The organism is Nocardia ninae NBRC 108245 (assembly GCF_007990755.1).
Lineage (GTDB): Bacteria > Actinomycetota > Actinomycetes > Mycobacteriales > Mycobacteriaceae > Nocardia > Nocardia ninae.
This window is the reverse complement of sequence record NZ_BJXA01000018.1, coordinates 1-57,671: the sequence shown is the minus strand read 5'-3', so window position 1 is coordinate 57,671 and position 57,671 is coordinate 1. Positions and strand designations below refer to the sequence as shown.

Below are 57,671 nucleotides of genomic sequence, written 5' to 3'. Positions count from 1 at the left end.
AAGGTCACCCGCACGTCCCTCGAGTGGTCGGTCTTCGCCCTCGCCACCGCCGAGGATCGCCTGTACCTGGCGGAAGGCGATGTCGAGTCCGACGATGTGCGCGTGCATTCCGGCACGCTCGCCGATCCCGACGCCCACTGGACCCGCGCGTTCACCATGGGTACCGCATGGGAATCCCTGCCCGCCGACGCGCTGGACGTAGCGCATGGGCAGGGCCTGTTCGCCCTCGGTGCCGATCTCGCCGGGTTCGACCTGGGCACCGGCGCGCCGACCTGGACTGCGGAGCTGACCGGGTGTTCCCGTACAACTCAAACGAACCCGGCGATGGTCGTGCGAATCCACACCGACTGCACCGGCTACCGGATCACCGGCTCCGACATTCTCGACCACACCGGGCGGGTGCTGGCCAGCACGGATCATGAAGCCGCCCATAGCCTCTCGATCGACCTGCCGACCGACGACACCGTCCCCGTGCTGCTCGCCGACGGCGCCCGCGATCGCCGCACCGGCCAGCTGATGTGGACCAGCCCCGATCTCGTGACCCAGCCGCGTACGACCCAGAGCGAGTACGGGAACGCCACTTCCGGCTCCGCGATCGCACTGCTCGGCGACGTCGCACTGCTCCGAGATGACGCCGCAGGCACCACGACCGGGCTGGATATGCGCACCGGGCGCCGACTGTGGCAGCACGCGACCGAGCGTTCCGGCACACCGGACGCATGGGACGGCGACGTCGTCGTTTTCGCCGACTCCACCGGTCTGTGGGCGATCGACCCGAAAGCCGGCAGCACGGTGTGGGACATCCCGTTCCGTGCGGTGACCGAGGTCCCCGACGCTCTCAGCGACGGCGGTCAACTGACTGCCCGCGGCAAGAACCGCTACGTATACGCGTCAGCTCGCACGTTGATCGGCCTACGCCCGCTCGAGCGGTAGACCGACATCTTTACCTGAGACAGTTCGTCACAGGGAGGTAGTGTGGGCATGTCAGAGCTCGTTCCCGCGCAGCGTGGTTAAGGACCCCCATGCCATCGAATTTCGCTCTCAAGACAATGAACACGGCTCATCGCGCCCTCTTGAAGGTCAGTTGCGGCAAGCTGGGCAACGACTTCAGCGGGATGCCGTCGATCGAACTCGTGACCATCGGCCGCAAATCCGGTCGCCCGCACGCGGTGATGCTGACCGCGCCGATCGTCGACGGCGACGCCTACGTCGTCGTCGCCTCCCGCGGCGGCGACCCGCAACATCCCGCCTGGCTGCACAATGTGCGCGACAACCCGGATGTCCAGGTCTCGGTGCGCAGCGGACCCCGGCAACCGATGACCGCCCGGATCGCCAACGCCGAAGAGCGGGCCGAATTGTGGCCGCGCGTGATCGCCGCGCAGAAGGTCTACGCCGGCTATCAGAAGAAGACGACGCGCGAGATCCCGCTGGTCCTGCTGACGCCGAAGCCCGCCTCGGCCAACTGACCGTCGAGCGACTCGTTCGGTCGATTCGCTTCCGCGGCAGAGGGAATGGCATGAGCGAAGCGGGTTCGTACATCATTCGCGGCGGTATCCAGGGCCGAGAACGGTTGCGCGTCTTGGCCGGCGTGCTGGCGCCGCGCACTCGGGCGATGCTCGAGCAGTTACCTGTCCGCCCGGGCGACCGGAGCTGGGACGTCGGCTCCGGCGGCGGCGATGTGACCCTGATGATCGCGGACATGGTCGGCACGGAGGGGCGAGTACTCGGCACCGACCTCGACCCTGCCAAGGTGGCGCTCGCCGCAGCCGAAGCCACCACCTATCCGCAGGTGGAATACCGAGTCGCCGACATCACGGGGGAGCCGCCCGCGGAAACCTTCGACGTCGCGCACGCCCGCTTCCTGCTCTCGCACCTGACCGACCCCGCCGCGGCCGTCGCTGCCATTGCCAGGACACTGCGGCCGGGCGGCACCCTGGCCGTCGCGGACGTCGACTTCAGCGCACCCCTGTGCTGTCCCGACTCACCCGCATTCCGTGCCTACCACGACCTGTACATTCGCACCGGTCGTCACCGGGGCGCCGATCCGCTGATCGGCACCCGGCTGCCCGCGCTGCTGCACACCGCGGGTCTCACCGACATCCACATCCAGGTGAATCAACCCGCCGAACCGGATCCCGCCACCAAACTCGTCCACGTCCTCACCCTCGAGAACATCGCGGATGCCGCGCTCGCCGCCGGACTGACCAGCACCGCCGAACTCGACGCCATCCTCGCCGACCTCCGTGCGGCAGTAGATGATTCATCGATAGTGCTGGCCGCTCCCCGAATGGTCCAGACCTGGGGCCGCGCGCCGCGATGATCGCACGGTCAAGCGGCATCGAGGGCGGCGCGGAGCATGGCGAAGGCGCGCCGGGCGGCGGCGACGGCTTCGGGGTGCACCTCGTCGAGTGTGCGGCCACCGGCTAGCTTGCGCAGATTCTCCTCGGCGAGCACCCGCAGCGTAATGATCACCTGGTGCGCGGCCACCCGCGCGGTGACACCGTCGGCGACGGCTCCGGCGTCGATCAGGGCTGCGGCGAGCTCCTCGGCGCCCTTGGCCACGAAACCGAGCACCCGCGCCGACAGGCTGGGCGTGGTCTCGAACATCTGGTGCAGCGCAAGCACTTCCGGGTCATCGTTCAACCCGGTGATCGGATCATGCGCGTCGAGCGCGGCCAGGAAGTGCCGACGCAGCGCGTTCAACGGAGCCTCGCTGGACCGCCGTTCGCGGACCACCCGAGCGGCCTCCTGCTCATGGTCGATGATCCGGTGCAGCACCAAATCTTCTTTGGTGGGGAAGTATTTGAACAGCGTCGGCTTGGAAACCTCTGCGCGCGTAGCGATCTCGGCGCAAGACACCTGATCGAAGCCGGACTCCAGAAACATTTCGATCGCCGTATCAGCGATGGCCGTCCGAGTCTGCTGCTTCTTCCGCTCCCGCAGGCCGCCTTCTGCTCCCATGGCAAGAGCGTACCAAAGATGCAACTGGGACAATATAGACAGTGTATGTATATATTGACTTAGTTAACTAATCGGCTCGTCACAACGCAGCTCGGGAGACTTCATGCGTATCGGTATTGCCTTGCCCACCAACCACACTCGACTATCCGCAACAGCCGACCCGGTGCAGACCTTGATCGGCGAGGTCGCGGAACTGGCCGGGGCCGGGCTGGACGCCGCCTGGTTCATTCAGCGTTTCGACCACGACGCCCTCACCGTCGCCGCGCTCGCCGCGCGCGAAGTACCGGACATCGCGGTCGGCACCGCGGTGGTCCCGATCTACCCTCGGCACCCGATCACGCTCGCGATGCAGGCCCGGACCGTGCAGGCCACCAGCCACGGCCGCCTCACCCTCGGGCTCGGGATGTCGATCGCCTCGCTCGTCGAACAGACCTACGGCATAGCGCCGCACCCCCGGATCCGGCATCTACGCGACTATCTGAAAGCGTTGCGCGCCTTGCTGGATGACGGAGCAGTGGAGCTGGAAGGTGACACCCTGATCGCCCGAACGCCCCGGTCGGAACCGTTGCACGGCGTGCGGCCCCGCGTGCCGGTCCTGGTCGCGGCGGCAGGCGAGCTGACACTGCGCGCCGGAGCGGAACTCGCCGACGGCGTGATCCCGATCCTCTCCGGTCCACGCACCCTGGCCGACTACACGGTGCCCACGCTCACCCGCTATGCCGAGGCCGCCGGACGGCCGACACCGCGGACCGCCGTGATCGTGTCCGGAGTGGTGACCGCCGATGTGGCCGGAGCCCGCGCGCGGGCCGAACAGAATATGCAGCCCTACGCGACCATCCCGGCGTACCGTGCCGCCCTGGATCGAGAAGGCGTGCACCATCCAGCCGACCTGGTCGCGATCGGTGACGAGCAGCTACTGGCCGATCAGGTCGCCGCGTATCGCGAGGCGGGAGCAACGGAACTCATCTACACGCAGACGGCGATCGGTTCACCGGAGGACGAACAGCGCACTTGGAAACTGCTAGGCGAACTGGCCGCGAGTCTCCGTACCGGGTAGCGGATTCTGTTCAGGCCTTCATCTGCAGATGTCGTGTGGATTGTGTGGACGACTGGTGGAGGCGCGGGCGACTCGAGTAAGACTCACGGGGTGAACGGGACGTGGGCGTTGTGGGGTGGGGTGGTGCTGGCCGCGATCGCCGCGCTACCGGTGGCGGGTGTGGTGGCGTGGTGGCTGGCGCGGCGGCGCGGGTGGCGGGTGGCGCTGTGCGAGGTAGGGATGGTGGTGGGTACCGCGCCGTGGTTGTGGATGATCCTCACGCCCAAGGGATCTGGGCGTTCGCTGAATGTGGTGCCGCTGCGTGATCTGGCCGATCAGCTGACCGACGGACGGGTGGTCGAGCAGTTCGGCGGGAATCTGCTGGTCTTCGCCGCGCTGGGATTCCTGCTGCCGTTGCGGTTCGCCTGGTTCACTCGCTCGTACCGCGTCCTGCTGGTGGGCGCCTGCGCCTCGATCGTGGTGGAGACAGTGCAGTTCGCGCTGGCCATCGGCCGTCACTCCTCCATCGATGACGTGCTGTTGAACGCGACTGGTGCCTACCTTGCGGCCCAGCTCTCCCGGCATTGGTGGGCGTCACGCGCGTAGCCGGTCAGGGCCCTTCGGATCGACCATCGCGGCCATCGCAGTTGCGCGACTCGACGGCGACAGATCGCATCGGATCAACCCCGCGGCTCTGCGGAACTCGGCCGAATGTGCTTCGGCCGCTTGCGTTGCCGTGGCGGCGAGAAACGTCGAGTCGATGCCGGCGACATGATCGGCGATGCGCCGGGTCTCCGGCAGGCCCAGCCCGGCGGCGATCGTCAGGGCGGTCTTCCAGTGCTTGCGCGCGACCGAGAAGTGCGCAGAGCAATAACTGACCGTGGCGATGGCGTCGTAGGCGAGCATTTCCTCGTACGGCGAGCCCGACGCATAGGCGATGTGCAGCGCGCGTTCGTAGTGGGCGAGCGCTTCCCGGTAGTGGCCCTGCCTGCGATGGATATCCCCGATACCCAGATACGCGCAACACTTGAGGATCAGATCATTGCTGCGCTCGGCCCGCGCCAGCGCCACCCGGAAATTTTCCACCGCTGTTTCGTACTGCTTCAGCTGACAATAGGTATTGCCGATGCGGATCGAGAAATAGTTGTGGAAAAGGGTATTCGGCGACATCGGCGTCAACGTTTTACGCGCGTCCTCCAGGTGTGCGAGCGCGTCGTTGTATCTGTCGACCCGCATGTCGGCATCGCTGATGCGCATGAGGGCACTGGCGCGCAGGTATGGGTCGCCGGTTTCGTCGGCGATATCGACGGCTTGCCGGAGATAGTCGACGGCGTCCTCGCAATGCCCCATCCGCTCGTGGACCTGCCCGAGCCCTTGCAGCGCATAACCTTCCATGTATCTGTTGCCGCTGGACCGGGACAACGACAGCGCTTGGTGATACCCCATCAACGCATCCCGATACCGCGCCAGCCGGAAGTAGACCAGCCCGCTGTGATGCATGGCCCGCGCCGCGTTGGCGTGGTCGCGCATACCGTGCGCCAGCCCGACGGCGTCGTTCAGCACCACCAGTGCCTGCTGGCAATGCCGCATCCGCCAGAGCGTGTAGCCCAGATTGACCAGCAACCGGCACTCTTCGGCATGCTGGCCGCTGCTGCGCGCCACTTCGACCGCGTCGAAGTGCAAGGTGATCGCGTCGTCGGAGCAGCGCAGGCCCGTCACGTAAGGCCACCAGAGGATTTCGGAGAACAGCCTGGTGTAGCCGGACCAGCGGGCCTTGGTCGCCTCGCGAGCGATCGCCAGCAAGTTGAGCCGTTCGCTGTGCAACCAGGTCACGCACTCGTGGTGAGTGACGAGCGCGGGTACCGGTGTCGTCGGCCTGGGCAGATCGGCGACGCGGAAGGTGCGGTCGGGCAGTATTCTGGTGCCGACCGCCCACGCGGCATACCGGTAGTAGTCGAACAGCCGGGTCAACGCGGCGTCGCCGTCGAGATCGGACGGCTCGCTCAGTGTCGCTGCGTAATCGCGTACCAAACTGTGGAATCGATAGCGCTCGGAGACAACCTGTTCCAGCAGATGAACATCGACGAGCGCCTCCAGGATCTGCTCGGCGGCGTCGATCCCGATATCGGCGAGGGCTGCGGTGGCATACGTGTCGAAGTCGCGGCCCGGGTGCAGGCCGAGCAGCCGGAACACGCGCTGCTGATCGATCGACAGGTCTTGGAAACTGGCGGTGAGGGCGGCCGCTACGCTGCGAGATCCCGCGGACAGGTGTTCCAGCCGGCTGGGATGTCGGAGCCGCTCGGCCAACCGGTCGATCGGCCAGACCGGCCGCGCACGCAGCCGTCCGGCCGCGATGCGAATCGCCAGCGGCAGATAACCGCACAACCGGACGGTTTCCTGCACCGCCTCGGGCTCCGCCGCGACGCGCTCGTCGTGCACGATGGTGGTGAACAGCGCGGTGGCGTCTTCGCGTGAAAACACGTCCAGAGACAGGGTTCTGGAGACTTCCAGGTCGACGAGCCTGCGCCTGCTCGTGATCAGCACCAGGCAGCTCGCCGTGCCCGGCAGCAGCGGCCGCACCTGATCGACGTCGGCGACGTTGTCCAGCACCAGCAGCGCTGAACGGGCGGCGATTCTGGTGCGCCACATGGCGGCTCGCGCATCCAGATCCGGCGGTATCGACTCGCTCGGCACGCCTACCGCGCGCAACAGCCGGTCCAGCGCGACCATCGGTTCGACGGGCGCGCTCTCGGCGGCGTGCCCGTGCAGGTCGATATAGAGCTGGGCGTCGGGAAAGCGGCCGCTGAGCTGGTGCGCCGCGTGAATCGCCAGCGTCGTCTTACCCACCCCGGCCATGCCGTCGATGGCCTCGATCAACACGGTCGGGCGGGCCGCTTCCGGCGGTATGTCGGCCAGGAGACGGTCCATCTCGCCGGTGCGGCCGGTGAAGTCCGCGATGTCGCCGGGCAGCTGATTTCGGCTGGGCAGTACCTCGGGCTGGAACTCTGTCTTGTCCCCGCCACCGCTCTCGCCCAGAGTGGACGCGCCCTCGGCGGCGGGCCGTGCCGCCTCCTGCTCGAGCCCCGCGAAATCGGTTGTGCTGTAGAGCGATTCATGCCGACCGGTCGGTGTCGAGACGCCGCCCAGCGGCGGCTCGATCTCGTCGCGCAGAATCCTGCGGTGCAGCTCGCGCAGTTCGCGTCCCGGCTCGATCCCGATCTCGTCGGCGAGATGGCGCTGCGCGTCCTGGAAGACCAGCAGCGCCTCGGCTTGCCGCCCGCAGTGGTAGAGCCCGAGCATGAGCAGCGTTCGAAACCGTTCCTGCAGCGGATAAGAGGTGACCAGCGGGGCGAGCTCGGCGACCGCCTCGGCGTGCTGGCCGCGGGCGAGTTTGATCGCGGCGCGGTGCTCGAGCGCGGTCAGGTAGCGCTCCTGCAACCTGCGGCGTTCGGCCTCTATGATGGGGCCCGCCAGGCCGCTGAACGGTTCGCCACGCCACAGTGCCAACGCGGCATCGGTGTGCGTGGCGGCCGCCGCCAAATCGCTGTCGCGCCGGCATCGCTCGGCGGTAGCGAGGAGTCGGTCGAACGCGACGTGGTCCGACAGCGTGGGGTCGCCGTGTAGCACGTAGCCGGTCTCCGCCCACACCAGCGCGGGTTCGGTGGCCTTGCGGCACGGCGCCAAGGCGCGACGCAGCCTACTGACGTAGGTCTGCACACCGTTGCGCGCGTCACCTGGGGGGTGTTCGCCCCACACCCCGTCGATGATCGCGTTCACCGTTACCGGCCGGTTCATCTCCAGCATCAGTGCCGCAAGCACCGCTTGCTGTTTCGCTGGGCCCAACTCGATTTCACAGTCGTCGCGCCTTGCCGTGAACGAACCGAGCACCCCGTATCTGATCTGCGTGTGCGCCATGGACAAGCCCTCCTGAACCATGTGCTACCAGCGCTGAGCATAGGTGGCGCCGGACTCCTCCGAGGGAGGAACACTGGATAGTTACCACTTTGACCAGTCATTTATGCGCTAGTACAGCGGCAGTTACGCAGCTCGAGACATCCTGATCGAGTGTGCGGCAGCGGGATTCGGGGGAGGCGAGTTCATCGGCAGCCGACGAGCTGTCCGGTCAGCAACAGCTCATCTAGTTGTGAGCAAGCGTCCGCTTCCGGGCTTTGTCACGCGCCGCACCAGTTGAATCGCCGTTTCGCCCTGCTGTCGCAGGCTGCGGACAGGGTTGTCGCGCACGGTGATTCAGGGTGGGTGCCGCATCGGTGGTCAAGCAAGTGGCCCGGTGCGGATTCGTCGACGGGGGCGGCGGCAGTCGACCGGGGACAACGAGTGTCCCCACCTTTGCCAGCGCAGCGAGCTGGGCGCGCGGCGGTGCAGTACGGGGCTGCATCCGCGGCGCGCCCGCATCGCCGAAAACGATTCCGTTCGGCCAGCAGCGGATCGGTACGGCCCGGCAAAGGTGATAAGCGAGGGAGTTTGTCATGCAATCCGGTAACAAGTCACTGCTGCGCAGTCTGACATCGATTCAAAAAGAACTTTGGCTGGCCCACGAGCTTTCCGATATTCCCAATAATTGCCTGATATATATCGACATCGAGGCCGAGCTGGAACTCGGCCATTTCGTCACCGCGCTGCGGCACGTGTTCGCGGAATCGGAGGCGCTCACGGTCAATTTCGTCGGTGGCGCCGACGGGCCGATGCAGATCGACCGGAACACCCGCGATTGGATGCCCGCCTACCTCGATCTCACCGAGCAGCCCGAGCCGATCTCGGCCGCCTTCGACTACATGTCTCGCGAGCTCGAGCTTGCCTTCGATCTGGAGCAGGACGCGCTGTTGCGCGTCGCGCTGCTCAAAGTCGATGCCGGACAATACTTTCTGTCGATGTGCTTCCACCACATCATCATGGATGGGGTCGGTGTCGCCACCTGGGCGCAGCGGGTGCTGGATGTATACGGCGCCTTGGTCGCCGGAATGCCCATCGAACCTGCCGATTTCGTGCCCGTCGACGAGATCATCGAGAGCGATCGGGCCTACCGTTGCCACCAACAGGCGATCGATCGGGAGTACTGGCGCGGGCAGATCCCGCCCGGGATCGAACCGCTGCGTCTGCCGGGCAATGCCGCACCGGACGCCAAACCCGGGCGGATCGGTTGCACGCACGGCTTTTCCGGCGCGGAGCTCGGCAGGCTGATCGACTCGGCGCAGACGATCGGGGTGAAGCTGCCCTATCTGTTGATGTCGGTCGCGGCGGCCGCGGTCCAGCGCTACGCGCTGCGCGACGAATTCTGCGTACAGATGCCGGTCTCCAACCAGAATGCCATCGCGCGGCGCACGCCGTGCCAGCTGTCGGATACCGTTCCCTTGCTGGTGGATTCGGGCCGGGACCTCTCGCTGGGGCAACTGTCCCGACGGCTCCAGGACAGCATCGCGGGTGCGCGCGACCATCTCCGGTACGGGATGTCGGAGATCCGGCGCGACTTGAAAATGCCGCCTGCACACGGGAACCCGTTCGGCCCGGTCATCAATGTCATGTCGTTCTTCGGTGCCTTGCGGATGACCGGTGGGACAGCCGATCTCCAGGTCTACTCGGCAGGGAACAGCGGAGATCTGTCGATCGTCCTGCATTACGAGAAGCAGTCGGCCCGTGGCGGATACCTGCGGATAGAAGGCGACGCGCAGCTCTACACCGAAGACGATCTGCGCGGCTACCTCGACTCGATCGCGCGCTATCTGATGCAGGCGATCACCGACCCTGCGGCGCCGATCGGGGCGGTGGATATCCTCGGCGACGATCGGTCGCTGGTAGTCGAGGCGTGGAACGACACCGCGGTGCCGGTCGATCCGGCGGCGACTCTGCTGGGGTTGTTCGACGATCAGGTGCGCCGGGCCCCGGACGCGGTGGCCGTGGTGTCCGGTGGTGCGCGGCTGTCGTATCGCGAACTCGATACGCGGGCGGATCGCGTCGCGCGGACCCTGCTCGCCGCGGATGTGCGTCCGGACAGCGTGGTGGCGGTGGCCTTGCCGAGGTCGGCGGAGCTGATCGTCGCCATCCTGGCGGTGTCGAAGGCCGGTGGTGCGTATCTGCCGATCGATCCCGGTTATCCGGCCGAACGGTTGGCGTTCGTGCTCGCCGACGCCGCACCGATCGCGGTACTCACCGACCGCGCCACCTCGAAACTGCTGCCGCAGCAAGGGGTTCCGCGGATCTTGCTCGAGGAGGCCGAGGCGGCACACCATGAGGTGGTGCGGCCCGCCGCGCCGCTGCCCGGCAATCTGGCCTATCTCATCTACACCTCCGGCTCCACCGGCACGCCGAAGGGCGTGGCCGTCACCCATCGCAATGTGGCCTCGCTGTTCGTGAGTGCCGCACCGTGGTGTGAATTCCGGGCCGATGATGTGTGGGCTTGGTGTCATTCGCAGGCCTTCGACTTTTCGGTGTGGGAGATCTGGGGCGCGCTTTTGCACGGTGGCCGGGTCGTCGTCGTGCCGTGGGACGTGGTGCGCACGCCCGTGCAACTGTGGGATCTGGTCGTCGCCGAGGGCGTGACCATTCTCAACCAGACCCCCTCGGCTTTCCACGCGCTGGCCGAAGCCCGGTCGGTGAGCGGCAGCGTCGATTCGGCGCTGCGCCTGGTGATCTTCGGTGGGGAAGCGTTGCACCACAGCCATGTACAACCGTGGTACGCGGTCGGCGGTGCTGGCCCCGCCCTGGTGAACATGTACGGGATCACCGAGACAACGGTGCACGTCACGAAGCTGGAGCTGCTGGCCGAGCATGGCGCTCGGGGCGAGAGCCCGATCGGGACACCGCTGGGGAACATGCGGGCGTTCGTGCTCGACCCATGGCTGGCGCCGGTTCCGGTGGGGGTGGCCGGTGAACTGTATGTGGCCGGCGCGCAATTGGCGCGGGGCTATCGCGGTCGGCCGGGGTTGACCGCAACGCGGTTCGTCGCCGATCCGTTCGATCGCACCGGTGGCCGGTTGTATCGCACCGGCGATGTGGTGCGCTGGACTCCGGCAGGGGTGCTGGAGTTCGTGGGCCGCGCCGACGATCAGGTCAAGATCCGCGGCTTCCGGGTGGAGCCGGGCGAGGTCGAATCGGTGCTGGTGCGACATCCTTCGGTGTCGCAGGCCGTGGTGCTGGCCCGCGACACCGGGTCCGGTGCCGACAAGCAGCTGATCGGTTATGTGGTCGCCGATCGGAGCAACGGCAACGACGGCACGAACGGAAACGCGCTCGATGGGGCACAGGTGCGCCGGTTCGCCGCGGCGCGCCTGCCGGAGTTCCTGGTACCGACCGTGGTGATGGTGATCGACCGCGTGCCGCTGACCCCCAACGGCAAGCTCGATCGGGCCGCGCTGCCCGCCCCGGAGTTCGCCTCCTCGCGGGCCTATCGAGCGCCGGGCAGCGAGCGCGAACGGGTGCTGGCGAGGTTGTTCGGCGAGGTGCTGGGGATCGACCGGGTCGGCGCGGACGACAGCTTCTTCGAGCTGGGCGGTCATTCGCTATCCGCCACTCGGCTGATCAGCCGGATCCGGGTGGTGCTCGGGGTCGAGGTGCCGATCCGGACGGTGTTCGACGCGCCGACGCCGGCGCAGCTGGTGACCCGGCTCGACGCCGGCGTCACCATGCGCCCGATGCTGCTCGCCCGGCCGCGACCGGAGGTGATTCCGCTGTCGTTCGCGCAGCGGCGACTCTGGTTCATCCACCGGTTGGAGGGGCCGTCGGCCACCTACAACATGCCGCTGGCCGCCCGGGTGACGGGCGCCTTCGATGCGGCGGCGTTCACGGCGGCGGTGTGCGATGTGGTGGCCCGGCACGAGAGTCTGCGCACGGTCTTCGTCGAAACCGACGGCGTCCCAGCCCAACACGTCCTCGCGGCGCACGACGTCGAGGTGCCGGTGACCATCGCCGACGTTGCTCCCGATGCGGTGGACGCGGCGGTCGCCGAGGCGGCGCGGTATCCGTTCGAGCTGTCCACGCAGATCCCGATCCGTGCGAGCGCGTTCCGGTACGGGGACGACGAGTGGACGGTGCTTGTGCTGATCCATCACATCGCTAGCGACGGCTGGTCGGCGGCGTCGCTGCTGGACGATCTGTCGACGGCGTACGCGGTGCGCCGGGAAGGGCGGGCACCGGAGTGGGCGCCGCTGCCGGTGCAGTACGTCGACTACACGCTGTGGCAGCAGGAACTGCTGGGCTCGCCGGACGATCCCGACAGTGTGCTGTCGCGCCAGTTCGGTTACTGGCGCGCCGAACTCGACGGTCTGCCGGAGCAACTGCGGTTGCCGACCGACCGGCCTCGGCCACGGGTGGCCAGCTACCGCGGCGACGTGGTGTTGTTCGACATCGAACCCGAGGTGCGTACCGCGGTGGAGCGTTTGGCGGCCCGCGAGGGCGCGACGGTGTCCATGGTGTGGCAGTCGGCGCTGGCAGTGCTGCTGGCGAAACTCGGTGCGGGCGAGGACATCCCGATCGGCTCGCCGATCGCCGGCCGTACCGATGACGCGCTGGCCGATCTGGTCGGCTTCTTCGTCAACACCTGGGTGTTGCGTGCAACGGTCTCTCCCGCAGCGTCATTCACCGAGATTCTCGAGGGTGTCCGCACGAAAGCGCTGGCGGCCTACGACAATCAGGACGCGCCGTTCGAGTTGCTGGTCGAGCTGCTGAATCCGACCCGCTCGTCGGCGTACCATCCGCTGTTCCAAGTCCTGCTGACGTTGCAGAACAACACGCTGCCCACCCTCCGGCTGCCGGGAGCGCGGGTGACACCGCACATGCCGGCCACCAACACCTCGCGCTTCGATCTGACCTTCGATATCGGCGACGCCCCGGCCGATGCGCGCGACAACGGCGCAGGGTGGGACGGATACATCGAATACGCCACCGATCTGTTCGATCGGTCCACGGTCGAAGCCATGGCCGGTCGGCTGGTGCGGATCCTGCGCCAGGTGGTGTCGGATCCGGACACCGCGGTGGGGGCGGTCGATGTCCTGGACAGCGACGAACGTGACCTGGTCTTGTACCGGTGGAACGACACCGCTGCCCCGGTCGACCGGGACGCCACCGTGGTCGCGTCGTTCGAGGAGCGGGTCGCGCGCACGCCGGACGCGGTGGCCGTGGTCTGCGGTGACGACGAGATCTCGTATCGGGAACTCGACACGCGGGCAACCGAATTGGCGTGCGTCCTGATTTCGCGCGGGGTTGGCCCCGACACCATCGCCGCCGTGGCGTTGCCTCGGTCGGTGGAGTTGATCGTTGCGTTGCTCGCGGTGTTGAAGGCCGGTGGCGGGTACCTGCCGATCGATCCGACCTATCCGTCGGATCGGCTGGCGTTCATCCTGACCGACGCGGCCCCCGTGGTCGTCGTGACCGATTCCGCCACCGTCGATCTCCTGCCCGAGACGGCGGCTCCGCACCTCTACCTGGACACGACCGATGTGGTGGAGGGCGCCACGCTGGATCGAGCCGTCGCGGCGGCGTCGCAGAATCTGGCCTACGTGATCTACACCTCGGGCTCCACCGGAGTTCCGAAAGGTGTTGCCGTCACCCACCGCAACGTGGTCGCCTTCGCGACCAAGCACAGTTGGCACGACGGTGCGCACGCGAGCGTGCTGGTGCATTCGTCGGTCGCGTTCGATGCCTCCACCTACGAGATCTGGGTGCCGCTGCTCGGCGGCGGCCGGATAGTCGTCGCGCCGCCGGGCCGCACCGATATCGCGGTGCTGGGACGGCAGTTGGTGGCGCACAAGGTGACCGCGGTATTCCTCACCACTCGGTTGTTCGAGTTGTTCGTCGACCATGGCGCGGACGCGCTCGCCGGGCTTCGCGAGGTGTGGGTCGGCGGCGAGGAGATGCCGCCGGAGGTCTTCGCGCGTGCACTGCGCCTGTGCCCGCAGACCCGCATCGTGCATGTCTACGGGCCCACCGAGACAACGACCTTCGCGATTCGCCGGCCGTTCCGGCCCGGGGAGCACTTCGATGAGGCCTTGGTGCCGATTGGAGCCCCGTTGGCGAATGTTCAGGCGTTCGTGCTGGATTCATGGTTGGCGCCCGTCCCGCCCGGGGTGGCGGGTGAGTTGTATGTCGCCGGTGCGCAGTTGGGCCGGGGATACCACGGCCGGGCCGATCTGACCGCGGCACGGTTCGTCGCCGATCCCTTCGACCCGAACGGTGGCCGGCTGTACCGCACCGGTGATCTGGTGCGCCGCAACCACGGCGGGCAGGTGGAGTTCCTGGGTCGCATCGATGACCAGGTCAAGATCCGCGGCTTCCGGGTCGAGCCCGGCGAGGTCGAATCGGTACTGGCGCAACATCCTTCGGTGGCGCAGGCGCTCGTGGTGGTACGTGACGGCGACACCGGTGACAAGCAGCTGATCGGCTATGTGGTCGCCGACCGTACCGACCTCGTCGGCGCGCAGGTGCGCGACTTCGCCGCCGAACGGCTGCCGGAGTTCATGGTGCCGACGGTGGTGATGGTGATCGACGCGGTGCCGTTGACCGCGAACGGAAAACTGGACCGCGCGGCGCTGCCCGCGCCGGAGTCGGTGTCCTCGGTGCGGTACCGGGCGCCGGGCAGTGCGCGCGAACGGGTGCTGGCCGAGTTGTTCGGGGCGGTCCTCGGACGCGACCGGGTGGGCGTGGACGACAGCTTCTTCGAGCTCGGTGGCCACTCGCTGCTGGCGACCCGCCTGGCCAGCCGGATCCGGGTTGAGCTCGGCATCGAGGTACCGATCCGGACGGTGTTCGACGCGCCGACGGTGGCGCAGTTGGCGACCCGGCTCGACGCGGGCGTGCAGGTGCGCCCGGCCCTGCTGGCCCAGCCACGGCCGGACGTGGTTCCGCTGTCGTTCGCCCAGCGGCGACTGTGGTTCATCCACCGGTTGGAGGGGCCGTCGGCCACCTACAACATGGCGCTGGCGGTGCGGTTGCACGGCGTGGACGTGGCGGCGTTGACCGCCGCGATCGGCGATGTGGTGATGCGGCACGAGAGCTTGCGGACGATCTTCGTCGACGCCGATGGTGTGCCCTCCCAACAGGTCCTGGACGTGGACAGCGTCGAGGTACCGGTCACGGTGACGGACATGCGGGCCGCCGATCCCGCCGAGACCGACGCGGCGGTGACCTCGGCGGTGCGCTACGGCTTCGATCTGTCGTCGGAGATCCCGTTGCGCGCCACTGTGTTCCGCCGGACGGACGATGCAGCTGTGCTGGTGTTGCTGATCCATCACATCGCCGGTGACGGCTGGTCGTTGACGCCGTTGCTGCGCGATCTGTCCGAGGCGTACGCCGCACGAAAGGACCATCGGGCACCGCGGTGGCGGCCGTTGCCGGTGCAGTACGCGGATTACACGTTGTGGCAGCGGGAACTGCTCGGCTCGGCGACCGATCCGGACAGCGTGTTGTCGCAGCAGTTCGAGTATTGGCGCCGCGAACTCGAGGGGCTGCCCGAGCAGTTGCGGTTGCCGACCGATCGGCCGCGGCCGCGGGTGGCCAGTTATCGCGGCGACATGGTGCACTTCCAGATCGAGTCGGAGATCCGTGCCGCGGTAGAGCGGTTGGCGGCCCGTGAAGGTGCGACTGTGTCGATGGTGTTGCAGTCGGCGCTGGCCGTCCTGCTGTTCAAACTCGGTGCCGGAGAAGATATTCCGATCGGTGCGCCGATCGCGGGCCGGACCGACGAGGCACTGGCCGAGCTGGTCGGGTTCTTCGTCAATACCTGGGTGCTGCGGGCGGCTGTCGTCCCGGACGCGTCGTTCACCGAGATATTGGGTGTGGTGCGGGAAAAGGCGTTGGCAGGCTACGAGAATCAGGATGTTCCGTTCGAACTGCTGGTGGAGTTGCTGAACCCGGCTCGCTCGGCGGCGCATCATCCGTTGTTCCAGGTGACGCTGGCCTTCCAGAACAACACGCTGCCCGCACTCGAGCTGTCGGGCGTGCGGATCGAGCCCTACCCCGCGGCCACCGCGACCGCGCGGTTCGATCTGTTCTTCAACATCGCCGAAGCCCCGGCCGGTGACCCGTGGAGCGGGTTCGTCGAGTATGCGACCGAACTGTTCGACCGGTCCACCGTCGAGGCGATGGCGGCCCGGCTGGTCCGCCTGCTGCGGCAGGTCGGGTCGGATCCCGAAGTCCCGGTGGGCGCCATCGATCTCCTCGACACCGACGAGCGCGAACTGGTGCTGCGCCGGTGGAACGACACCACGGTCGAGGTACCGGCCGCCGCCACCCTCACCGAGCTGTTCGCCGCGCAGGTCGCCGCGACCCCGGATGCGATCGCGGTCGTCTGCGCGGACGCGAAGCTGACGTACCAGGATCTGGACCGGCGCTCCGATCGGCTGGCGCGGGCGTTGATCTCGCGCGGCGTCGGCCCGGACGGTGTGGTCGCGGTGGCGTTGCCGCGGTCCACGAACCTGATCGTCACCCTGCTGGGTGTGCTGAAAGCCGGTGGCGGATATCTGCCGATCGATCCCGCGTACCCCTCGGATCGGCTGGCGTTCGTCCTCGCCGACGCCGCGCCGGTGGTCGTCGTGACCGACTCGGCCACCGCGCACGCGCTGCCACCGACCGCGACGCCACACCTCTATCTGGACTCCATGGAGGCGCTCGACGGTGATCGAGCCGGTCTGGACCGGGTGGTCGCGGTGGGCGCGCACAATCTGGCGTGCGTGATCTACACCTCGGGCTCCACCGGTGTTCCGAAAGGTGTTGGCATCACGCACCATAACGTCGTCAACCTGGTCAACCAGGCGTGGCAGGCGGGTGTCGAGGACCGGGTGCTGGTGCATTCGTCGATCGCCTTCGACGCGTCGACCTATGAGATCTGGCCGGCCCTGTGCGGTGGTGCGACATTGGTCGTCGCCGGCGAGCAGCGCTCGGACCCGGGGGAGATCACGCGGCTGGTGGAGACCTGGTCGGTGACGAAGATGTTCGCCACACCACCGTTGCTGTCGGCGTTGGTCGATCATGTGGAAGCGTTGCCGGACAGCCCTTTCCGGAGTCTGCGCCAGGTCAATACCGGTGCCGACACCTTGACCTCCGGGTTGGTGCGGGCGCTGCGTGGCACCTGCCCCGACCTTCGGGTCGACAATCTGTACGGTCCGACCGAGGCGACCGTCGACGTGACCGCCTATCGCGTGCCCGAGGACGAACCGGGTGCGGTGGTGCCGATCGGTGTGCCAGTGGCGAATTCGCGAGTGTTCGTGCTGGATTCGTGGCTGGTGCCGGTGCCGGTGGGGGTTTCGGGCGAGTTGTATGTGGCGGGTGCCCAGCTGGCGCGCGGCTATCACGGGCGGGCCGGACTGACCGCGGCCCGGTTCGTGGCCGACCCGTTCGACCGGACCGGTGGCGGCAGGCTGTATCGCACCGGCGACGTGGTGCGCTGGACTGCGGCGGGAGTGCTGGAGTTCGCGGGCCGGGTCGATGATCAGGTCAAGATCCGTGGCTTCCGGGTCGAACCCGGCGAGGTGGAGAGCGTCCTGGCCCAACATCCTTCGGTGGCGCAGGCGGTGGTCGTGGCACACGACTCGGAGGCCGGAAAGCAGTTGGTCGGGTACGTGGTCGCCGACCACTCGGGGGCCACCGTCGGCGAAGGCGAACTGGTGGGGCAGTGGCGGCGGGTCTACGACGACCTGTACGCCGGCGCCGAGCAGGCACCGGACATCGGTGCTGTCGATGGTGACGAGGTCGGGTTCGTTACCGGTTTCGGCGGCTGGAACAGCAGCTACACCGGGGGCGCGATCCCGGTGGAACAGATGCGCGAATGGCGCGCGACCACCGTCGAGCGTATTCGGGGGCTGAGTCCGCGGCGCGTGCTGGAGATCGGGGTGGGGTCGGGCTTGCTGATGTCGCAGCTGGCACCGGACTGCGTCGAATACTGGGCGACGGACTTCTCGTCCGCGACCATCAGCACGCTGCAACGACAGCTGGGCGAACTGAACGAGGAGTGGGTCGACCGTGTCTCGCTGAGCGTGCGCGGTGCCGACGAGACCGAAGGATTGCCGGAACACTATTTCGACACGGTCGTGTTGAACTCGGTGATCCAGTACTTCCCCAGCCAGAGCTATCTGCGCCGGGTGCTCGAGCGGGTGCTGCGCGTGCTGGCTCCGGGTGGCGCGGTGTTCATCGGTGACGTCCGGAATCTGGCGCTGCTGGAGGAGTTCACCACCGCCGCGCAGATCGCTCGCAACGGCGGCGACGATCCGGTGGCGGTCGCCGACCGGGTCCGCCGCGACATCTCCGCCGAACAGGAGCTGCTGCTGGCGCCGGAGTACTTCCTCGCGCTCGGCGACGTCCTCGATATCGGTGCCGTCGACATCGAACTCAAACGCGGCTACTCGATGAACGAGTTGACGCGCTACCGGTACGACGTGGTGCTGCATCCGGCTGCGGTGAACCCGCTTTCGGTCGCCGAGGTACCGAAAGCCGCTTTCCGCGACCATGATTCGTTGCAGACCCTGCTGCGTGACCAGCATCCGGACGGTATTCGGATTACCGGTGTCCCGCATGCCGGCCTGGTCGGTGAGGTCGAGGCGACGCATCGGATCGAGGCGGGCCACGCCGGCATCGCGACCGACGCACTCGGTGTCGGCTTCGAAGGGATACTCGAGACGATCAGCGATCGCGCGGGCGTCGTACCGGAAGACCTGCATCTGCTCGGCCGTCGACTCGGCTACGCAACCGCGGTCACCTGGTCCGCCCGGCCGGACCGGATGGATGCGGTCTTCGTCGACGCCGCGACCCTCGGCGACAGGCCACTGGCCGACGTGTACACAGCCACCGACCCGGTGGGCGATCCGGCGGCGTACGCCAACAACCCGCAGGCGGGTCTGCTGGCCGCCGACGTACGCCGGTGGGCGAGTGACCGATTGCCGGAGTTCATGGTGCCCGCGACGGTGATGGTGATCGGCTCGGTGCCGTTGACCTCCAGCGGGAAACTGGATCGCCGGGCGCTGCCGGATCCGGAGTTCGCCTCGTCGGCGGAGTACCGCGCGCCGGACAGCGAGCGCGAACAGGTACTGGCCGAATTGTTCGCCGAGATCCTCGGCCTCGACCGGGTCGGTGTGGACGACAACTTCTTCACGCTGGGTGGTCACTCGCTGCTGGCTACTCGCCTGGCCAGCCGGATCCGTGCGGTGACGGGGGTGGAGGTCCCGATCCGGACGATCTTCGACGCACCGACGGTGGCGCAGTTGGTGACTCGGCTCGATGCCGAGGTGCAGGTGCGTCCGCCGCTGCTGCCCCGGCCACGGCCGGATGTGGTTCCGCTGTCGTTCGCGCAGCGCAGGCTGTGGTTCATCCATCGGCTCGAAGGGCCATCGGCTACGTACAACATGCCGTTGCCGGTCCGGCTGAGCGGCGTGTTCGACGCATCGGCTTTCGCGGCCGCGCTCGGTGATGTGGTGGCCCGCCACGAGAGTTTGCGGACGGTTTTCGTCGAGGCCGAGGGGGTGCCGACCCAGCGGGTACTCGCGGCGGACAGCGTCGAGGTGCCGGTCACGGTCGAAGTGGAGACCGTGGATCCGGCGGAGCTGGACGCGGCCGTGAACGCCGCCGTGCGCTACGCGTTCGATCTGTCGTCGGAGATTCCCATCCGCGCCACCGTGTTCCGAGCCGGCGGCGATGAGTGTGTGCTGGTGCTGCTGGTCCATCACATCGCGGGCGACGGCTGGTCGGCGGCACCGCTGCTGCGGGATCTGGCCACCGCCTACGCCGCGCGGCTCGAACATCGGGCGCCGCGCTGGGCGCCGCTGCCGGTGCAGTACGTGGACTACACGCTGTGGCAGCGAGAATTCCTCGGGTCGCCGGACGATCCGGACAGCGTGCTGTCCCAGCAGTACGAGTACTGGCGTCGTGAGCTCGACGGGTTGCCGGAGCAGCTGCGGTTGCCGACCGACCGGCCGCGACCCCGGGTGGCCAGCTACCGCGGTGACATGGTGGTCTTCGGTGTCGAGCCGGAGATCCGTACCGCGGTGGAGCGGTTGGCGGCCCGCGAAGGCGCGACGGTGTCGATGGTGCTGCAGTCGGCGTTGGCGGTGCTGTTGTTCAAACTCGGTGCCGGAGAGGATATTCCGCTCGGCTCACCGATCGCCGGCCGGACCGACGAGGCGTTGGCCGACCTGGTCGGGTTCTTCGTCAACACCTGGGTGCTGCGGGCAACTGTCGCTCCGGCAACGTCTTTCGCCGAGGTGGTGGCACAGGTTCGGTCGAAGGCGTTGGCGGCGTACGAGAATCAGGATGTTCCGTTCGAATTGCTGGTGGAGTTGTTGAATCCGGCCCGCTCGGCGGCGCATCACCCGCTGTTCCAGGTGTCGTTGGCCTTCCAGAACAACGCGCTGCCGACCCTGCGGCTGCCGGGGGTCGGGTTCGAGCCCTATCCCGCGTCCATCGCCGCCTCGCGGTTCGACTTGTTCTTCAACGTCGCCGACGCGCCCGCCGGTGATCCGTGGAGCGGGTTCGTCGAGTACTCGACCGACCTGTTCGACCGGTTCACCGTCGAGTCGATGGTGAACCGGTTCGTGCGAATACTGGACCGGATCGTGACGGACCCTGGTGGCCCGGTGGGGGCGATCGACGTCCTCGATACCGAGGAACAGGAATCGGTGCTGCGGCGGTGGAACAACACCGCCGTCGAGGTCGCGGACACCACCATGGTCGAATTGTTCGAGGCCCAGGTTGCCCGGACACCAACGGCCACTGCGGTAATCGGAGGCAGCACGGAGATCTCGTATCGGGAACTCGATACCCGAGCCGACGGCTTGGCGCGCACGCTGGTCGCGCGCGGCGTACGCCCGGACTCGCTGGTCGCGGTGGCCCTGCCACGGTCGGTGGAGTTGATCGTGGCGCTGCTGGGTGTGCTGAAGGCCGGCGGCGCATATCTGCCGATCGATCCCGGGTATCCGTCGGATCGGTTGTCGTTCATCCTTTCCGACGCAGCGCCGGTCGTTGTCGTGACCGACTCTGCTACCGCCCACTTTTTGCCCGACTCAGAAGTCCCGCATCACTATCTGGACGCACCGGGCGCCAACGGTGGCGAACCCGGGGATTTGGCTGGGATCGGTCTGCGGCCACAGCATTTGGCCTACGTGACCTACACCTCCGGCTCCACGGGCGTTCCGAAAGGTGTGGAGATCACCCACCGTAACCTGGTGAACCTGGTTGCCCGAGCCTGGTCGGTCGATCCCGAGGACCGGGTATTGACGCATTCCTCGATCGCATTCGACGCCACGACCTATGAGATCTGGCCCGCGTTGGCCGGTGGTGCGGCGCTGGTGGTGACGGAATCTTCGCGTTCGGATCTGGTCGAGCTCACCGATCTGATCGAACGCCGTTCGGTAACAAAGATGTTCGCGACGCCACCGCTGTTGTCGGCGCTGGCCGATCATGTGGAGCCGTTGCCCGGCACACCGCTGCGCAGTCTGCGGCGGGTGATCGCCGGCGGTGCCGAACTGACAGCTGCCGTGTTGCGCAAGCTGAACGCGAAGCACGCAGGCGTGCAGGTGATGAACGGCTACGGGCCTACCGAAACAACGGCGTGCGTGACCGACTACGACGTGCTCGGCGACATCGAAGGTGCGGTGCCGATCGGGCGCCCATCGGTGAATGTGCGCGTCTTCGTGTTGGATTCGTGGTTGGCGCCGGTGCCGGTGGGTGTCGCGGGGGAGCTGTACGTGGCGGGCACCCAGTTGGCGCGGGGTTACCACGGACGCGCAGGGCTCACCGCCGCCAGGTTCGTCGCCGACCCCTTCGATCCGATCGGTGGCGGTCGCCTGTATCGCACCGGTGATGTGGTGCGCTGGAACAACTCCGGACAGTTGGAGTTCGTCGGCCGAGCCGATGATCAGGTCAAGGTCCGCGGCTTCCGGGTGGAGCCCGGTGAGGTGGAAACCGCTCTGGAGCAACACCCTTCGGTGTCCCGCGCGGTGGTCGTCGTGCGCGACAGCAGCACCGGCGGACAGCAGCTGGTGGGCTATGTGGTCGCGGACCGATCCGGGCCGGTCGTCGGTGAAGCGGAATTGGTCGGGCAGTGGCGCAAGGTGTACGACGACCTGTACGGCGCCGCGGGCCAGAAAGCCGACAGGTCCGGAAACGGCAACGGGGACAAGGCGCCGACGGGCTTCGGGATGGACTTCGGCGGCTGGAACAGCAGCTATACCGGGACGTCCATTCCGATCGAGCAGATGCGTGAATGGCGCGAAGCCACGGTGCAGCGCATCCGCGGCCTGGCACCGCGGCGAGTACTCGAGATCGGTGTCGGCTCCGGCTTGTTGTTGTCCCAATTGGCACCGGACTGCGACGAATACTGGGCCGCGGACTTCTCCGCCGCGACCATCGCCACCCTGCAACACCAGTTGGACGAACTCGACGCGCCGTGGGCCGAGCGAGTTTCGCTGAGTGTCCGATCCGCCGAGGACATCGCGGGATTGCCGGAAGAGTATTTCGACACGGTGGTCGTGAACTCGGTGGTGCAGTACTTCCCCGGCGAACGGTATCTGCGTCGAGTCCTCGAACAGGCGCTCGGCCTGCTGGCTCCCGGCGGCGCGATATTCGTCGGTGACGTCCGAAATCTGGGTCTGCTGGAGGAGTTCACCACGGCGGTGCAGATCGCCCGCAACGACGGCGACGACCCGGCGGCCATTCGGGAACGGGTGCGCCGCACGGTATTCGCCGAACAGGAATTGCTGGTCGCGCCGGAGTACTTCCACGCGCTGTGCCGGGCCACCGACTTCGAGACCGTCGATATCGAACTCAAACGCGGCTACTCGGTCAACGAGTTGACCCGCTACCGATACGACGTGGTCCTGCACAAGACGCCCACGAAAGCGCTGTCCGTCGCCGAGGTGCCGAAAGTCGTGTTCCGCGACCACGACTGGTTGCGCACCCTGCTGCAAACCCGACACCCGGACGGCATCCGGGTCACCGGGATCCCACACGCCGGGCTGACCGGCCAGATCGAGGCGGTGCACCGAATCCGAACCGGTGAGTCCGTTCCGTCCGCTCCGCGCACCGATCCGCGAGCAGCGGGATTCGAGGGCATCCTCGCCGACCCCGCCGCGCGACGGGATGCCGGATTGCTGCCCGAAGACCTGCACGTGCTGGGCGACCGACTGGGCTACACCACGGCGGTCACCTGGTCGGCGCAGCCGGATCGGATGGACGCGGTGTTCGTCGACACCGCGACGGCACAAAGCCGACCGCTGACCGACGTTTATGTGCCGTCGGCAGAAGTGGACGATCCGACGCCGTACGCCAGCAACCCCCAGGACACGCTTTTGCCCGCCGCCGTAAGGGAATTGGCGGCTGAGCAGTTGCCGGAGTTCATGGTGCCGTCGGTGGTGATGGTGATCGACGATGTGCCGTTGACCGCGAATGGAAAACTCGATCGTGCGGCACTGCCGGACCCGGAGTTCGCCGCCGCGGCGGAGTATCGGGCGCCGAGTAGCGAGCGGGAACGGGTGCTCGCCGGATTGTTCGCCGAGATCCTCGGACTCGACCGGGTCGGCGTGGACGACAGCTTCTTCGCGCTCGGTGGGCATTCGTTGCTGGCGACCCGCCTGGCCAGCCGGATTCGGGCGGTGCTCGGCGTCGAAGTCCCGATCCGGGTGATCTTCGACGCCGCGACGGTCGCCGAACTCGACCGCCGATGGCCGGAATTGGCGCCGTCGCGCAGACCGGCGCTGCGCAGGATGAATCGAGAGGTGGGTCTGTGATGATTCCGTTGTCGTTCGCCCAGCGCCGGTTGTGGTTCATCCACCGGTTGGAGGGACCCTCGGCCACCTACAACATGCCGTTGACTTTTCGACTGCGGGGCGGGTTCGACGCGCCCGCCTTCGCGGCGGCGGTCGGTGACGTGGTGGCCAGGCACGAAAGCCTGCGCACGATCTTCGTCGAAGCCGACGGCGTGCCCGGTCAGCAGGTCCTCGACGAGGACGCGGTCGAGGTGCCGGTGCTCATCTCCGACGTCGAGCCCGCCGCCTTGGATGCGGCGGTCACCGAGGCGGCGCGCTACGAGTTCGACCTGGCGACCGAGATTCCCATCCGCGCCGACGTTTTCCGCTGCGGTGTCGACGAATGCGTCGTGGTGTTGTTGATTCACCATATTGCCGGTGACGGTTGGTCGATGACGCCGTTGCTGCGGGACCTGTCGACGGCGTACGCGGCTCGGCGGCAGGGGCGGGCGCCGGGCTGGGAGTCGCTGCCGGTCCAGTACGTGGATTACACACTGTGGCAGCAGGAACTGCTCGGCTCACCGGACGATCCGGACAGCGTGCTGTCCCAGCAGTTCGAGTATTGGCGCCGGGAGCTCGACGGCCTGCCAGAGCAGCTGCGGCTGCCGACCGATCGGCCGCGGCCACGGGTGGCCAGTTACCGCGGGGACATGCTGGTTTTCGGTATCGATGCGAAGACCAGAGCGGAACTCGAGGAGCTGGCGAGCCGCTCCGGCGCGACGGTGTCCATGGTCTTGCAGTCGGCGCTGGCCGTGTTGCTGTTCAAACTCGGTGCCGGCGAGGATATTCCGCTCGGATCGCCGATCGCCGGCCGCACCGACGACGCGCTGAACGAACTGGTGGGGTTCTTCGTCAACACCTGGGTGTTGCGGACGGCGGTGCACCCGGCGGCCTCGTTCACCGAAATTCTCGGCCAGGTCAGGGCAAAAGCACTGGCGGCCTATGAGAATCAGGATCTGCCGTTCGAGCTGCTGGTCGAGCTGCTGAATCCGGCCCGCTCGGCGGCCCACCACCCGTTGTTCCAGGTGCTGCTGAGCTTCCAGAACAACACCGCGGCCACCCTCGAGTTGTCGGGGGTCGGGTTCGAGCCGTATGCGCTGCCCGCACTGACCTCACGATTCGACCTGACGTTCAATGTCGGCGACGCGGCCACCGGTGCGCGGAGCAACGGTGTCGCAGGGTGGGACGTGCACGTCGAATACGCCACCGACCTGTTCGATCGGTCCACGATCGAGGCGATGGCGGCGCGGTTGGTACGGATACTGCGGCAGGTGGTGGCGGACCCGCATGGGCCGGTGGGGTCGGTCGAGGTGCTCGACACCGAGGAACGCGAGTTGGTGCTACACGGGTGGAACGACACCGCCGTCGCCCTCGACCCGGCCGCTACCCTGGCCGAATTGTTCGCCGAACAGGTCGCTCGGGCTCCTGACGCGACCGCGGTGGTCTGCGGTACGGCAGAGCTGAGCTATCAGGAGCTCGACACCCGCGCGAAACTGCTTGCTCGCCTGCTGGTTTCGCGCGGTGTGGGTCCGGATACCCTCGTCGCGGTGGCATTGCCGCGGTCGGTGGAGTTGATCGTGGCGTTGCTGGGTGTGGTCAAGGCCGGTGGTGGCTATCTGCCGATCGATCCGGGTTATCCGTCGGATCGGTTGGCTTTCGTCCTCACCGATGCCGCGCCGGTTGTCGTCGTGACCGATCGTGCGACCTCGGATGCCCTGCCGCACACCGCGACACCGCACCTGTATATCGATGCACCGGCGGTCGAGGACTGGAGCGGCGGGGATCCGATCCCGGCGCGGCCACAGAATTTGGCGTACGTCATCTACACCTCCGGCTCGACCGGTGTGCCGAAAGGTGTTGGCATCACGCATCGCAACGTGGTGAACCTGGTCGCCCAGGCGTGGTCGGTGGGTATCGAGGATCGTGTGCTGGTGCATTCGTCGATCGCGTTCGACGCCTCCACCTACGAGATCTGGCCCGCGCTGTGTGGCGGGGCGACCCTGGTGGTGGCCGGTGAGCGGCGCTCGGATCTGGCGGAGATCACCCGGCTGATCGAGACCCGGTCGGTGACGAAGATGTTCGCCACGCCACCCTTGCTGGCGGCGTTGGTCGAGCACGTCGAATACCTGTCCGACAACCCTTTCCAGAGTCTGACGCAGGTGAATACGGGCGCCGACACGCTCCCGTCCGGGTTGGTGCACGCACTGCGGGACAGCTGGGGAGACATCCGGATCGACAACCTGTACGGCCCGACCGAGGCGACGGTCGATGTGACGTCCTACGAGGTCCCGGCCGACGCGTCGGGTGCGGTGGTGCCGATCGGTGCCCCGGTGGCGAATACCCGAGTGTTCGTACTGGATTCGTGGCTGGCACCGGTGCCGGTGGGCGTTGCGGGGGAGTTGTATGTCTCCAGCGCCCAACTGGCGCGCGGCTATCACGGCCGGGCCGGGCTGACCGCTGCACGGTTCGTCGCCGACCCCTTCGATCCCACGGGTGGTCGGCTGTATCGCACCGGTGATGTGGTGCGCTGGAACAACTCCGGGCAGCTGGAGTTCGCGGGCCGGGCCGACGACCAGGTGAAGATCCGCGGCTTCCGCGTGGAACCCGGCGAGGTCGAAACTGTACTGGCGCAACATCCTGCGGTATCGAACGCGGTGGTGGTGGCGCGCGACACCGGAACCGGTGACAAGCAGCTCATCGGGTACGTGGTTGCCGAGCGGACCGGTTCGGTCGCGGGCAACGGACGAAGGCGTGCGAACGGGCGGCCCTGCGGTGCCGAACGCGTGGCCGCGAATCGCCTCGACGGTGCCGAGGTGCGCCGGTTCGCCGCCGAGCGGTTGCCGGACTTCATGGTGCCGTCGGTGGTGATGGTGATCGACGGTGTGCCGTTGACCGGGAACGGGAAATTGGATCGGGCGGCGTTGCCGGTCCCGGAGCTGCGTTCCTCGGTGCCGTATCGGGCTCCGGTCAGCATCCAGGAACAGATGCTGACCGAGCTGTTCGCCGAGGTCCTCGGCCACGAGCGGGTCGGGCTGGACGACAGCTTCTTCGCGCTGGGCGGGCACTCGCTGCTGGCGACCCGCCTGGCCAGCCGGATCCGGGTGGTGCTCGGCGTCGAGGTCCCGATCCGGACGATATTCGATGCTCCGACGGTGGCGCAGTTGGCAATTCGGCTGGGCGACCGTGCCCGGCTGCGGCCGGTGCTGTCGACGCGGCAGCGGCCGACGGTGCTGCCGTTGTCGTTCGCGCAGCGGCGGTTGTGGTTCATCCACCGGCTGGAAGGGCCGTCGGCCAACTACAACATTCCGGTGGCGGCGCGGCTCCACGGGGTGGATGTGGCGGCGTTGGCCGCCGCGATCGGTGACGTCGTCGCGCGACACGAGAGCCTGCGCACGATCTTTGTCGAGACCGATGGCGTGCCGTCCCAACGGATAGTCGACGCAGACGGCCTCGAGGTGCCGGTCACGGTGACCGAAGCGGATCCCGGTGACGTGCATGCCGCGGTGACTGCTGCGGCCCGCTACGGGTTCGATCTGTCCGTGCAGATCCCGATCCGGGTCACGGTGGTGCGGTCCGGCGCCGACGAATGCGTCGTCGTGGTGCTGATCCATCACATCGCCGCTGACGGCTGGTCCGCCGCGCCGCTGCTGCGCGATCTGTCGACGGCGTATGCGGCACGTCGGCAGGGGCGGCGGCCGGAGTGGCAGCCGTTGCCGGTCCAATACGCGGACTACACGCTGTGGCAGCAGGAACTGCTGGGGGCGCCGACCGATCCGGACAGTGTGCTGTCCCAGCAGTTCGCGTACTGGCGTACCGAACTCGACGGTCTGCCCGAGGAATTGCCCTTGCCGACCGATCGGCCGCGGCCGCGCGTGCCGAGCTACCGCGGCGACGTAGTGACCTTCGACATCGATCCGGAGATCCGTAACGCGGTAGAGGACCTGGCGCGCCGTGCGGGCGCGACGGTGTCGATGGTGCTGCAATCGGCGTTGGCCGTGCTGTTGTTCAAACACGGTGCCGGGGAGGATATTCCGATCGGGACGCCGATCGCGGGCCGGACCGACGACGCGCTGGCCGAGCTGGTCGGGTTCTTCGTCAACACCTTGGTATTGCGGGCGCCCGTGGTCGCGGGTGCGTCGTTCACCGAGATTCTCGGCGAGGTCAGAGGGAAAGCTCTGGCCGCGTACGAGAACCAGGACGCGCCGTTCGAATTGCTGGTCGAGTTGCTGAAACCGGCCCGCTCGGCGGCCCATCATCCGCTGTTCCAGGTGTCGCTGGCCTTCCAGAACAACGCCATGCCCACCCTCGAACTGCCAGAGGTGCGAATCGAGCCCTACTCCGCGTTCACCGCGACCGCGCGGTTCGACCTGTCGTTCAATATCGCGGACGCGCCCGCCGGTGAGCAGTGGACCGGGCTCGTCGAGTACGCCACCGATCTGTTCGACCGGTCCACCATCGAGTCGATGGCGGCGCGGTGGGTCTGGCTGCTGCGGCGGCTGGTGGCGGACCCTGCGGCCGCGGTGGGGTCGATCGATGTGCTCGGCGCCGAGGAACGCGAGCTGGTGTTGCGCCGGTGGAACGACACCAACGCTGAGGTCGTGGGCGACACGATCGTCGGGCTGTTCGAGGCACAGGCCGAGGCGGCCCCGGACGCACCGGCCGTCGTCAGCGGGGAGACCGAGCTGTCGTATCGGGAACTCGGCAGTCGAACCGATCAGCTTGCGCGCGTGCTTATTTCGCAAGGTATGCGGCCGGACAGTATCGTCGCCGTCGCGTTGCCGCGATCGGCGGAGTTGATCGTGGCGCTGCTGGGTGTGTTGAAGGCCGGTGGTGGTTATCTGCCGCTCGATACGGCGTATCCGCCGGAGCGGCTGGCCTTCGTGCTCACCGATGCCGCGCCGTTCGCGGTGGTGACCGATTCCGCGACCGCCGAGCTGCTGCCGCCGACTGCGACGCCGAACCTCTACCTCGACCGGCTCGACCCTGCCGGGTCCGGGCCGGTGCCGGCACGGGTCGGTCCGCAGAACTTGGCGTACATGACCTACACCTCCGGTTCGACCGGCATCCCCAAAGGTGTTGCCATCACGCACCGTAACGTGCTGAACCTGGTCACCCAGGTGCGTGCGGTAGGCGCGGGAAATCGGGCTTTGACTCACCACTCGCTGGCGTTCGATGCCTCCGCCTATGAGATCTGGCCCGCGCTGGTCGGCGGCGCGGCATTGGTCGTGGCCGAGGAGCCGCGGTCGGACCTCGCGGAGATCACCCGGCTGGTCGAGGCGCGGTCGGTGACGACGATGATCGCGACGCCGCCCTTGCTGTCCGCCTTCGTGGACTATGTCGAGTCGATGCCCGACAACCCCTTGCGGACGCTGAAGCGGATGATCGTCGGCGGCGCGGAGTTGCCGATGAGCGTGGTGCGGAAGTTGCACGCGCGCAACGCCGAGGTCGAGGTCATCAATAGCTATGGGCCGACAGAGACGACGGTCCTGGTGACCGAATGCCCGGCGGGGAGCGAGGCCGGGAGTGTCATCCCGATCGGTCGACCGCTGGGCAATGTCAGGGTGTACGTGCTGGATTCGTGGCTGGCGCCGGTGCCGGTGGGCGTCACCGGTGAGTTGTATGTGGGCGGTGCGCATTTGGCGCGTGGCTATCATGGCCGGGCCGGGCTGACCGCGGCGCGGTTTGTGGCCGATCCGTTCGATCCGGCCGGTGGTCGGCTGTATCGGACCGGCGATGTGGTGCGGTGGAACAACTCCGGCCAGCTGGAGTTCGCTGGCCGGGCCGACGAGCAGGTCAAGATCCGTGGTTTCCGGGTCGAACCCGGCGAGGTCGAAACCGTGCTGGCCGACCATCCTTCGGTGTCGCGAGCGGTGGTCGTGGCACGCGACGTCGGCGGCGGCAAGCAGTTGGTCGGGTATGTCGTCGCGGATCAATCCGAGCCTGGCGCAACCGAACTCGACGGCGGTGCCGTACGCGACTTCGCCGCCGCGCGCCTGCCGGAGTTCATGGTGCCCGTGGTGGTGCTGGTGATCGACGCGGTGCCGTTGACCCAGAACGGGAAGCTCGATCGGTCCGCGCTGCCGGATCCGGAGTTCACCGCGTCGACGCGGTATCGGGCGCCGCGCAGCACCGAGGAACAAGTTCTGGCCACCGTGTTCGCCGAGGTGCTCGGTCTCGAGCGGGTAGGCGTGGACGACAGCTTCTTCGAGCTGGGCGGGGACAGTATCCGCTCGATCCAGGTGGTGTCACGGGCGCGGGAAGGCGGGGTGGAGGTCAGCCCGCGTGAGGTGTTCGAGCATCAGACCGCGGCGGCGTTGGCCGCGATAGCCCGCGGACGTGGGGCGACCGGTCCGGTATTGAGCGAGCTGTCCGGTGGCGGCGTGGGCTGGCTGCCGTTGTTGCCCGCGGCACGGTTCGTGCGCGAGCTGGGTGCGGGCTTCGATCGGTTCACCCAGTCGATGCTGCTGGACCTGCCCGCGGGTATCGATCGGGCGGGGCTGCTGGCGACGTTGTCGGCGGTGATCGATCGCCATGATGTGTTGCGGTCGCGGTTGGTCGACGACGAGCGCGGGGCGGGGCTCGAGGTAGGGCCGGTGGGCTCGGTGGATGTGGGCCAGTTGCTGCATCGCGTCGAGCTGGCTGCCCCCGAACAGGATTCGGCGGAGCGGGCCGAGGTGATCACCGAGCAGGTCGGTGCGGCCGTGCATCGGCTCGCGCCGTCGGCCGGGGTAATGGTGCAGTTCGTATGGTTCGATGCGGGACCCGCGCAGAGTCAGCTGTCGATCGTGGCGCACCATCTGGTGATCGACGGTGTGTCGTGGCGGATCGTGTTGCCGGACTTGGCCTCCGCGTGGCAGGCGGTATCGGCGGGAGAGACACCGGCGTTGCCGAGGCCGGGGACCTCGGTGCGGCGCTGGGCGCACGGGCTGGTGGAGCAGGCTGCCGCGCCACAGCTGACGGAGCAGTTGTCGTGGTGGCGTTCGGTATTGGATGGGCCGGACCCGCTGCTGGGCGCCCGGCCCGTCGATCCGGCAGTCGATGTGATGGCGACCGTGCGGCACGTCGATGTCGAGCTTCCGGTCGCGGTGACCGAGGCGTTGTTGACCACGCTGCCCGCGGTGTTCCACGGCGGTGTCGAGGACGGGCTGTTGGCCGCTTTGGCGGCGACGATCACGCAGTGGCGGGATACCAACGGCCGCAGCGATGCCGAGCAGTCGGTGCTGATCCGATTGGAAGGCCACGGCCGCGAGGAAGACACGGTTCCGGGGGCCGACTTGTCCAGTACGGTCGGCTGGTTCACGAGTGTGTTCCCGGTGCGACTGTCTGCCGCCCAGTCGCCCTGGGCGGAGCTCTGCGCGGGCGGTCCAGCCGCGGGCTCCTTCCTGAAGGCGATCAAGGAACAACTGCGGGCGACACCGGACAAGGGCATCGGATACGGCCTGCTTCGGTACCTCAATCCGGACACCGCCGTTGTGCTGCAACAGTATTCGATCGGCCAGATCGGCTTCAACTATCTCGGCCGGTTCAACGCCGCGGATCTGCTGCCGCAACGACTGCGCGGCGCGGGCTGGACACCGGCGGCGGACAGCGCGGCAGCCAGTGCGGCTCCCGATCCGGCGATGGCCGCGATGGCGGTGCTGGATGTCAACACGATGGTCGTCGATACCAGCGACGGCCCGGTGCTGCGAGCGGTGTTCGCGGCACCCGAGGGAGTGCTCGCCGAGACTGAGACCGCGCACCTCGCCGAACTGTGGCGCAGTGCGCTGACCGGGCTGGCGCGATATGCCGGGATGCCGGGTGCGGGCGGTTTGACGCCGTCGGACTTGTCGCTGGTTCAGCTGGGGCAGCACGAGATCGAGGTACTGGAGGAGCGGTACCCGAACTTGGCGGACGTGTGGTCGTTGACGCCGATGCAGTCGGGCTTGCTGTTCCATCAGGCACTGGCCGGCGCGGGATTCGATGCCTACCACATGCGGGTGGTGTTCGGGCTGGCCGGACGGGTGGATCCGGAGCGGATGCGTGCGGCGGGACAGGGGCTGCTCGATCGGTATCCGAATCTGCGGGTCGCCTTCGCCCCTGGCCCGCACAGCAAGCCGGTGCAGGTCGTGGTGGACGACATGGAATTGCCTTGGCGCGTAGTGGATCTGCGTGATCGTGACGAGTCCGAGCGCGATGCGGCGTTGGACCGACTGCTTGTCGAGGACGACCACGCCCATTTCGACATGGCGGTCCCACCGCTGCTGCGTTTGACGCTGGTGCTGATGAGCGAGCGCCGTGCGGAGTTGGTCATGACCGCCCATCACGTCCTGATGGACGGCTGGTCGCTGCCGCTGATGATCCGAGACCTGTTGCGGCTCTACGGCTCCGACACCGGCCTTCCGCAGCCCGCCGCTTACAAGGAGTTCTTGAAGTGGCTGGGGGAGCAGGATGTCGAAGCAGGCGTGCGGGCGTGGCGCCGGGAACTCGACGGCGTCCATGAACCCACCTTGCTCGCGAGCAGTGTGCGCGGCACCGATGCGGCAGCCGATGGTGTCGATCGGGTCGGAGTGCCGCTGACCGCCGATATCGGCACGGCATTGAACAGGCGCGCAGGCGAACTCGGCGTCACCGTGAACACCGTCGTCCAGGCCGCGTGGGGCATCCTGCTCGCCGCGGCGACCGGACGCCAGGACGTAATCGTCGGCGCCACCGTCTCGGGGCGTCCCGCCGAGATCGCGGGCGTCGATTCGATGGTCGGGTTGTTCATCAATACCGTGCCCGTGCGGGTGCGGTTCGGCCCGCGCGACACCCTCGCCGGTCTGCTGGCCGAGTTGCAGGGACGCCAGACTGCCCTGCTGGACTATCACCATGTCGGTCTGAGCGATATCCACCAGGCCGTCGGGCTGAACGTGCTGTTCGACACGCTCATCGCATTCGAGTCCTATCCGGTCGACCACACCGGCATCGAGGAAGCCACCGACACCAGCGGGATTACGATCAGCGACTTGCGTCCGAACTCGGTGACGCATTACCCGTTGACCGTTATCGCGGGTGCCGCGCCCACTTTGACGCTGTACCTCGACTATCGCTGCGATTCGTTCGACCGCACCGCGGTGGCGGCGATGGCGGAGCGGTTGGTGCGGATCTTGCAGCAGGTGGTCGCGGACCCGGAGAAACCGGTGGCCGCGATCGATCTTCTGGGCGCCGACGAACGCGAACTGGTGTTGCACAGGTGGAACGACACCGCGATCGACGTCCCGGACGCCACCGTCATCGGGCTGTTCGAGGCGCAGGCCGCGCGGGTTCCGGAGGGCGTGGCCTTGGCCGGCGCGGGCAGCGAAGTGTCTTATCGCGAGCTCGATAGCCGAGCGGATCGCCTTGCCCGGGTATTGAGTTCGCGCGGTGCGGGGCCCGATTGCCTTGTCGCGGTAGCCTTGCCGCGTTCAGTGGAGCTGATCGTGTCGTTGCTGGCGGTGTTGAAGGCCGGTGGCGCGTATCTGCCCATCGATCCGGCCTACCCGTCGGATCGGCTGGCGTTCATTCTTTCCGATGCCGCACCGGTCGTCGTGGTGACCGATCGCGCTACCGCGAGCATTCTGCCCGAGACCGCGGCTCCGCTGCTCTACCTCGACGCACTCGACGTAGTGGACGGAGACGGCCGAGCCGAAGTCCGGCCGGAGAATCTGGCCTACGTGATCTACACGTCGGGCTCGACCGGCGTCCCCAAAGGTGTCGGCGTCACGCACCGTAACGTGGTGAACCACGTCTCGCAGGGCTGGTTGACCGGCCCGGATGAACGCGTGCTCGTCCATTCGTCGATGGCCTTCGACGCTTCGACCTACGAGATGTGGGCGGCCCTGTGCTCGGGTGCCGGACTGGTATTGACGAGTGAGTTGCGTTCGGATCCGGCCGAGATGCTGGACTTGATCGCCTCTCGTGCGGTGACGAGGATGTTCGCGACCCCGGCACTGCTGGCGGTGTTGCTGGACCAGGCGGAGTCCCTGCCCGCCAACGCGTTCGAGCGCCTGACCGAGGTCATCGCCGGTGGCGCCGAACTGCCCGCAACGCTGGTGCGCCGGGTGAAGCGGATCGCCGACCGGGTGGCGGTGGTCAACGGCTACGGCCCGACCGAGACCACAGTGTTCGCGACGGTGCACGCCGCTGATGACGTATCGGCAGGCTCGGCGCCGATCGGCCGGCCTTTGGCCAATATGCGGGCGTATGTCCTGGATTCGTGGTTGCAGCCGGTGCCGGTCGGGTTCGCGGGTGAGCTGTATGTAGCCGGCGCACAACTGGCGCGGGGGTATCAGGGCAGAGCCGGGTTGACTTCGGCCCGCTTCGTTGCTGATCCCTTCGATGCGGCTGGTGGCCGGTTGTATCGCACCGGTGACGTGGTCCGGTGGACGGCGGCGGGGGTGCTGGAGTTCGTCGGCCGGGTCGATGATCAGGTCAAGATCCGTGGCTTCCGCGTCGAACCGGGCGAAGTCGAATCCGTGCTGGCGCAACATCCTTCGGTGTCGCAAGCGGTGGTGGTCGCCCGCGACACCGAGACCGGCGGCAAGCAGCTGATCGGGTACGTGGTCGCCGACCGCGCCGGGTCGGTCGACGGTGGCCGCCCCGTGCTCGACGGCGGCGCAACGCGCGATTTCGTGGCCGAACGGCTGCCGGATTTCATGGTGCCGACGGTGGTCATGGTGCTCGACTCGCTGCCGTTGACCGCGAACGGCAAATTGGATCGGCAGGCGCTGCCCGATCCGGAGGTGAGTTCGTCGCGGGCGTACCGGGCACCGGTGTCGGCGGAGGAGCAGATCCTGACCACCGTCTTCGCCGAGGTCCTCGGCCTCGAGCGAGTCGGGTTGGACGACAGCTTCTTCGAACTCGGCGGCGACAGTATCCGTTCGATCCAGGTGGTGTCACGGGCCCGCGAGTTGGGCGTGGAGATCAGCCCGCGCGAGGTCTTCGAGCATCAGACGGCGGGCGCGTTGGCGGCGGTCGCCGCGGGACGCGAGATCGCCGGTCCGGTGCTGGCGGAGCTGCCCGGTGGTGGGGTCGGCTGGATGCCGTTGCTGCCGGTCGCTCGGTTCGTCCGGGAACTGGGCGCGGGATTCGACAGCTCCACGCAGTCGATGGTGCTGGATCTGCCGGTCGGTATCGATCGGGCCGGGCTGGTGGCGACCTTGTCGGCGGTGGTCGATCGCCATGACGTGATGCGGTCACGGTTGGTCGACGACGAGCGCGGGCCGGGTCTCGAGGTGGCGCCGGCGGGTTCGGTGGCGGTCGACGGATTGGTGACGCGGGTACCGGTGGCCGGGGTCGAGGAGATGTCCGAAGCGGTGATGCACGAGATGGGTGCCGCCGTCGGTCGGTTGGCGCCGGCCGCGGGGGTGATGGTGCAGTTCGTGTGGCTCGACGCCGGCCCCGATCGCGCGGGCTGGTTGGCGGTCGTGGCGCACCATCTGGTGGTCGACGGTGTGTCGTGGCGAATTCTGTTGCCGGACTTCGCCGCCGCCTGGCAGGAAGTGTCCGCCGGGGCGACGCCGGTGCTGCCGAAGACCGGAACCTCGATGCGGCGCTGGGCGCACGGCTTGGTCGAGCAAGCCGCCCGGCCGGAGCGGGTCGCCGAATTGTCGTGGTGGCGCACGGTTCTCGACGGACCCGATCCGCTGCTCGGTAGCAGGCCACTGGATCCGGCGATCGATGTCATGGCCAGTGTCGGCCATGCCCAGGTCCGTATTCCGGTGCCGACGACCGAGGTGTTGCTGACCACGCTCCCCACGGCCTTCCACGGCGGGGTCGAGGACGGCTTGCTGGCGGCCTTGGCGGTCGCCGTGCGCCGCTGGCGCGAGCGCAAGGGTGTCCGCGCCGAATCGGTGTTGATCCGGCTGGAGGGGCACGGCCGCCAGGAGAACATCGTTCCCGGAGCGGATTTGTCGACCACCGTCGGCTGGTTCACCAGTATGTTCCCGGTGCGGTTGACCGCGCCTGCGACAGAGTGGGACGAGCTGCGTACGGGCGGTGCGCCCGCGGGCGCGTTGGTCAAAGCGGTGAAGGAACAGTTGCGGGCGGTGCCGGACAAGGGTATGGGCTACGGCATGCTGCGGTACCTGAATCCCGAGACCGCCGAAGTGCTGCAACAGTATTCGGCCGGGCAGATCGGCTTCAACTACCTCGGCCGCTTCACCTCGACGGATCTGCTGCCGCACCGGCTGCGCGGCGCGGGCTGGACGCCGTCGGTCGATGCCGGACAGTTGATCACGCCGGTGGACCCGACGCTGGAGTCGATGCCCGCCATGGCGGTGCTGGATGTCAACACGATAGTGCTCGACACCAGCGACGGGCCGGTGCTGCAAGCGATATTCGCCGCGCCCTCGGAAGTGCTGTCCGAGAACGAGATACAGGAGCTGGCGGACCTGTGGCGAGATGCCGCAGAGGGACTGGCGGCGCATGTGTCGGCCGGCGGGGGCGGCTTGTCTCCGTCGGATGTAGTGGCAAAGGGCCTGGAGCAGGCCGATATCGACGTGTTGGAAGGGCAGTATCCGGACCTGGTGGATGTGTGGCCGTTGACGTCGATGCAGTCGGGCCTGCTGTTCCATCAGGTGTTGGCGGGGTCCGGCTTCGACGCGTACCACATGCAGATCGTGTTCGGGCTGGTCGGCCGGGTGGACGCGCAGCGGATGCGGTCGGCCGGTCAGCGGTTGCTGGACCGGTACGCGAACCTGCGGGTGGCGTTTGTGGCCGATCGTCGTGGTGACGCGGTTCAGGTCGTCGTGGACAACGTGGAGCTGCCATGGCGTCTGGTGGACTCAGCCGATGATGCGGCGTTGGAGCGGTTGCTCGCCGAGGACCGGGATGCGCATTTCGACATGGCCATTCCACCGTTGCTGCGGTTGACGCTGGTGCGCAGGGATGCGGATCGGTGGGAGTTGGTACTGACGGCTCACCACGTGCTGGTCGACGGGTGGTCGTTGCCACTGCTGGTGATGGATCTGTTCCGCCTGTATGACGGGTCGACTGAGCTCCCGCCCGCGTTCGAATACAAAGCATTCCTGAAGTGGCTGGGGGAGCAGGACTTCGATGAGGGTGTGCGAGCCTGGCACCGCGAACTCGACGGCGTGCACGAACCCACGCTGCTCGCCGACAGCGTGGGCGGCACCGAGCACAGCGATGGTGTCGAGTTGCCCGAGGTGGCGCGGCTCGAGGTGCCGCTGACGCCGGACACCGCCGCGGCCTTGACCCGGCGGTCGACGGAGCTCGGAACCACCCTCAGCACGGTGGTGCAAGGCGGCTGGGGACTTGTACTCGCCGCAGCGACGGGCACCCACGACGTGATAGCGGGCGCCACCGTGTCGGGTCGCCCGCCGGTGATCGCCGGCGTGAATTCGATGGTCGGGTTGTTCATCAACACCGTGCCGGTCCGGGTGCGGTTCGACCCGCGCGGCACCCTGGCCGAGCTCCTGACGGGCTTGCAGACCCGGCAGACTGCGCTGCTGGACTATCACCATGTCGGGTTGAGCGATATCCACCAAGCCGTCGGGCTGAATGTCCTGTTCGACACGCTCATCGCGTTCGAGTCCTATCCGGTCGACCACACCGGCATCGGCGAGGTCACCGATACCAGCGGCATCGCCATCAGCGACTCGCGCCCGAACGCACCGACGCACTACCCGCTGACGGTCATCGCGAACACCGCGCCGACGCTGACGCTGCACTTGGAATATCGCCCCGACTCGTTCGACCGGGCCGCGGTGGAAGCAATGGCGGCGCGATTGGTGCGGATTCTTCAGCAGGTGGTGTCGGATCCGGATGTACCGGTGCGCTCCATCGATATGCTGGGCGCCGAGGAACGCGAACTCGTGTTGCGCCGGTGGAACGGCACCACCGCCTCGTTCGAGCCGGGCCGAACCCTGTTGGGGTTGTTCGAGACTCAGGTATCCCGGACCCCGCAGGCGGTCGCGCTCATCGGCACGGACGCCGAAGTGTCGTATCGAGAGCTAGACAGCCGCGCCGAGCGCCTTGCCCGAGTGTTGATTTCACGCGGCGTGGGACCGGATTGCATCGTGGCCGTCGCGGTGCCACGGTCGGTGGAGCTGATCGTGTCGATGCTGGCGGTGTTGAAGGCCGGTGGCGCGTATCTGCCCATCGATCCGGCCTACCCGTCGGATCGGCTGGCGTTCATTCTTTCCGACGCCGCACCGGTGGTCGTGCTGACCGATCGTGCTACCGCAAGCATTCTGCCGGACACGACACCGCTCCTCTACCTCGACAACCTCGAAACACTCGACGTAGTGGGCCGGAACGGTCGATCCGGAATCGGACCGCAGAATTTGGCGTACGTGATCTACACGTCCGGCTCCACCGGTATCCCCAAGGGCGTGGCGATCACGCACGACAACGTGGCGAACCTGGTGTGCCAGAACTGGTCTACCGGCCCCAGCGACCGCGTGCTGATGCATACGTCGGTGTCGTTCGACGTCTCCACCTACGAGATCTGGTCGACGTTGTGTGGTGGTCACGCACTCGTGCTGACCGCCGAGCTGCGTTCGGATCCCGCCGAGATGGTCGAGCTGATCGAAACCCGCGCAGTGACAAGGCTGTTCTCGACGCCGGGCCTGTTGCCGGTCTTGCTCGATCGGGTCGAAGCCTTGCCAGGCAACCCTTTCCGCACGTTGGCGCAGGCCGTCGTCGGTGGTGCCGAGGTGTCGGCCGCGCTGGCACGCCGGTTGCGGGCGGTCGCTCCCGGCGTCGAGGTCGTCAACGGCTACGGACCGACGGAGGCCACGGTCTTCGCGACGGTGTGCGTCGCCGATACCGCCGCGGCCGGGAACGGCTCCGTGCCGATCGGGCACCCGTTGACGAATGTGCGCGCCTTCGTGCTGGATTCGTGGTTGGCACCGGTTCCGGTAGGTGTCGCGGGTGAGCTGTATGTGGCCGGAACCCAAACGGCCCGTGGGTATTACGGCCGCCCGGGGATGACGGCAGCCCGATTCGTGGCCGATCCCTTCGATCCGGCGGGCGGCGGTCGGCTGTACCGCACCGGCGACGTGGTGCGCTGGAACCGTTCCGGGCAGTTGGAGTTCCTCGGCCGGGTCGACGATCAGGTCAAGATCCGCGGCTTCCGGATCGAGCCCGGCGAGGTCGAGAGCGTGCTGGCTCAGCATCCTTCGGTATCGCGGGCGGTCGTGGTGGCGCACGACACCGACACCGGCGGTAAACAGCTGGTCGGTTATGTGGTGCCCGACCGGACGAGCTCGGCTGCGGTCGATCCGCGGCAGGTGCGCCGGTTCGCCGCGGACCTGCTGCCCGAATACATGGTGCCCGCAGCGGTGCTGGTGATCGACTCGGTGCCGCTGACCGTGAGCGGAAAACTCGATCGCAAGGCCCTGCCGACACCGGAGTTCACCTCGTCGGCGCAGTACCGCGCGCCCCGCAGCGACGACGAACGGGTGCTGGCCGGGTTGTTCGGCGAGGTGCTCGGCCGTGACCGGGTGGGCATCGATGACAACTTCTTCGAGTTGGGCGGCCATTCGCTGCTGGCCACCCGGCTGGCCAGCCGGATCCGGGTGGCGCTCGGGATCGAGGTGCCGATCCGGGCGGTCTTCGAGGCGCCGACGGTGGCGCAGTTGGCGACTCGGCTCGATGCCGACGCGCAACTGCGCCCCGCGCTGCTGGCCCGCTCGCGGCCGGACGTGGTCCCGACGTCGTACGCCCAGCGGCGACTGTGGTTCATCCACCGCTTGGAAGGGCCGTCGGCGACCTACAACATCCCGGTCGCGGTGCGGATGCGCGGGCTGGAGGTGCCGGTGTTGAGCGCGGCGATCGCCGATGTGATCGCACGGCACGAGAGTCTGCGCACCGTCTTCGTCGAAGCCGACGGCATGCCTGCCCAGCAGGTGCTCGATGCGGACTCGGTCGAGGTGCCGGTGGTCGTCACCGACACGGACCCGGCCGAGTTGGATGCGGCGGTGGCCATGGCCGTGCGCTACGGGTTCGACCTGTCCAACCAGATCCCGATCCGGGTCACGGTGGTGCGTCCCGGCGCGGACGACTGTGTGGTGGTGTTGCTGATCCACCACATCGCCGGTGACGGCTGGTCGATGGCGCCGCTGCTGCGGGACCTGTCGGTGGCCTACGCGGCCCGGCTGGCGGATCGGGCGCCGGAGTGGGCGCCGCTGCCAGTGCAATACGTCGATTACACGCTCTGGCAGCGGGAACTGCTCGGGTCGCCGGAAGATCCCGACAGCCTGCTGTTGCGGCAGTTCGAGTACTGGCGTGCCGAACTCGAAGGGCTGCCGGAGCAGTTGCGACTGCCGACCGACCGGCCGCGCCCACGGGTCGCCAGCTACCGCGGCGACATGGTGCTGTTCGACATCGACGTGGAAACGCGGCTCGGGGTGGAGCGGCTGGCGGCGCGCGAGGGCGCCACGGTATCGATGGTGTTGCAGTCGGCGCTGGCCGTGCTGTTGTTCAAACTCGGTGCAGGCGAGGATATTCCGCTCGGCTCACCGATCGCGGGCCGCACCGATGAGGCGCTGTCGGACCTGGTCGGCTTCTTCGTCAATACCTGGGTGCTGCGGACGCGGCTGGCGCCGGGGGCGGCGTTCACCGAGGTCCTCGGTCAGGTCAGGGCGAAAGCGCTGGCCGCCTACGAGAATCAGGACGCGCCGTTCGAGTTGCTGGTCGAGTTGCTCAACCCGACCCGCTCGGCGGCCCATCACGCGCTGTTCCAGGTGACGCTGGCGTTCCAGAACAACAGCCTGGCCAACTTGGAGTTGCCGGGCGTCGGGTTCGAGCCCTACAACGCGTCGTTGGCCGCCTCGCGGTTCGACCTGTTCTTCAATATCGCCGATACCCCGGCGGGGCTGCCGTGGAACGGGCTCATCGAATACGCGACGGAGTTGTTCGATCGGTCCACGGTCGAGGCGATCGCCGCGCGGTTCGTGCACGTATTGCGGTCGGCCGTAGCGGATCCGGGTATGTCGGTGCGGTCGATCGAGGTACTCGACGCCGACGAGCGCGAAGTGGTGTTGCGGCGGTGGAACGACACCACGGTAGCCATCGACCCCGATCTCACCGTGATCGGTTTGTTCGAGGCGCAGGTCGCTCGGAGTCCGGAGGCGGTGGCGGTGGTTTGCGCGGACACCGAGGTGTCATATCGAGAACTCGACCATCGTGCTGAATCCCTTGCCCGGGTTCTGGTTTCGCGTGGCGTCGGCTCCGACAGCATTGTCGCGGTCGCGGTCCCGCGGTCGGTGGAGTTGATCGTGGCGTTGCTGGCGGTATGGAAGGCAGGCGGTGGGTACTTGCCGATCGACCCGGCCTACCCGTCGGATCGGCTGGCGTTCATCCTCGCCGATGCCGATCCGGTCGTAGTCGTCACCGACCGGGGGACCGCGGACGCCTTGCCCGATGACTCCACACCGCGGCTGTATCTGGACGAAACCCTGAATGAACCAGCTACGGCCGACCTCGATCAGGTGGTGCGGCCGCAGAACCTGGTGTACGTGATCTACACCTCCGGTTCGACCGGTATCCCCAAAGGTGTTGGCGTCACGCACCGTAACGTGGTCAATCACGTCTCGCAGGGCTGGTTGACCGGCCCGTCCGAGCGGGTGCTCGTCCACTCCTCGATGGCTTTCGACGCCTCGACCTACGAGATGTGGGCGGCGTTGTGCGCCGGTGGTGGACTGGTGTTGGCGAGTGAATTGCGTTCGGACCCGGGCGAAATGCTCGAGCTGGTCGCCACCCGGTCGGTGACGAGAATGTTCGCGACACCGGCGCTGCTGTCGGTGCTGGTGGAGCGGGCCGAAGCAGTGCCAGGCAATGCCTTCGACGGCTTGGCCCAGGTGATCGCGGGCGGCGCCGAACTCTCCTCGGCCTTGGCACGCAGAGTGCGGAACGTGGCCGCCGATATCGAGGTGGTCAATGGTTACGGACCGACCGAAACCACTGTGTTCGCCACAACATTCACTGCCGACGCCGATGCGGAAGGGTCCGTGCCGATCGGGCGGCCGCTGATCAATATGCGGGCGTATGTCCTGGATTCGGGCTTGCTGCCGGTGCCGGTGGGAGTCGCCGGTGAGTTGTATGTGGCGGGTGCGCAGTTGGCCCGAGGCTATCGGGGTCGAGCGGGATTGACCTCGACACGCTTCGTTGCCGACCCGTTCGATCCGACAGGCGGTCGGTTGTATCGCACCGGTGACGTGGTGCGGTGGACTTCGTCGGGCGCGCTGGAGTTCGTCGGCCGCGTCGACGATCAGGTCAAGATCCGCGGCTTCCGCGTCGAGCCCGGCGAAGTCGAAACCGTACTGGCGCAGTATCCTTCGGTGTCGCAAGCGGTGGTCGTCGCCCGCGAGACCGACACCGGCGGCAAACAGCTGATCGGCTATGTGGTGCCGGACCGGTCCGGACCGGCGGTGGGCGAGGACGAGCTGGTCGGCCAGTGGCGCCGGGTCTACGACGACCTGTACTCCGCGCCCGACGAGGCCGACGGTGGCACGGACGAAGACGCCGACCTTGTCCCGTTCGGTTCGGATTTCGGTGGCTGGAACAGCAGCTACACCGGCTCCGCCATTCCGCTGGACCAGATGCGGGAATGGCGGTCGGCCACCGTCGAGCGGATTCTCGGCCTGCGGCCCAAGCGGGTCCTCGAGATCGGCGTCGGATCGGGCTTGCTGCTGTCCCAGGTGGCCCCGGAGTGCGCCGAATACTGGGCCACGGACTTCTCCGCCCCGACCATCACCACGCTGCGACAGCGGCTGAACGAGCTGCACGAGGACTGGGTCGACCGCGTCGTGCTGAGCGTGCGCGGCGCCGACGACACCACCGGACTGCCGGAGAACCACTTCGACACCGTGGTGTTGAACTCGGTGGTCCAGTACTTCCCCGGCGAAGGCTATCTGCGTCGGGTGCTCGAACAGGTCTCGGCGCTGCTCGCGCCGGGCGGTGCGGTGTTCCTCGGTGACATCCGCAATTTGAGCCTGCTGGAGGAGTTCACGACTGCCGTACAGCTCGCGCGCAACGGCGAGGCGGACCCGGCGACGGTGCGTGATCGAGTACGCCGAGATATGGCCGCCGAGCAGGAGTTGCTGTTGGCGCCGGAGTATTTCGCGGGTGTCTGCCGGGAGGTCAACGGTTTCGGTGCCGTCGACATTCAGCTCAAGCGCGGGTTCTCGGTCAACGAGCTGACCCGGTATCGCTATGACATTGTGCTGCACAAGGATCCGGCGGAGCAGCTGTCCGTCGCCGACATCCCGGCAGTCGAGTTCACCGACCTCGACCAGGTGCGCTCCGTTCTCCAGGTCCGGCACGGTGACGGCGTTCGAGTCACCGGGATTCCGCACGCCGGGTTGTTCGCCGAAATCGAGGCCACCGAACAGATCCGGGCGGGTCTGCCCGGCACGGCTACGTCCGGCGTCGGTTTCGAAGGCGTGCTCGGCTCGGATGACGAACGGGCGGGCGCGTTGCCGGAGGACCTGCATCTCCTGGGGCAGGACTGCGGATACACCACGGTCGTCACCTGGTCTGCGATCGCCGGCCGAATGGACGCGGTCTTCCTCGAAGCCACCGCCGAGCACCGCCCGCTGACCGATGTGTACCGCACTTCGGACCCTGCGGCGGACCTGGCGAAGTATGCCAACAGTCCGCAGGCGAGCGTGCTGTCCGCCGATGTGCGCCGGTGGGCGGGCGAGCGGTTGCCGGAGTTCATGGTGCCCGCCACGGTCATGGTGCTGGACAGCCTGCCGTTGACGGCGAACGGGAAGCTCGACCGCAGCGCGCTGCCGGACCCGGAGCTGTTGTCCGCCAGCGAGTATCGCGCCCCGCGCAACGAGCGGGAGCGAATGCTGACGGCGTTGTTCGCCGAGATCCTCGGACTGGACCGAGTGGGGATCGATGATGACTTCTTCGCGCTGGGCGGCCATTCGCTGCTGGCCACCCGCCTCACCAGTCGGCTCCGGGCCGTGCTGGGCGTCGACGTCCCGGTCCGGGTGATCTTCGACGCCCCGACCGTCGACAAATTGGCGGCCCGGCTCGACGAAGGTGGTGCCGTCGGAACGGATTTCGATCCGGTGCTGACGCTGAAGAGTTCCGGTTCGCGCGAACCGCTGTGGTGCCTGCACCCCGGCGGTGGCCTCGGCTGGTTCTACCAGCAGCTCGGACGGCACCTGCCGGACCGGCCGGTATACGCCATTCAATCCCGTGGCCTGGACGGTGGCCCGACCGCGGGTTCGATGGCGGAGATGGTCGCGGACTACATCGATCGGATACAGACACTCCAGAGCGAGGGTCCTTACTATCTGCTCGGCTGGTCCTACGGCGGCGTGGTCGCGCAGGCCATGGCGGCCGAATTGTCCCGACGGGGACTGGAAGTCGGCTTCGTCGCCGTGATGGACAGCCAGCCGCCGCAGGGGTCGGCCGCCGATTCCGACGTGACCGAGGAGGAGGCGATGGCCGGCGTCAAGGCCTGGGCCGACGACAGGTTCGGCGACCAGCTCGACGCTCCGGTCATCCAGGAATTGGTACAGCGGCTGACGACGGTGCTCGTCAACAACTGCAAACTGTGGGAAGGCTACTCCTCGCCGTTCTACGACGGCGACCTGACGATCTTCGGCGCCACCCTCGATGCGGAAGGCAACCGCACCGTCGACGCCGAGACCGAGCTCGAAGCAGCCTGGCGCTCCTACATCGGCGGCCACATCGAAGTCATCGAGATGGACTGTGCGCACGGCGACTTCGACCGCCCGGAAATGATGAGCGTGGTGGGCCGAATACTGAACACCCTCTTGTAGTGGCCCGGATCAGCGGGGCAGCAACGTGATTCGGGCGTTGTGCACCGGGCTCAGGCCGGTGTGATAGCGGCGCGGCGGTTCGATCGGGCCGGGAGCCGGTGCGATGCGCCGGTTCTCGAGGACGACGCGGAAGAGGATGCGCGCCTCGGCGAGGGCGAACTGGGCGCCGAGGCAGCGGTGCGGGCCCGCCCCGAAGGTGAGCCAGGTGTGGCCGCTGGGTCGCTCGTCGAGGAAGCGCTCGGGACGGAAGGTCATCGGATCCTGGTAGTGCCGCGGTGATTCGTGGATCAGCAGGATCGGGACGATGACGATGGCGCCCTTGGGGATGTGCACGCCGTTGATCACGGTGTCGCGCAACGCCCGTCGGCCGGTGAACGGCGAGACCGGGCGCAGCCGCATCGTCTCGGCGACCACGGCGTCGAGGTAGGCGTCGAGGCGGGCGCTGTCGCCCGCGTCGATGGCCGCGTCCAGTTCGGCCATGGCCGCGGGGTGGCCGGCCAGCATGGCGGCGATCCAGCCGAGGGTGATCGCGGTGGTCTCGTAGGCGCCGAGCAGGATGCCGCGCATGTTGCGCGCCAGCGCGGCGTCGTCGTGCTGGTCCAGTTCGGTGCCGACGTAGCGGGACAGCACGTCTTTTCGGGCGGTCGCGTCGCCGGGCGTGGCGCGCCGGGCCGCGATCTCCTCGATGATGAGGGCATCGACCTCGGCTTGACGGCGCCGCAGCGGCGGGTAGGGCAGCGTGTAACCGCCGACCAGGGGGGTGATGAGGGTGACCGCGAGGAACCCGCGGCTTTCGATCTCGCCGAACCACGCCTTCACCGCGCGCTCGAGCCGGTCTCTGCGGACCGGCGCGACATCACCGAAGACGACGCCGAGCAACACTCCGATAGCCAGATCGTAACCCGCAGTCAGAAACTCGAACTCCTCGCCGACCGGCCACTTGGGCAGCTCGCGTTCGACCACCTCGACCATGAGTTCTTCGTAGGACCGCAGCGCCTTGCTCTGGAACGGCGGGGCGAACAGCTTGCGTTCGCGGCGGTGTTCGTCGCCGTCGAGGAAGATCAGGGTCTGCTTGCCGAACATCTGGTCGTGGCTGGAGAACCGGCTCAGCACCTGGCCGATCGAGAAGTCGTCGTGGTTGGTGAACAGGTCGCGCACGTCGTCCATGTCGTAGGTGACCAGCATGGTCGGAAAGCCCGGCGGCGAGATGACGAACCGCTCGCCGAGCCCCAGCAGCGGGGACTCGTGGGTGCCTGGCCGCATCAGTCCGCCGATCTGCCCGAGGTGGCGATTGCGGAGGCGGGGCAGATCGCGCAGCGATACGGAGGTCTGTGGCACTGGGCCATCCTGACCGGTGGTTCGGCTGCGCGCAAACCCGAAATCGACGCGGCGGCAACGGTGCCCGTGACGTTGCTGCCCCTATTTTTCGGGGGTCCGACCAGCGCGTTGTTGATCTTGTGGAGGTCGGAGACCGGCGTACCGGCAGCTATATTGTGGCACTGACAGTCACAACGCACCGTGTGCCACTCCTCGTAGATCAGGGGACCAGGACCGGCCGAATTCAGGCTCCACCGTTAGAGGAAGCAGCTCGTGCACAACACTTTCGTCGACACCCTGTTCGCCCAGGTCGAGAAGCGGCCGACCGATCTGGTGTACCGGTTCCTGGACAGCGGTGACGTCGACGGTGTCGTCCGCGAGATCTCGTACGCGGGCCTGGGTACCCGCGCTCGGGCGATCGCGGCCGCTCTGCAAGAGGGGCTTCCGCAGCGGGCGCTGCTGCTGTACCCGGCTGGCCCGGAGTTTGCCGAAGCGTTCTTCGGCTGCCTCGCAGCGGGTGTGGTTGCCGTGCCCGCGCCGCTGCCGGAATGGGAGAACCGTTCGCTGCGGCGGCTGCGCCGGATGGTCGCGCACGCCGAGGTCGAGGTGGTGCTCGCGCCGCGGCGGGTGGTCGCGGATTCGGCGGCGCTGTGTGCGGAGATTCCCGAGCTGGCCGGTGTGCGGTGGCTGGCCACCGATGAGATCGCCGATGACCAGGCGGCACAGTGGCGCGAGCCGGAAGTGGGCGCGGAGTCGGTCGCGTTCATTCAGTACACCTCCGGCTCGACGAGCGCGCCGCGCGGCGTCCTGCTCACCCATGAGAACCTGCTGCACAACCAGCGTGCGCTCGTCGCCGGGCTCGGCCATGATCGGGTGCTGGCGGACGGCTGGGACGGTGCGCTTTTCGCCAGCTGGCTGCCGATGTACCACGACATGGGCCTCATCGCGCCGCTGCTGCACACGGTGTATCTCGGCGCCGACTCCGTGCTGATGTCGCCGCTGCATTTCCTGCAGCGGCCCGAGCGGTGGCTGCAAGCGATCAGCACCTATCGCGCGCACACCAGCGGTGGTCCGAACTTCGCTTATGAACTGTGCGTGCGCCGGATCGCGCCGGAACAGCTCGAGCGGTTCGATCTCAGTAGCTGGCGAGTAGCGTTCAACGGCTCCGAACCGGTGCGCCCCGCGACGGTGCGGCGGTTCACCGAGACCTTCGGCCGGGCCGGATTCCGCGCCGAATCCCATCAGCCGGTCTACGGTTTGGCCGAGGCCACGCTGATCGTGACCGCGCCGTCCACCACGGCGCCGCCGACGTTCCATGAGGTGACGGGCGACCGTGCCCGGGGTGCCGAATTGGTCGGCGTAGGGCCCGCGGCCGCGGGCATGTCGATCGCGATCGTCGATCCCGAACACGGCGTCGAGCAGGCCGAGGGGGTCGAAGGCGAGATCTGGGTCGCCGGAAACAGCGTTGCCGCAGGGTATTTCCGGGACGAGCAGGCCACCGCCGAGGTGTTCGGCGCGACGCTGCCCGGTGACGATCGGCACTATCTGCGCACGGGCGATCTCGGATTGTGTTCCGGCGGTGAACTGTTCGTCACCGGTCGGCGCAAGGATCTGCTGATCATCGACGGCCGCAATCACTATCCGCAGGACCTCGAGGCGACCGTCGAGGCCGCGCACGACGCCGTGCGAGCGGGTTGCGTCGCCGCGTTCTCGGTCGATCTGGGGCTCGATGGCGAGCAGCCGGTCGTGGTGGCGGAGGTGCGCGGCGAGGACCTGGTCGAACTCGAGGGCGCGGTGCGCGCCGCGGTGGCTACCGAGCACGGGCTCAATCTCGCCGCGGTGCTGCTGATTCGACCGGGCACCATCTTCAAGACGAGCAGCGGGAAGATCCAGCGTTCGGCCTGCCGGGCCGCGTATCTGTCCGGCGAGCTGCTCACGCTGCTGGCGGGTGCGGTGCGCTCGCCCGAGGACGAACTGGACGACTACGACCCGGAAGCGGTGACCGAGGAGCCCGCGGCCGTGGCCGAGGACCAGCCGTCCGCCGAGTCGCTGCGCGCCTGGCTGGTGACCGCGATCGCGCGGCACGCGGACCTGGATCCCGAACGCATCGACATCCATCGGCCGCTGGTCGAATTCGGTTTGGGCTCAGCCGATTTGGTGGAGCTCGTGGTCGATCTGTCGGATTTCGTCGGACGCTTCCTGGATACGAATCTGTTCTTCGATCACCCCACCATCGACGGGGTGGCCACGGTGCTGGCCTCCGTCGTGGGGGGTGAACCCAGCACGTCCGAACCCGAGACTGCCGGCACGGTCCACGTCACGACAGACGACATCGACGACGCGGACGATGACGCGATCGCGATTCTCTCGATGTCCTGCCGATTCCCCGGCGGCGCGGATTCCCCCGAGGCGTTGTGGCGGCTGCTGGACGGTAACGGCGACGCGATCACCGACATGCCCGCGGGCCGCTGGGACATCGACGGACTGTACGACCCGGACACCTCGGCGCCCGGCAAGGCATACACCTTCCGCGGCGGTTACGTCGACGGCATCGATCGTTTCGATGCCGCCTTCTTCGGGATCGGCCCGCGCGAGGCCACGGTGATGGACCCGCAGCAGCGGATGATGTTGCAGCTCAGCTGGGAGGCGATCGAACGGTCCGGGCGTGATCCACGCAGCTTGCAGGGCAGCGCGACCGGTGTTTACCTCGGCGTCTACAGCACCGGCTACCTGGCCGATCCCGCCCCGGAACAGCTGAACGGTCAAGTAGGCACCGGTCTTTCGCCGAGTGTCGCGTCCGGCCGGATCTCCTACACCCTCGGGTTGCACGGCCCGGCGGTCACTCTGGACACCGCCTGCTCCTCATCGATCGTCGCGACGCACCTGGCGATGCAGGCGCTGCGCGCGGGCGAGTGCGATCTAGCGTTGGCCGGTGGCGCCACGCTGCTGATGTCACCGACCGCTCACATCGAACTGTGCCGACTGGGCGTGCTGTCGCCGACCGGTCGCAGCGCGCCGTTCGCCGCGGCGGCGGACGGAACGGTGTGGGCCGAGGGTGCCGGTCTGCTGCTGCTGAAGCGGCTCGGTGACGCACGCCGCGACGGCGACCGGGTGCTCGCGGTCATTCGTGGTTCGGCCGTCAATCAGGACGGTCGTAGCCAGGGGCTCAGCGCCCCCAATGGCGCTGCGCAGGAACAGGTTCTGCGCTCGGCGCTGCGTGTGTCAGGTCTCGCGCCGCATGAGATCGATTATGTCGAGGCGCACGGGACCGGTACCGCGCTCGGCGATCCGATCGAGGCGCGGGCGCTGGCCCGGGTGTTCGGTCCGGGTCGCGATCCGGAGCGCCCGCTCGGGCTCGGGTCGCTGAAATCCAATGTGGGACATACGCAGGCGGCGGCCGGCGTCGGCAGCATCATCAAACTGGTGCTCGCGCTACAGCATGAACGCATTCCGGCGACTCTGAACGCGAGTGTGCCGTCCCCGCAAGTGGATTGGGCGAGCAGCGGCTTGGCGGTCCAGGCCCAGCCGATGCCGTGGCGACGAGGCGACCGGCCGCGTCGCGCCGGAGTGAGCGCCTTCGGGCTCAGCGGAACGAACGCGCATCTGATTCTGGAGGAAGCTCCCGCCGAGCCCGCCCCGGTCGCGGCGGCGGACACTCGTGGTGTTGTGCTGCTGCCGATCTCGGCGCGCAGTCAGGCCTCGTTGCAAGGTCAGGCCGAGCGGCTGCTCGACCGGGTCGTCGCCGATCCTGGGCTGGAGCCGGGACCGGTCGCGCGGGCACTCGCGTTGCAGCGCACCCAGTTCGAGCGGCGCGCGGTGGCGGTGGCCGCCGACCGGGACGAGATGATCGGCGCGCTGCGCGATCTGGTGGACGGGCGGTCCTCGGCGAATGCCGTCCTCGGCGCCGGTGCGGTGCTCACCAACGCGAAGACGGCGTTCGTCTTCCCCGGGCAGGGCGCACAGTGGGTCGGTATGGCCCGTGACATGCTGGCCGACTCCGCGGCGTTCCGGGCGGAGTTCGAGCAGTGCGACAAGGCGTTCGGCGCGCACACCGGCTGGTCACTGGTCGACAAGTTGACCACCATGACCGCGGCGGACCTTATCGACTTCCCGGTCGTGCAGCCGCTGCTGTTCGCGACGATGGCCGCGCTGGCGGCCAGTTGGCGCGCGGTGGGGGTGACGCCGGACGCGGTGATCGGCCACAGCCAGGGCGAGATCGCCGCCGCCTATTGTGCCGGTGTTCTGGAATTGAGCGATGCCGCACGGATCGTTCTGACGCGCAGTCGCCTGATGCAGGCCATCGCCGAACCGGGCGCGATGGCGATGATCGGCCTGCCCGAGGCCGAGGTTGCCCCGCGGCTGGCGGCTTTCGACGGGCGGGTGTCCGTCGCGGCGGTGAATGTGCGGCGTTCGACGATCGTGGCGGGGGAGCAGGCCGCGGTCGAGGAACTGCTGGCCGAGTTCGACCAGGCGGGAACCTACACGCGACTCGGTGCCTCCGGCCCCGGCTTCGCTGGGCACTGCCGGTTGATCGAGTCCATCCGCGATCCGTTCGCCGTCGAGCTGGCGGGTATGACGGCGGATGTACCAGCGACGCAGTGGTATTCGACAGTGACGGGCGAGCCCGTGACGGGCGCACCGATCGGACCCGACTACTGGTACCGGAACGCGCGGGAGACGGTGCGCTTCGGGGCCACCATCGAGCGCATGATCGCCGACGGGTACCGGTATTTCGTCGAACTGGGTGTGCACCCGTCGCTGGCCGCGGCCGTGCAGACGGTGTCGGAGGAGATCTCCCGCGAGGTGGTGTCCGTCGGCTCGCTGGTGCGGGACCAGGACGGGCCGACCTGCCTGGCCAGGGCGCAAGCCGCGCTCTATGTCGCGGGCCACGAACTCGATTGGACCAGGCTGGTTCCCGAGCACGGCCGGGTCGAGCTGCCCACCTACGCCTTCGATGAGCGGCGGTTCTGGACCGAGGGAGCCAACCGCGACACCACGTCGCTCGGGCTCGCGGATGCCGCCCACCCGGTCTTGGGTGCCGTTGTGCCGCAGCCTGATTCGGGTGGCGTCAGCCTGACCGGCCGGTTGTCGCGACAGCAGCAGCCGTGGGTGACCGATCACGCCGGACCGAACGCGGTACTGCTGCCCGGTGCCGCGTTGGTCGAAATGGCCGTCCGTGCGGGCGATGAGGCGGACGCCCCGATGCTGCGTGAGCTGGTGTTGCGGGCGCCGTTGCTGGTGCCCGAGCGCGGCGCCGTGCAGATCCAGACGGTGGTCGGCGGTGCCGACGCCGAGGAACGCCGCACGGTACGCATCTACGCCCGCGACGACAACGATGCGGACGCGCAGTGGTTGCTGCACGCCGATGGTGTGCTCGGCACGGATTTCGAACAGGCTCCGCCCCAAGCAGATTCGTCGGCGTGGCCACCCGTGGACGCGGTGCGCGTCGATGTCGAGGCCTTGTACGCCGAGCTGTTCGCGCGCGGCCACCAGTACGGTCCGCTGTTCCGCGCCATGCGGGCGGCATGGCGGCGCGACTCCGAGATCTTCGTCGAGGTCGAGCTGGCCGAAGCCGCGCACGGTGACGCCGCGAAGTTCGGCATCCATCCCGCCCTGCTGGACGCCGCGTTGCACGCCACGGCCCTGTTCGCCGCCGACGGCGCGCACGCCATGCTGCCGTTCGTGTGGACCGACGTGGCGCTGTGGGCCACGGGTGCCACCGCGTTGCGCGTGCGGCTCACGCGCTCGGGACCCGACACCGTCACCATGGCCGCGACCGACCGGACCGGACGGCCGGTGGTGTCGGTGGGTTCGGTGCTGTTGCGTCCGGTCGCCGCCGCGCAATGGGACGCGGCGTCGAATGCTCCGGCGTTCCGTCGCATGTTCCGGATGGAGTGGTCGGAGCGCGCACTGTCCGCGCCGGACCGGACGCTGACCATAGGCGACTGGGGTTCGGCCGCTTCGGAAACCGTCGACGCGCTCATTGTGCCGGTGTCCGAAGGGGATTCGCCGCGTCAGGTGCACGACATCGCTCAGCAGATGTTGGCGACCTTGCAAACAATCCTGGGCGACAGCCGATTCGAGAAGGCAACGCTCGTCGTGCGCACGCGCGGTGCGGTGGCCCTGCCCGGCGCGGACAGCCCGAATCCGGCCGGTGCGGTCGTGTGGGGACTGGTGCGCTCGGCGCAGTCGGAGAACCCGGGCCGGATCGTGCTGATCGATTCGACCGACCCCGACATCGACATCCCCGCCCTAGTCGCTACCGGCGAACAGCAATTGGCGGTGCGCGACGGCGTGGCGTTCGTACCGCGACTGGCGCGGCTACCCGAGAATGCGGCCCGAGTAGCTGATCGGGTATCGCTTGGGGACGGTGCTGTACTCGTCACCGGTGCGCCAGGCCGGCTCGGTTCGGCACTGGCCCGGCACCTGGCCGACACCTACGGCGTGCGAGACCTGGTTCTGGTCAGCCGTCGCGGCATCGATGGACCCGGCGGCGCCGAGTTGCGCGACGACCTGGAAAGTCGCGGGGTGCGTGCGCGATTCGCGCGTTGCGACATCGCGGACCGCGCGGCGCTGGCCCAGCTGCTCGACGGTCTGGCACTGGCCGGCGTGATCCACGCGGCCTGCGTCCTCGACGACAGCACCTTCGCCGCGTTGACCCCCGCACAGCTCGACGCCGCGCTGCGCCCGAAAGTCGATGCGGCACACCATCTGCACGAGCTGACGGCGGATCGGGAGCTGTCGCTGTTCGTGCTGTTCTCCGCGGCGGGCGGACTGTTCGGCACGCCGGGCCAGGCCAACTACGCCGCCGCCAACGCCTATCTCGACGCCTTGGCACTGCGCCGCCGGGCACTCGGGCTACCCGCGCAGTCGCTGGTCTGGGGCGCGTGGGAGGTCGATATGCACGACCACATGTCGCAGGCCGACATCCGGCGGATCACCCGTGCGGGCATCCGCGCGTTCTCGGTGCCGGAGGGCATGGCGTGCTTCGACGCCGCACTGCGCCTCGATGATCCGATTCTGGTGCCGCTGCTGCTCGATACCGACGTGCTGCGGCGCGGACCGGCCGTTCCGCCGCTGCTGCGTGGCCTCGTCCGACGGGCGCCGCGGCGTGCCGTGGCCGACCATGCGACCGTGGACGCCGCGGCGGGAACCCGCTTCGCCGAACAACTTCGGGCCGTCCCGCGGGCGGAAGCCGTCACCATGGCGATGATCGCGATGGCGGAGTGGACGGGCCAGGTGCTCGGTCACTCCGGCAGCGACACGGTCGCGGCCGAGGAGACCTTCCAGAGCCTGGGTCTCGACTCGCTGATGGCGGTCGAACTGCGCAACAAGGTGCGCGAGCACACCGGCGTCACGGTGCCGCTCGGTGCGATGCTCGCGGAGCAGAATCTCACCGAGCTCGCCGAGTATCTCGTCGCAGAAGTGTTGCGGCAGTCCGCGTCCGACGGTGCGGGTACCGCGGCCGCCGAGGTGCCCGACGTCGAAACGCTGCCGGTGACCAGGGACATGATGCGGCTGCTGCGGACCGAACAGCTCGGTATTCCGAGCGCCGCGCAGACCGGCGGTGTCGCCGTCCGGGTGGCCGCGCGGATCACCCGGTCACAGCTGGAAGAGGCGCTGGCCCGCCTGGCCCGCCGACATGCCGCGCTGCGCACCACCATTGCGCCGAGCGAGGAGCACGGACGGCAGCTGGAGATCCGCCGTGAGCCCGGCGCCTTGGCCGGATGGCGCGACCTCGACCACCTCGATGACGCGGTGGCCCAAGAGCATTTCCGTGCGCTGATGGCGCGGCCGTTCGACCTGACCACCGGTCCGCTGTGGCGCTTCGAACTGCTCAACGCCGAATCCGCCGATCAGGTGGTGCTTTTCGGCGCGCACCACAGCATGAGCGATGTGCAGTCGATGCTGCTCGTCGCGGGGGAGCTCGCCGCGGAGCTGTCCGGCGCACCGCTCGACGACACGGTGACCAACCGGGACATGCATCAGCTGCTCGCCGCTCAGCCGAGCAAACGAGCGGGTGACGACGCTGCCGTCACCCGGTGGCGCGCGGCCTTCGCCGGAGCACGCAGGCTCGAGTTGACCCTGGCGCAGCCACGGCCCGCCCAGCGCAGCTACGGTGCCGGATCGGTCGCGCTGGACATGCCCGCCGGCCTGCACGATCGGGTCGCGGACCGCGCCCGCGACCTCGGCATCACGCCCGCCGCGGTGTTCCTCGGCGCGCTGACGATGCTGCTGGCCCGTCGTCAGCAGGTCGACCGGTTCGCCCTCGCGGTTCCGGTGGATACCCGCATGCACGCCGACGCCACGGACGCCGTCGGGTACTTCGGTGTGCCCGTGCCGTTCCCGGCGGCGGTCTCGGCGGGTGACCTGGTCACCGATGTGCTGCGCCGGACGGGTGAGCGGCTGCGGACGCTGCTCGCGCCCGGTGCGGGCTTTGCCGACGTGCTCGCCGCGCTCGCCACCGAGGGCCTGTACCGGGAGAACGCGCCGCTGATCGAGGTGTACTTCAACTACCTGCGCGCGAATTCGGCGGTCGCGCCGGTCGAGGTCGTTCCGGTGAGCACCGGCTACTCCGATCTCGACCTGATGGTCGCGGTGCTGCCGGACACCGGCCAGGTGTGGTTCACCTACAACAGCGACATCATCGACGCGCGCGCCTGCACCGAGTTCGGGACGGAATACCTGGCCACGGTCGCGGCGGCAGTCGCTGACCCCGGTGCGCCCGCTCGGCCGGAAACCCTTGCGCGGCAATCGGACTCCGGTGTACGTGCGGCTTTGGCCGCAACTTTCACACTGGGCAGGCTGCCGGAGCTGATGGTGGCGGCGTCGTCGGACAGCACGGCGATCACCGTCGCGGAAGCGCCGTATCACCATGTGCTGTCCTGTCTGCGTGACCCGTCGGGCGTGTTCGCGCAGCCCTCCACGGCGCTCGGCATCGTGCTGCTGCGGGCCACGGATCTGGAACGCTTCGGCGCGGTATCCGACGAGCTGCTCACCGAGCTCGCCGCCGAATACCCGGCGGCCGTGCGCGAGGTGGCCGAACGCACCCGCAGGCCGCTCATCGTCGGCCTCCTGCCGTCGGCGCGCCCGGCGGAACGGTTGCTCGCCTGGGAGCGGCTCGTCGCCGAACGCCTGAGTGATGTTCCCGGCGTCGCGGTGCTGGAGCCGACCGCGTGGACGCGGCACCATCCGGTGGGCCAGCCCTTCGACGACCGGACCGAGATCCTCGCCCATCTGCCCTTCACTCCCGAGTTCCAGGCGGCGGTAGCGCTCACCCTCGTCGCGACCGTCGGTGCGGTGACCGAACCTGCCCCGAAGGTGATCGCGGTGGACGGCGACGACACGTTGTGGAGCGGGACGGCGGGCGAAATCGGCGCCGCCGCCGTGGCTTTCGACGCACCGCGCCGTGCGCTGGCCCGACGGCTCGCCCAGTGGCGCGCGGCAGGAACGCTGCTGGTGCTGGTGAGTAACAATGACGAGGATGTCGTCCAGGCCATCCTGGACCGGCCCGACAGTCCGTTGCGCCCTGCGGATTTCGCGGCCGTCTCCACCGGCTGGGACGGCAAGCCGGAGCGCCTGACGGAGGTCGCGCGCACGCTGGGGCTCGGCCTGGACAGCTTCTGCTACCTCGACGACAACCCGGTCGAGGTGGCGCGCATGCGTGCGCAGCTGCCCGAAGTGCTCTCGGTAACGTGCCCGCCCGCCGACGAGGTGACCGACTTCCTCGCCCGGCTGTGGCCGATGGTGCCGATCGCGGCGACGGCGGAAGATCGCACCCGCGCCGACTTCTATCGGCAGGAGCAGCAGCGCGACAGTGCCCGCGCCACAGCGGAATTCGCGGAGTTCCTCGCGCAGTTGAAGCTCGAAGTCGAGGTCGAGCCGCTGGCCGATGCCACGCTCGAGCGCGCACGGCAGTTGGTGCGACGGACCACGCAGTTCACCCTGTCCGCCGTCACCGTCGATGATCTGGACCGGTGGCGCGCCGAGGGTGAGGTGTGGACGGCGACGGCGCGGGACCGCTTCGGCGAGTACGGCTTGATCTCGGTGCTCGCACTGCGGGTGGACGCGGACTGCCTGGTGATCAGCGGGTGGCAGCTCAGCTGCCGTGCCCTCGGGCGCGGCGTCGAGGAACGACTGCTCGGTTGGGTGGCGGACCGGGGCGAGGCTCTCGGCTGCACGACGGTGCGGATCTCGGTCGAGCACACCGTGCGCAACGAACCGGCCCGGCGCTTGGTCGGACGGCTCGGCGGGAGCGCCGATGAACAGCGACTGGACATTTCGGTGACACCGGATCGCCTGCGCGAGTTCCGCTCCTGGGCGACGAACGATGCGGAGGTGGCCCCATGACCGGCCCGGACGAGCGGGCCTCGGTGCGCAACTCGGCTGTCGACCGCCGCCTGCGTGGCGAATCGCTCGAACGGGGCGCCGCCGCAATGGATGTCGCCGCCCTGCTGGCGCGCACCGGCGCCGCACCGGTGGCGGAGGCGCCACGCCCGCCGGCGACAACCACCGCGCGGCAGTGGGATGCCGAGACGCTTGCGGTGGCGATCACCGGCGTAGCGAATCGGTTCACCGAGACGCCGATCGACGCCGACACTGACTTCTTCGACGCGGGCGGCACCTCCCTCGCCGCGGTGGAACTCGTTGCGGCACTGGCCCGTGAGCTCGATATTTACCCGGATCTCGACACCGTGTTCTTCGACGCACGTCCGCGCAGGCTGGCCAACCGCTGGCTGGCCGACCATCCCACATCCGCCGGTCCGCGCTCGGACGAGCAGCCCGACACCGACGACCTCGCGCAACTCTTCGCCGACCTGGCGGGTGCCGACCGGCTACCGCTGGTCGCGGCACCGCCCCGGGTCGCCCCGCGCCGCATCCTGCTGACCGGGGTCACCGGGTTTCTCGGCAGCCACCTGCTGCTGGATCTGCTGCGGCACAGCGAAGCACACGTGGTGTGCCTGATCCGGGCCGACGACGATGCCGCCGCAGCACAGCGGTTGGAGCACGCCCTGCGACGGTTCGCACTGCCGTGGTCGCGCGAGGTACTCCGGCGCGTGACACCGCTGGCGGGCGACCTGCGCAGTCCCCGGCTCGGCCTGACCGAAGAACGGTGGGAAACCCTTGCCGCAGAGGTCGATTCGATCGTCAACGCGGGCGCCGCGGTGGACTTCCTGCGCGGCTACCCGTCACTGCGCCGGACCAACGTACTCGGCCCGCTGACCCTCGCGGAGCTGGCCTGCACCGGTCGCCCGAAACCGCTGCACCACATCTCCTCCCTGGCCGTGTTCAATGGTGCCGACGCGGCCACGCTGAGCGAGGACGAGCCGACCGCCAATGTCGCCGCGCTGCCCATCGGCTACGACCGTTCCAAGTGGGCCGCCGAGGCCGTGCTGCGCCGGGCGGGCGAACACGGGCTCGTGGTGACGATCCTGCGTCCCGGTGGCATCGGCAGCCACCCGGAGACGGGCGCGCACAACCCGCGTGACCTCAACTCCGGAATCACCGCCGCCCTCATGCGGTTTCGCACCGTGCCCGGCTTCCGATACCTCAACGCCGCCCCGGTCGATTGGGTCAGCAGGGTCGCTGCGGAGATCGTCGGCACGCCGAGCGCATGGGGCCACACCTATCACCTCACCGGCCCACCCACGTCGCTCGAACAGGTGGTCGCCGAAACCACCCTGGGCGGCTTGGGTATTCGCGTGCAGCACTGGGAACAGTGGTGCACGGACGTGGTACAGGCGATCGAGGACGGCCCGGTGCCGGAACTGGCATCGCTGGCACAGGTGCTGCAAAGCCCGGTGGCCCGGACGCAGCTGGCGGCCATGGTGACCGCGCCGCCCGCGTCGGCCGCCC

12 protein-coding genes (1 of these 12 running past the window's edge) are annotated in these 57,671 nt (G+C 68.1%); 9 read left to right on the top strand and 3 right to left on the bottom strand.

All coding sequences use genetic code 11. The features are described from left to right. From NN4_RS15835 to NN4_RS15825, 3 genes are all read left to right on the top strand, one after another. Positions 1 to 933, top strand: the 3' portion of a protein-coding gene (locus NN4_RS15835; protein WP_147131276.1) for an outer membrane protein assembly factor BamB family protein. It extends 471 nt beyond the left edge of the window; the window shows 933 of its 1,404 coding nt (coding positions 472-1,404); its start codon lies beyond the left edge, outside the window; its stop codon occupies positions 931 to 933. Between the two features lie 89 nt (positions 934 to 1,022). After that, complete coding sequence (locus tag NN4_RS15830) at positions 1,023 to 1,466, top strand: nitroreductase family deazaflavin-dependent oxidoreductase (RefSeq protein WP_147131273.1); 444 nt, start codon at positions 1,023 to 1,025, stop codon at positions 1,464 to 1,466. 50 nt (positions 1,467 to 1,516) lie between these two features. Continuing rightward, on the top strand, positions 1,517 to 2,320 hold the full coding sequence (locus NN4_RS15825; protein WP_147131270.1) for a methyltransferase domain-containing protein: 804 nt from the start codon (positions 1,517 to 1,519) through the stop codon (positions 2,318 to 2,320). Positions 2,321 to 2,328: 8 nt separating this feature from the next. Here NN4_RS15825 and NN4_RS15820 read toward each other — a convergent pair whose 3' ends face one another. Beyond that, positions 2,329 to 2,961, bottom strand: coding sequence for a TetR/AcrR family transcriptional regulator (locus NN4_RS15820; RefSeq protein ID WP_147131267.1), 633 nt, complete (start codon positions 2,959 to 2,961; stop codon positions 2,329 to 2,331). 103 nt (positions 2,962 to 3,064) lie between these two features. Here NN4_RS15820 and NN4_RS15815 point away from each other — a divergent pair, with 103 nt between their 5' ends. Together NN4_RS15815 and NN4_RS15810 are read left to right on the top strand one after the other, a co-directional pair. Continuing rightward, positions 3,065 to 4,018 carry a TIGR03564 family F420-dependent LLM class oxidoreductase gene (locus NN4_RS15815; RefSeq protein WP_147131263.1) on the top strand — a complete coding sequence of 318 codons (954 nt, stop codon included), beginning with the start codon at positions 3,065 to 3,067 and terminating at the stop codon, positions 4,016 to 4,018. Positions 4,019 to 4,108: 90 nt separating this feature from the next. Next, positions 4,109 to 4,603, top strand: a complete 495-nt coding sequence (locus NN4_RS15810; protein WP_147131260.1) for a VanZ family protein — start codon at positions 4,109 to 4,111, stop codon at positions 4,601 to 4,603. Here the strand turns inward: NN4_RS15810 and NN4_RS15805 are convergent. Further along, on the bottom strand, positions 4,592 to 7,912 hold the full coding sequence (locus NN4_RS15805) for a BTAD domain-containing putative transcriptional regulator (protein WP_186818450.1): 3,321 nt from the start codon (positions 7,910 to 7,912) through the stop codon (positions 4,592 to 4,594). The two genes, NN4_RS15810 and NN4_RS15805, sit on opposite strands and share 12 nt — an antisense overlap. Positions 7,913 to 8,484: 572 nt before the next feature. Here NN4_RS15805 and NN4_RS46600 point away from each other — a divergent pair. Continuing rightward, a complete protein-coding gene (locus tag NN4_RS46600) occupies positions 8,485 to 23,715 on the top strand; it encodes a non-ribosomal peptide synthetase (RefSeq protein ID WP_147131254.1) in 15,231 nt (5,076 codons plus the stop codon). Beyond that, positions 23,715 to 44,498 carry a non-ribosomal peptide synthase/polyketide synthase gene (locus tag NN4_RS15795; protein ID WP_147131469.1) on the top strand — a complete coding sequence of 6,928 codons (20,784 nt, stop codon included), beginning with the start codon at positions 23,715 to 23,717 and terminating at the stop codon, positions 44,496 to 44,498. The genes NN4_RS46600 and NN4_RS15795 overlap by 1 nt, the downstream gene beginning before the upstream one ends. A 9-nt stretch (positions 44,499 to 44,507) precedes the next feature. On the opposite strand, the gene NN4_RS15790 is transcribed toward NN4_RS15795, so the two are convergent. Further along, complete coding sequence (locus tag NN4_RS15790; protein ID WP_147131251.1) at positions 44,508 to 45,836, bottom strand: cytochrome P450; 1,329 nt, start codon at positions 45,834 to 45,836, stop codon at positions 44,508 to 44,510. Between the two features lie 252 nt (positions 45,837 to 46,088). On the opposite strand from NN4_RS15790, the gene NN4_RS15785 reads away from it, so the two are divergent. Continuing rightward, entirely contained in the window at positions 46,089 to 56,165 is a 10,077-nt protein-coding gene (locus NN4_RS15785; protein WP_147131248.1) for a type I polyketide synthase, read from the top strand. Beyond that, positions 56,162 to 57,671 (top strand): SDR family oxidoreductase (locus tag NN4_RS15780; RefSeq protein WP_147131245.1); only part of this gene is annotated, 1,510 nt, incomplete at its 3' end. The genes NN4_RS15785 and NN4_RS15780, both read left to right, overlap by 4 nt.

Bases quoted from the DNA above. Each gene is read 5' to 3' on its own strand.
- NN4_RS15830 (WP_147131273.1), top strand. From the start codon at position 1,023: ATGCCATCGAATTTCGCTCTCAAGACAATGAACACGGCTCATCGCGCC.
- NN4_RS15815 (WP_147131263.1), top strand. From the start codon at position 3,065: ATGCGTATCGGTATTGCCTTGCCCACCAACCACACTCGACTATCCGCA.
- NN4_RS15820 (WP_147131267.1), bottom strand. From the start codon at position 2,961: ATGGGAGCAGAAGGCGGCCTGCGGGAGCGGAAGAAGCAGCAGACTCGG.
- NN4_RS46600 (WP_147131254.1), top strand. From the start codon at position 8,485: ATGCAATCCGGTAACAAGTCACTGCTGCGCAGTCTGACATCGATTCAA.
- NN4_RS15795 (WP_147131469.1), top strand. From the start codon at position 23,715: ATGATTCCGTTGTCGTTCGCCCAGCGCCGGTTGTGGTTCATCCACCGG.
- NN4_RS15825 (WP_147131270.1), top strand. From the start codon at position 1,517: ATGAGCGAAGCGGGTTCGTACATCATTCGCGGCGGTATCCAGGGCCGA.
- NN4_RS15805 (WP_186818450.1), bottom strand. From the start codon at position 7,912: ATGGCGCACACGCAGATCAGATACGGGGTGCTCGGTTCGTTCACGGCA.